The following is a 55,499-nucleotide window of genomic DNA, read 5'->3' as shown; positions in this document are numbered from 1 at the left end:
CCTTAAACAAGCATCTTTTTTAACCCGTTTTAAACAAAATAACAAACCCTCCCAAAACCACACACTTTATCGCAGGTTCTTTGCCTTAGTCAAGGCTATTATCAACCTATATATAAAGAAAAGATGTATACCATATATGTATAGAGAAGTGTGCTACTATTATCCTTGCATCCTTTTTTTAATTACGAAAAAAAGTTCCACACTAGTCCAAACCTAACTACAAAGTCGCGATAGGGGTAGTTTGGAGCTGAATAATAGTCGTAACCAGTAAAGGATGAATTGAAGTGCTCCGCTTTTAAATAGATCCGTGTCTGCTTTACTTTAGCATTGATAAAGAAGTCTAGCATTGGATACGCACCTAACTCCTGCTGGTTTTGAGTATAGAATTCTCCTAAAGCAGGGTTGTAAGCATTCATATTATAAGCCGTAAAGTACTTAAAAGTAACTCCGGTTTGCATAAACATTGCTCCTTTAAATACTTTCTTAGAAAAATAAAGGGTATTCCTTGTTACTAAATCTGGCAGATTTAGCACTTGATTAGATTGAGAAACGTTTTGATACATTATAGTATTGTCTAATGCCCAACGACCAAATTTAAACTCTTTATTATACTTTACCTTTAAATAACCAACAGACGCACTTTCTTGAAACGGTTTTACATATGCATTTTCCTCTCCACCATCTATCTGTTCTTGAGTAGCTGTAGACCCAAAATAGGTATACTTATCTATATTGGTATATTTTGCTGCGATTGTACCATAAGCATTTGAACTATATTCAAAAGCCAAACTGTTTATGTTTTGCTTATCAAAATTACTTGTATTTTGCCAGTTGTAATTTTCGTAATTACTCTGATAAAGCAAGAAGTTAAAATTTGGCATCCTAGATTCGTTATGCAGAGATGCAACAAACTTATGCTTGTCCTTATATATATATGTTGCTTCTGCATTAATTAAACTACCACCTAAATCTCCTGATAAGTTATAAGCTGCGTCTCCGCGCAGATTAAACTGACCTATTCTTTTACTATACTCTGCCCCTAATGAAATATCGGTTCCTTTATATTGACTATCTATTGTACCCGTAGGTGTTATTAGAAGGCTCTTGAAAAAGTAATTGTAATTATAAATACCCACGTAGCCTTTTAACTTACCTAATAATCTATTTGAAAAAGTTGCGTTTAGCTGATTATAGGTTGATTGCAACTGGGCTTTATCTTCTGTTTCTGCTAAAAAAGAATTTCCAAAATAATCTGATTGTTCGGTCTGATTAAACTTAGAAAATTTAGTCTCATAATTAAACTGATGCCCTACTGCTATAGAAGTAGCAATAGCGCTACTTGTTGAGTCTTCTGCTTTATTAATTAGCCTGTATTGATGATCTAAAAAATACCTCTTTCCTAAAATTTCGCTTTCAGCATCTATAAAAGCTACATCTAGTCTATCCCTACTAGAAAATTCCGTATCTCCAGATTCAAACTGGGTTTCTCCATCTATTAAGCCCCCATTTTCTTCAAAAACAACATCTTGAACTGCTATATGGGCTAGCATTTGATATCTCTTATTTTTAGAATTATAATTTGTAGTTACAGTAAAGTTGCCAGACTCAGACTGATTGTAATTGTATTTCCCTAAAGACCTAAAGCCTTTATACCCTAAAGAAACGTTTAACTCTGGAGACATATTAAATGTTAGCATTGCATCTAGCAATTGTCCTTGTTCCATTGTTGTTTTAAACATTAACTCCGTTAAAGGTGTTGGAACATTGTAATATTTAATATCCTCTACCTCCCTATAATTACCTCCCAAAGCAGAAGCTCCTAGAGAGGGATACATACTAGAATTATTTAAATCTAGCCCAAGAGCATTTGAGGGTTTACCTATATTTGAAAAAGGCATTAGTTCAAAACCATCTTTTCTTAAATAATTATACTTATACTCTTTTTGGATACTAAGCGTAGTATCTAAAAAGACAGTGTCTCTTTTAATAGTGAAAATTTTATATTCTTCTACACTAGGCTTTTCCTCTTCCCCTTCTTTTAAAACCTTAGCTGGTTTCTTAGGTCCCTTAGGATCTAAACCTTTTTTAGAACCTGCCGGATCTTGTGCAAAAGCAATTGCACTCCACAAAAATATTACAAATACTATATATCTCATTTATAAAAAAAATATAAGCAAAGGTAATTTTTTTACATTTAACTAGCTGTGAAAGTTTTGTTAGCTTTTGGAGACTATACTAAACATAGCTCTCAATTCTATTTTTTAAGATGAAATTAACAATAAATGAAATTTACCTTGTAAATAACCTCTTTAATTAAGATATTTACGGCAAAAATCTTAATTAAATGTTAAATAATTATTTAGCATTTAAAATTATAAGTATCCCTACCAAACATATCAAAATGAATAAAAAACTACTATTACTCCTTTTATTAACTTGTTCTTTTTCTTTTGCTCAATTTAATGAAGCAGCTCCTTGGATAAAGAAATTAAAAAAAGAAAAAAGAAATACTGCATCCAAAAGCGCAAACTCATCTTTTTCTATTGAAGAAATTAAAGTTTCTTTTGACGATTATTGGAAAATAAAAAACAAAGACGCTAAAGGGAGTGGTCATAAACCTTTTATGAGGTGGCATAATTACTGGATAAACTTTGAAAACAGTAATGGAAACATTCCTTCTTCTAAACAAATATGGGATTCATGGCAAGCTAAAGAAAATAGAGCTGGTAAAATTAACCCAACCAGCAACTGGACAAATGTAGGACCATCTACAAGTAATGCCTTTGCAGGAAGACTACCTGGAAACGGTAGAATTAACGCAATAACTGTGGACCCAAATAATGCAGATATTTGGTATGCCGGCGCACCTGCAGGTGGCATATGGAAATCTACCAACGCAGGAAGTAGCTGGACAAGCTTATTTTCTGATTTTTTACAAATTGGAGTATCTGGTATTGCCGTTGATCCTAATAATTCTGATATTATATACATTTCTACAGGCGATGATGATGCAGCAGACTCCTATAGTATTGGCGTATTTAAATCTACAGACGGCGGAACAACATGGAATGAAACTGGCTTAAATACGACAACAATTGATAGTGGAATTAATTTTTTAACTAATGAGATTACTATAGACCCTTCGAATAGTAATATTGTATGGGTTGGCTCTAGCGCTGGGCTATACCAAACTATAGACGGAGGTACTACTTGGACCAATAAACTATCTGACAACATAACAGATTTTAAATTAAAACCCGGAGACAGTAATACTATTTATGCCGTTTCTTTTAATGCCTTTTACAAGTCTACTGATGGCGGAAATACTTTTAATACCATCACCAGCAACCTACCAACTTCATCTGGAAGATTAGTTTTAGGTGTTACACCTGCAAACAATGATATTGTTTATGTCTTAAGCGCTGCTACAGATTATTCTTTTCAAGGTTTTTACAAATCGACCAATAGCGGAACAACTTTTACAAAAACATCTAACACTGTAGATGTTTTAGAGTCTAACCAAGCCTGGTTTGACTTAGCTTTAGAAGTTTCTCCTACAGATGAAAATACAATTTTTACTGGCTGCTTAAATATTTGGAGAAGTACAAATGGAGGTAATAGCTTTAACAGACGTAATAACTGGAGCTCTAACAACAATTCTTATACCCATGCAGATATACATACCTTAAAAATGTTTGGCTCTAATCTTTTTTGTGGTAGTGATGGTGGTTTATATGTCTCAGGTAATAATGGCACAACATTTACAGATGTTACAAATGGTATGTCTATAGGACAATTCTACAGAATAAGTGTTGCAGAAGATGATGCTTCTAAAATGATTGGAGGATTACAAGATAATGGAGGTAACATTTTTAATAACAACCAATGGAGTAATTACCATGGTGGTGATGGTATGGATAATGTTATAGATCCAAACAACAATAACCTAGTTTATGGCTTTACTCAATATGGAGGATCATTAAATATTTCAACCAATTCGGGAGAAACAATAGGCCAAATTGGACCACCGAAAGATTCGGCAGACGAAGACATTGAAGGAAACTGGATTACACCACTTGCAATTAACAGCAACGGAGATGTATTTGCTGGTTTTGAAGCAGTATATAAATTAGAAGGGGCAAGTTGGAGTAAAATCTCTACAAATTTAGGCTCTGGAAATATTGATGACTTAGAAACAGATCCTAATGATGCTAACACAATATATGCCGTAAAGAATAGAACTATTTACAAAAGTATAGATAAAGGCATAACTTTTAGTAGCCATATTATACTGCCAGGGTTTATTTCTGATTTAGCCGTAAACGTCTCTAATAGTTCTATAGTATATGCAACAACATCTAACAGAATAGGAATTGCATTATCTGGACAATCATCTTCACGTGGAGTTTACAAAATAACTTCTGACGGCACAGTTGTAACTCAAGAAGATATTACACTAAACTTACCAAATGATCAGGCATTCTTTAGTATTGTACATCAAGGACTACATGAAGATAACCCAATCTATGTTGGCACAAGTTTAGGTGTTTTTAGGCTTGATGATACTTTAACAGAATGGGAAGAGTACGATACCAGCTTACCAAGTGTTGCAATTGGTGATTTAGACATCAATTTAAATGAAAACATTTTAACTGCCGCAACTTATGGTAGAGGTGTTTGGCAATCTCCTATACCTATTAGGGATCCAGAAAACGATGTTAGCCTAAAATCTATCTCATTACCTTTAAATTCTATTTTATGTGGAGATGTTTCTACGGATATAGAAATAAAGAATATTGGAACTAATCCTATTAATGAGGTAAATATTACATATGGTTTAAATAACACAGACGAAACTTTTGTATGGAATGGAACTTTAAATTTTAACGAATCTACAACCATAACATTACCAACTATTACACCTACTATATTTGGCAAAGCTTCTTTAGATATTTCTGTAACTGTTCCTGGCGATACATTTGAAACAAACAATACTAAATCTACCGTAATTTACATAAATAAAGAAGGTGCCGGATCTGTCATGAATACTTTTGATAATACGGAAGATGCACTTGTAACCTATAATGATGCAAGCAGTAATAGTCTCTGGGAGAAAGGAATTCCTTCAGGCACACTACTAAATAGTGCCAGTTCAGGAACTGAGGTATATGCTACAAACCTAGTTGGTGAATACCCAAACAATACAAAAGCATTTTTAATGAGTAATTGTTATGACATTTCTACAATAGCAAATCCAGTACTTAAATTTAAAATGGCATATGACTTAGAAGAAAATTGGGATATAGTTTATGTAGAATACTCTACAAATCAAGGAAAAGAATGGAGTACCCTTGGAAGTATAAATAGCCAGCCAAATTGGTATAATAGCGATAGAACCAATTCTTCATCTGGAGTTGCCGATGACTGTCAGAATTGTCCAGGAAAGCAATGGACAGGAACCAATGCTACATTTACAGAGTATGCGTACGATTTTAATACAAATGCTGCTTTAGGAGAAACTAATTTAGCACTAGAAGATGAAATTATATTTAGAATAGTTTTTCATTCAGATCCAGGTGTATCTCAAGAAGGTGTTGTTATAGACGATTTCATTTTAGATGGTGAGCAAGATGATGACGATGATGACAATGATGGTATTCTAGATGTAGATGATAATTGTCCTACTATTGCAAACGCTGACCAGTTAGACACAGACGGAGACGGCATAGGTGATGTTTGTGATACAGATGATGATGATGATGGAATATTAGATGTAAATGATAATTGCAAATTAATAGCAAACATAGACCAGGCGGATTTAGACAACGATACTATTGGAGATGTTTGTGATGATGACAATGATAATGATGGTGTTTTAGACAGCGTAGACATATGCCCAACTACAGCGCCAAACACTGTAGTAGATGTTAATGGTTGTGCTGTATTTTCGTTGCCAACATCTAATTTTAGAATAAAAACAACTGGAGAAAGTTGTATTTCTAGCAATAATGGATCAATAGAAATTACCGCAGAGGAAACTTATAACTACACTGCTGTTATTAGTGGTGCTAAAAATGAGACTACACAATTTACAGATGTTGTTTCTTTTAGTGATTTACCACTAGGTACATATACTATTTGTATCACTGTAGAAGGACAAACTGATTATGAGAATTGTTTCACTGTTTCTATTTCTGAACCAGAAGCTTTGTCTGTATCTTCAAAAGTAAATTCTGTTTCTAATAAAGTAACATTTAATTTATCTGGCGGAACCGTTTATACTATTCATATAAACGATAAAGTTTACACTACCACAAAAAATGAGATCACTCTTCCTTTGGGGAAAATTGAAAATAACATTAGTATTAAAACGGATAAAGACTGTCAAGGTCTATACCAAGAACGTATAATATCTAGTGCTGATATTTTTATATATCCAAATCCTGTTTCTAGTGGCGATTTAACCATAGAATTAAACAAACCAGAACTTCTAAAAGTAGAGGTTTCTTTATTCTCTATTAACGGTAAACGTGTTTTTAAAAAGGACTACCCTACAAACAATAGTGCCATAAAATTTAATGTAGACGCATTAGCAAGAGGTATATATGTTCTAAACATTAAAACCGACGAAACATTACTTACGTATAAAATAATTAGAAAATAAATTGATAAAAATGAAAATAGCCTATAAATTAACCTGTATTAGCACTTTCTTATTAGTGTCTTGTGGTGGCGGTAGTGATGATGGAGGTGACACTCCAGATCCTGTTGCTTCACCTAAGGCAACAACTTTAGTATTCCCCGTTAACAATACAGAGTGTAATGAAGGAACTATAATAAGTGATACACGTAGTTCTGTAGAATTTAGCTGGAATGCTGCCCAGGACACAGATAGTTATGAAATAAACATTAAAAACTTAGCAACCGGTAACAGTACTAAAACAACTGTAAATACGACTGCAGAAATTATAACTATTGATCGCGGAACCCCTTACGAATGGTTTGTAACCTCTAAAGCAATCGGAACAACAGAAACCGCTACAAGTGCTGTTTGGAAATTTTACAATCAAGGTGTAGGTATAGAAAACTATGCTCCGTTTCCGGCAGAAGCTGTTAGTCCTGCGAGAGGTGCTACAATTGTAACGACTACTACAGCATCTTTAAGATGGTCTGGTGCAGATGTTGATGATGATATTGAGGAATACGAAATATTTTTAGACACTACTAATAACCCAACTACAAGCATTGGCACAACTACTAATATTACTATAGATGCTACTGTTACTTCTAATACCGTATATTATTGGAAAGTAGTTACAAAAGACAGTCAGAACAACACTTCTAATTCGGAAGTATTTGAGTTTAAGGTAGAATAAACTACTTACCTATAAAGTACAGAAACGCTCTTAGATTTACATCTAAGAGCGTTTTTTATTTGCAAACAACTCACAAAAAAAGCCTGAACAAAATAATTGTTCAGGCTAAATTTAATCTTAATTAAACTCTCAATGATAGTATTATATCTTCTACTGATTTTGATCTGCAGGAGTAATAGCATCATTTAAGTTAATCTCTGTTTCAGGTATCTGAAATGTAAACCTTGCATCACCTGCAGGTATGTTATAAAAAGAAGCTGGATTATTAGGATGTGTTGTTCCTTCAAAATCACGAACCAAACCAACATTCCACCTTTTCATATCTAACAAACCAAATCCTTCTCCCCATAATTCTATACGTCTATGCAATCTAATTTCATCCATTAGACTAGAACCAGAATTCATAGATAAGGTATAATTTGGATCTCTGGTTGAAATTAACTCGTATAATTCCTGAGCTGCTCCACCATCATCACCATTAGCCGCTTTAGCCTCTGCAATGATTAAATACATTTCTGAAACTCTCATATACACGTAATCTGCTTCAAAAAAAGTATCGTCATAAAATTTATAATTATAAATCTGTCCTGGTTTTGGCTGATCTATTAATCCATTATCTGGACCAAACCAATTGCTACGAATATCTGTAGGAGATACGGCATTAAATAACCGAACATCTACTGTTCTATGATGTCCTAATTGACCAGTATATCCTGGAGTAACTCCACCTGCTGCTTTCTGCACTGGAGAATACGATTGCATTTGGGAAAAGAACGATGCAAAAAGAGAAGATGTATCTCCATTTATATCTGCTCCCCATAACCACTCTGAATTAGAGATAAATTGAAAACCATCTAACAATTGATCTGCTGCCAAAGCTCCTTCAGATTTTGCAATTTCTGCAAACTGTACCGCTTTAGTGTAATCTTTAGACAATAAATAAAAACGAGCTAAATAACCTGCTGCAATATTTTGGTTAATTACAGTTTTATCTGGTCTAGAAAAACCCTCTAACCCATCATAACCATCTTTTAAATCTGCTTCAATTTGGTTGTAAGCATCTTGCACAGTTAATCTACCAAAACCCGGCCCATTAATTAAATCTGCCGTAGGATCTATAAGTGGCACACCTGGATCTGACATTGCAGGCTGTCCTTTTTGGTATATCTGTATCAACTCTAAATATGCTAAACCTCTAACAACTTTAGATCTAGATAGTACATAAGATAAATCTGCAGTTAAAACGGACTCATCTAGCTCACCTATAAGAGTAATTGTTTGGTTAGCTCCTTTAATAATTTCATAGTAATAATCCCAAATAAGATTAGTTTCTGTACCAGACTCTTGTGTTCTACCAATGTATTTATACAAATCATCGTACCACCAACCGTTATTAGAATCTAACATATCATTAGACATTATATCCATCATTACATCAATAGATTTTTGTCCGTAATCATTATGGTTACCTCCTGTACCAGCAACATCAAACGTACGCATGTTGTTTATGGTACCTGTATCAAAAGAACTTGCCGTAGACAGTAATGCTTCAGGAGATTCTTCTGCTAATTCTGAAATAGTAGCATCTGTAACTATATTTTCTAGATCAGACTCTAACTGATCTTCACTACAACTAACCAAAACAGCTAGTACTGTAGTAATAAATAATATCTTTTTCATTTTTATACTTTTAAAAATTAACATTTAAACCTAATGTAAACGTCTTTAACGTTGCATACCTAACAGAATTATTACCACCAGTAACACTTGCTCTTGGGTCAAAACCTTGTCTACCAGAAGCAGTCCATAAAGCTAAGTTGTTACCTAAGCCGTATATTCTAACTTTAGATAAACCAATTTTCTCTACAACGTCACTAGGTAAAGTATACCCTATAGAAACATCATTAAGACTAATAAAATCTGATTTTTGCAAAAGTAAATCTGATGTATTGTAATTTCTAGAACCATCTATAACTCTTGGTAAACTTGCCGTTGTATTGTCATACGTCCAAGTATTGTAAAAATCTTTACTTAGATTTTCTCCAATTCCACCACCAAAGGCATCATTATAGATAGCATCAAAAGCATAACCTCCAAATTGGTAAGAAAGCGCAAAGCTAAAATCTAAATTCTTATAGGTAAGTGATGATGTAAAACCACCATTAACATCTGGCAAAGCAGATTTCCCTAAATTAGTTTCGGACGCGACTGAGTAATCTTCTGTTTGGTTGTTTACTATTGGCGTTGTACCATCAGCTTCAAACTCACTAGAAGTATACCATATAGCATTACCATTAGTTGGGTTTACACCTACAAAATCACGAATGTAATAATCAAAAGCACTACTACCCTTTTCCCATCTGTAAACTGTTCCTGGATCTATAAAATCTCTCCCTGGAGCTAATCTTGTAATCTCGTTTTTATAATGTGTAGCATTAAGATCTACTGTCCAGTTTAAATTCTGATTTCTAATAATATCATAAGAAATACTTGCTTCTACACCAACATTTTGCATATCCATTACGTTTTCTGGAATAGATGGTAAACCAGAAGAATTTGGCAATGGTCTGTTAAAAATTAAATCTGTAATCTTACGTTGAAAATATTCAGATTCTATTCTTAGTCTATTTTCGAACATATTTAGTTCAAAACCGGCATTAAAATTAGTAGATGTCTCCCATTTTAAATTTTCATTACCTAAAACGGTTTTATTTAAATTAAACTCTTCGCCATCAGATGTAACATCCCACTGATCTAAATAAGGAGCATAATTTCTTACCGCTGTATTGTCTGGGTAACCTACATAATCGTTTCCTTGTTGACCAATACTAGATTTTAGTTTTAACTCATTAATCCAGTTTACATTATCCATAAAAGACTCTTTAGATATTCTCCAAGCTACACCAGCACCCCAGAAGTTACCCCATCTATTGTCTTCAGAAAAAACAGATGAACCGTCTCTACGAAAACTTCCGTTTATGTAGTACTTGCTATCAAAATCGTATAACATTCTAGCAAAGAAACCTTCTAAAAGATATTCTGTTGGACCACCAGTTACATTACCAGCACCATCATTCTCTGCAAAAAGACTAGCGGATATATCATTAGAAATAAATTGATTCTTTTTATTAGCGTCTAAAAACTTAAAATTGTAATCTGAGTTCTCATGACCTAACAAAATATCTAAGTTATGATTCTCTCCAATTGTTTTTTTCCAACCTAGTAATTGTTGGTTTGTATATGTTGTACCTCTTCCAAATTGTTCTGATAACCTACCATTAACGTCTGAAGATGCAGAACTACCCACAATTTTATTCGTATAATTGGTCGTATTATAAAATGCAAGATCTAAACCAAAATTATATGTAAAGACAAAATCCTTTAAAAATTTAATTTCAGTAAAAGCTCTAGACGTAAGATTGTCTCTTACAGACTTGTTTACGTTTAAAGTTTGTAATGCGTGTGGGTTAGAAAACCCATTAAACGGTCTGCCTGCAGTTGCATTTGGAGAAGTTACATCTGCCCAATCCCAAAGTTGATTTCCTTTATCATCTAAAACTGTTGCTCCTGTTGCATGGTCTACTGCAAAAACAGGATAAATAGGCGCTATGTTTCTTACCCACGCAAAATTACCTGTAATATTATTAGTTAAGGTACCGGTTTGCTCTCTGTTTGCATAGTTAGCAGATACTCCCATTTTAATGTTATCATTAATTTGAGAACTCATATTCATATTTAATGTTAATCTTTTAAATCCTGTATTAACATTATAACCCGTGTTGTCTTCGTTACCTACAGAAAAGAAATAAGTTGCCTTTTCTGTTCCACCTGCAACACTAGCATACAAAGTTTGTATTCCGCTGCCGTCATTAAATAACTCGTCTTCCCAGTCAGATGTCCATAATTGATTTCCAGATCTTAAAATACCAGTAGTAGGATCTACAACTGTAGTTCTATCTCCGCCAAATGGATTATAAACCAAACCTTGGGTACCATCAAATAAATTAGCAGAAGCATTTAAACCTGCAGTAGCTACATCTGTACCATTCTCAACAATATCATTACTTTTTAGCATTTTATGGTATGCTTGTAAGTATTCACCAGCATCGTTAAATACGTCATAATCTTTAGTTGCTCTACTAGTAAAACTAGTTCTTACATCTAAATTTACACTTACTTTACCCGCTTTACCCTTTTTAGTAGTTACAATAATAACACCATTAGCTCCCCTATTTCCATATAAAGCAGCAGCGGCAGCATCTTTTAAAAATGAAATTGTTTCAATATCATTTGGGTTTAAAGATGTAATAGATTCATTATAAGGAACACCATCTACAACATACAAAGGAGCAGAAGATCCATTTAAAGAACCAATACCTCTAAACCGCACGATAGGTGCTGAACCTGGTTGCCCTGATCCTGAAAAAATTTGAACTCCGGACACTTTACCCGTTAAACCTGTAACAGCATTACCAGAAGCCACTTTTGCTATTTCTTCTGATTTTATTTCTGCTATTGATCCTGTAAGTGATTCTTTTTTCTGAACACCATAAGCCGTTACTACAACTTCTTCCAAAGCTTCTGCATCTTCTTCTAGCTGCAAATTAATTACACTAGAAGCACCAACAGTTCTTTGCGTTGTTTTTTGTCCAATATAACTGTAACGTAATATTTGACCTGTACTTGCCTTAATAGCGTAATTACCATCAAAATCTGATTGCGTCCCTATTGTTGTACCAACAACTAGAACAGAAACACCTGGTAATGGCAAACCATCTTGATCTGCAACACTACCCGTAATTGTTTTCTCTTGTGCGTAAGAGAAACTCATTAGTAACACCAACAAGGGTGTTAAAATCCAAGTTACTTTTTTTCTCATTTAATTTAGTTTTGAGTTAGCTTCAGCTTTTTCCTAAACTATTTGTTAAAAGAACAAGTAAGAGATTAACATTTAATTAATCTTTTAATGTGATTAACAAACAATAGAGATAGACTGAAAATTATTTAATAAAAAATATAGATACTTAGTAAATTCATTGTCTTACAAAGAATTAGTACTACCCAAAAAACTTCATAAATAAGAAAATCAGTAACTTAAAAAGTATCTATGAGAAGCTTTGTCGCGCTAAAGATTTGTTAATTACAATTAATTTAAAAAAAAGAGACGTTTTATTAAATATAAATCAAAAAAAGAGTTGTTTTCTTGCTAAATTAATAATACAAAAGAAGTAAAAGTAAATAAAATAGGATTTGGCCCGTAAGATAAAGGCGTGCTTTTTTAACACGTAGTTTATGTTTGCTAAGTAGCAAGGTTTTACTTAACAAAAGAAATGGTCCATAAAAAAACCGCCAAGAGCAAGGCTCTTGGCGATTAAATATTAATTTATTCTAAAGGTATTAGTTAGGAAAATAAAAGCCTGAATAACACAATTGTGCTATTCAGGCTAAATTATTTTTATTTGTTCCTTAATAGATAAGACAACTTTTTACCAACCTGGATTCTGTTGATCTTTAAGTCCTGGATTAACTGTTAAATCTCTAGCCGGAATTGCCCAAATAAATTTATCAGCACCAGCTGGTTGACTTAAACCTTCATAACCAGATCCTGTATTAATAGTACTTGTATTTTGAGGAGCTCTACGAGTAAAACCTTCTCCCCATCTTTTTAAATCATCCAATCTAAATCCTTCAAATGCCAATTCTCTAAACCTTTCATCTTTTAAATCTTGCATTGTAGGAGCTGGTATAGTTGCTACATTCCTTGCCGCTCTTAAAGCGTTTAAAGGAGTTGCCGCATCTGCACCTGGAATATTTAAAGCTGCTTCAGCAGAAATTAAATACATCTCTGCAATTCTAAAGACTTTTGGAGCATGTTGGTAATTTGTAAAAGGACCAGTAAATAAAGCTGGATTACCAGGGAATTTATTAACTACAGTTATTCCAGTAAAATCTCCGTTCTGTAAACGAATAGTACTAGGCTGCGTAAAGTATACATTCTTTCTGTAATCTGCAGCATCATACATATCTACAACCCATTGAGAAGGTAAAAAATCTGGAGAGTAAGTATCCGAACCTCCATCATAACCTAAATATATACCACCCGTATTGGCAGTTAATTCATCTGGAGCACTTACAAAAGGCATAAAAATAACCTCTTGAGCAAAATCATTTGTCCACATATCTTGTAACCCAACTTCTGTTGTAATTAAAGGGTATGTTCCTGAACCAATTAATTGATCAGCAGCAGATTTTGCTCCTGCCCAGTCTTGCATATTTAATTTTACTCTAGCTTCAAGAGCTAGTACAACATCCCTATTAAAAGTAGTTGCACCTTGTATACCAGGAACACCCGATAAAGTTGATTTAGCAACCTGTAAATCTGCTAATATTTGATCGTAAACCTCTTTTACTGTACTTCTTGAAGGCTGCGCATTAACATCATAAACTAAAACTACAGGCACTCCTAAATCACTTGCTGCAGTACTTGGGTTATAAGGTTTAGCATATCTGTTAACTAATCCAAAGTAATAAAAAGCTCTACCAAAATGAGCATTTGCTCTAAATTTATTCAAGTCAGCTATTTCTGCAGCATCTTCGAAGTTAAAGTTATTAAAACCTTCTAAGGCTATGTTAATATCCGTAATTCTTGAATAATAATTTTGCCAAACACTAGAGATACCTCCATCAGCAGCTAAAAAACCTTCCCATCTATGTACAAATCCATTTCTGTTTCCAAAATCTGTTGTTGCATTTAACTGATCTGCTTGTAAATCTGTTGAGAATTGTGTGTAACCACTTACTGTTCCTCTTATGCTTTGATAAAATCCATTGTTCCAGTTTTGAGCATCAGCAAAAGTCACAAAAGATTGATCAACCCCTATAGTATCATAAGGGTTACGTTCTAGGTCATCACTACACGACATAACAGTAGTAATAATGACTGCTAACGGTAGTATTTTTTTAAATATATTTTTTTTCATAAGTTTATATCTTTCAAATTTATATCTGATCTATTACTTAAAGTTTAATATCTACACCAAAAGTAAACTGCTTAGTATTAGGGTTTGTTCCTAAAGTAAGGTTAGAATCTACTTCTGGATCTGGTCCAGTAAACTTTGTCCATGTTAGTAAGTTACGACCAACTACATAAAACTTAACTCCTTTTACAAAACCAACCTTTTCAATAATATCTTGAGGTAAAGAATACCCTAACGATATATTTTTCATTCTAATAAATGATGCATCTTCAATTAAACGAGAATCAAATTGAGTGAACTGATAATCCCATGCTGGAAATTGTGTTTCATCTCCTGGGTTTCTCCAATAATCATTAGAAACTTTAGCTGTATTAAATCCTCCAAAAACATTAGGGTTTTCATAAAAGTATCTATCATTATTTATTAAATATTTACCACTTGAAAAAGCAAAATCAACTTGTAAAGAAAAACCTTTGTAACCTGCGTTTAAACCAAAACCACCATTTAACGGAGGGTAACGATCTTTACCTGTATTTTGTTGTAAATCTGTAGGAGAGAAAGTAGACGTTACGTTATTCTCATCAAAATTAGAGTTAACTCTATCTCCTTCTTCAGCATTTGGAACATACCATTCTGGCTGACCAGTCTGAGTATTAACATCATGAAAAACAGGATATAAATATGTTAATTCTTTACCTACAGCCCAAGCAACACCTGTATTTGGAACTATCCAATAATCTCTTCCTTGAAATAACTCTGTAACTTTATTTTGGTTATAGTTTAAGTTTACGTAAGGTGTAATGAAAAAATCATCCCCTTTTACTAAATCAAAATCTATAGCAACATCTATACCTCTGTTCTGTAATGAACCAACATTAGAAGTTATGTCTGAGAAACCAGTTGTAAATGGTACAGGAACACTAACTAACATGTCAGTAGTAACTCTATTGTAATATTCCATATCTAAACGAACTTTATCAAACAAACCAACTTTTAAACCTATTGTTGTTTTTTTCTGACTTTCCCAAGATAATTCATTGTTACCTGCAGTAGAAATAAATGCTGTAGAAGCTGTATCATATTGCCCATTACCAGCTAAAGCTAAAGACTGGTAGTTGCCTATTCCTGAAGAATTACCACTAGTACCCGTACTTGCTCTTAATGATAAATCGTCTAACCAATTAACATCTGCTAAAAATGCTTCTTTTGATACTTTCCACATAGCACCAGCTGACCAGAAATTTGCATATCTATTATCTGCTCCAAATCTAGAAGAACCATCTCTACGTACAGAACCATCTAAAAAGTACTTGTTATCAAAGTTATATTCTAATCTACCAAAATAAGAATCAAAAGCGTACTCAGTTTTAGAATGAGTATTACCTCTTTGGGCTGGATCTATACCTGCTTCTAATAATGTTAATCTATCGTCTGACTGACCTCCAGATGATGCTCCAAATGCCTCTTGATCATATCTAACATATTCTTGACCAACTAAAGCTGTAAAATTATGAACATCTGAAAAATCAAATTTATATTCAAGTGTATTTGTAATGGTCTGTGTAACTCCTCTTACAAAACTTTCAGCAGCTGCACCATCACCTAATGAAGCTACATAAGATGGTAATGTCTTACTTGATCTTCTTCCATCAAACAATTCTAATCCCATTTGAGACTTAAATGTTACATCTTTTACAGGTGTAATAGTTAAGTATCCAGATGGATTTAATTGAAGGTTATTAAATTCATTTGGTAATTTATCTGCTAAATAGTTAGGGTGGTAACGATTCCATCCTGGTATACGTTCATCTTCGTATATATCACCATTTTCATCTACAGGAGAATAGAATGGCTGTGCCAACAATCCTAAACCTCTGTTAGTACTATTAGAACCATAAGGGTTAACTTGTCTTGTATCATACCCTAAAGACAAGTTTAAACCTAATTTTAACCAATCTTTAACTTGAGAAGTTACATTAGAACGTAAAGTATATCTATCAAAATCTGAACGATACGCTAAACCTTCTTGTTGGAATAAACTACCTGAAATGAAGTACGTGTTTTTTCCATTTTCACTACCACCAGAAATAGAAATATCTGTTTGTAATGACGGTGCGTAATCTTTATAATAGGTTTTATACCATTGTGTATCTGTATTAGGGTATTCATCATTAATAAAGTCAACGTTTGCTTGACTATATGTACCATTTTCTAAGTTAAAACTTAAAAATTCTTCCCTATTCATTACACTTTCAAAAAAATCTGTATTAGCTAGTTTAGTATATCCGTATTGAGTTGATATATTAATAACTGATTCGCCTTTTTTACCTTTTTTTGTTGTAATATAAATTACACCATTTGCTGCTCTAGAACCGTAAATTGAAGTTGCTGATGCATCTTTTAAAACAGTTACACTTGCAAAATCTCTAGAGTTTAAAGACACTAACGACCCACTAGCTAATGGAATTCCATCTAATACAAATAAAGGAGTAGAACTACCACTTAAAGAACCAACACCATGCAATCTAATAGATTGAGTTGCCGATGGCTCACCTGAACTTGAAAAAATTTGAAGACCTGCAACTTTACCTTGCATTGCATCTAAAACGTTAGCAGAAGGCTTTGCTTCTAGTTGATCTGCTGAAACCTGTACAACTGACCCTACTACAGATCCTAATTTCTTTCCAGAACCGTAACCTACCACTACTACTTCTTCTAATGCTTCTGCATCTTCCTCTAATTGTAAACTAATTGTGCTTGACGAACCAACAGTTCTTTCTGCTGTTTTCTGTCCAACATAACTGTAGCGCAATACTTGCCCCACTTTTGCCTTAATAGTATACTTACCATTAAAGTCTGTTTGTGTTCCATTAATTGTACCAACAACTAATACAGAAACGCCTGGTAATGGCAAACCTTCATGATCCGTAACATTACCCGTAATTGTTTTCTCCTGTCCGTAAGAGAAACTCATTAATAACACCAGTAAGGGTGTTAAAATCCACGCTACCTTTGTTCTCATTTATTTTTGTTTTTGAGTTAGTATTCAGCAAAAATCACAATTTTAAGTTAAAACACCAAACATAAAGAGTTAATATATAAAATAAATGTTAAAAAATGATAAAATTAGTTAATTAATTAGCTTTTAAAGTTGTGCTTTATGTTGTTCTGTGAACACTACAAATGAACAAATACAGTTATTAAATGATCGTTTATTAATTTAAAATGATTTTGAGAGCTAAAATCTGACACAGAATAAAAAAAACAAAAATAATGTACTTGCTATCAATTTATTAAAAAATAATTAACATTGACGCAATTAGTTTTAAATTTAAAGAATAGACTTGTTAAAAAAAAATGGAAACTACATAACAGATCTTATTTTTAATCTTATTTTAAGCTAAAAAAAAATAAAAATTTGAGTATTAAAGAGAGCATAAAAATATTTAAAAAAAAATAAGCTTAACGGTAAAAAACAACATATATTAAACTTAATACTCCTTTTTTTAATTAAAAGCTATAGTTAAACAAAAAAAAGGCCACCCCTAGGGTGGCCTTTTGACAATACTTACATATGGTAGCTTACTTCAATAAGAACCTATATATTTCCTTAATTAATAAAAGGATTATTTTGAACTTCACTTTGTGGAATCTCTAAAGTAAGCTTATCATCATTATACAACGTCGGAACCCCAACTTCAAATAAATGATTATCACCCCTAACTACAGTTCCTTTATTTCTCTTTAAAGCTAAATAACTTTTACCTTCTCCCCAAAATTCGATACGAGTTTGCAAGTAAATTTCGTCAATTAAATCTTGACCAGTTAAGCCGTCTACATATGCATATTCAGCCGCGTCTTCTTCCGTAAATCTTAATTTAAGAATATCCTTCAATCTGTTTCTTGCATCCACATCCATACCTTCTTTGGCAGACATTTCCGCAGATAACAAGTAGAATTCATCAACTCTCATATAGATATAATCATCTTCTATGTTTCTTTGACCATCTCTTTCTCTACCTGCATTATAAAACTTATTATAAGGTATTAAGTTATTCTCATCTGTAGGGTCGTTTAAGAATTGTGTTTTTCTTATATCCTTATCATTAATTTGATTAAACAAACCTTGATCAATACCCTTAATATCACCAGCACTTTGATAACTATAAGTAAATATATCCATTTGACCCCACCAAGAAATTAAATCAAGGCCAGCATCTAATGTAATATCTACTCCCCAAATCCAACTAGAAGAATTAACATCATTAAAACCACCAACTAAATTAACTTCACTTTCATTTTCGTAATCATCTCTAGCAACATAACTAGTCTGCTTGTAACTTGTTAAAGGTGCACCTGTGCCAGCAATAACTTCTTCAGCTAAATCCTTAGCTTTTAGGTTAGCGTCGCTAGTACCCATAGATCCGTAAACATAAGCCAATAAACCTTTTGCTATATTTTGATCTATCTCATACTTAGAAACTCTTCCAAAATCACCTAACAAAGTAATAGCTTCATTTAAATCTGATATTATTTGGTTATATACATCCTCTGTTCTACTTTGCTCAACTGCCACCCCTTTAGTATCAGTAATATAAAGTGGCAAAATTTTAGAATCAGGTGTATATTCTGGGATAAAAAACTGAGTTAAATAAAAGTAAGCATATGCCCTTAAAGCTTTTGCCTGTCCAATTGTATGTTTGTTTTCATCTGTAATAACAGCGTCATTACCACCAGAAGCAGCAATAATATTATTAGCAGAACCAATAATTCTGTAATAATACCTCCAAGTAGTATAATTTGCTTGTGTTTGAGTATAATCCGTTGTAACTAATAACTGAGCTACATTTACATACCTACTATAAGAGTTTTGCGTTAAGGCCATATCTCCTGACAATAAATCAGAATTTACATCATATCCCTTTTGTCCAAAATCTTCATGTCTAGTTGTTCCTCCAGTACCTGTAGTATACATCATTGCATAAACACCTCTTAAAGTTCCCTCTAAAATTTCTGGATAAATTTCGCCAGTTTGGGCAACATCATCCGCAGAAACAAACTCAGTAGGGGTTTCTTCTAGAAAATCTTCATTACAACCTACCAATGTAGCTGCAATAGAAAACATTAATATTGATTTTTTATATATATTTTTCATTAAAGTATTTTTTAAATTAAAACTTAAGACGAATTCCTGCTGTTACAGTAGACAATGGTGCATATCTATAAACACTACTAACCCCTGTTTCTGAAGACATAGGATTAAAGCCCTTCTTTGAGCTTAATAAAAATAAGTTATCTCCTGAAACCCATAGATTTACTCCTGACAATCCAGATTTTTCTAAAAATTTAGAAGGTAATGTATACCCTAATCTTACATTATTTAAAGCAAAGTAATCTGTAGATCTAATAAAACGAGATGAAGCAGAATTTACTTGTGTATTTACGTTACTAATTAATTTAGGAACATCTGTTACATCACCTGGTTGTTTCCAACTATCTCTTATATCTACGTGGTAGTTACCCGACCCTATTTGATCGTTACTCATTAAGCCAGCATAAGCTCCATCATAAGCGTATCCACCTAAACTATATGCAAATTGAGTTGAAATATCAAAATTCTTAACTCTACCTGCCAATCTAAACGCACCTCTAATAGTTGGTATTACAGATTTATTAACATACTTCTGCGTAGCATCTGCATATTCACTAGTAGTTGTTTTACTAACAACGGCATTAGGATTTGCTATTTTATATTCTGTTAAACTAGCAATACTTTCTCCTGCATCTACTGCTCCATTATTGTTAGCATCATTATAGTACAAGTTCCATAAAGGATTTCCATTATCTGTATCAACTCCAGCCCACTCTCTTAAATAAAAGTCGTACAAGCTATGACCTTTAGACCTACCATAGTTCCCACTAATGTCTAAAATTTTTGCATCACCTGTAGCAAGTTCTGTAGGCATTTTAGTTAGCTTATTATCTAGTATTTCTCCATTAATAGAGAAATTTAATGCATAATCTTTACTTTTAATTATGTGTGCTGTTAAATCAAATTCAAGACCTTTATTCTCTAAAGTACCATCATTAACAGTAATTAGACCATTTGATGTAGAAGGCGCTAAACGTTTATCAAAAACTAAATCATCCGTAGTCTTAACATAGTAATCAACAGCACCTTCTAATACGTTATTAAAAGCTGTAAATTCTAGACCAGTTTGAAACATCTTTGAGGTCTCCCATGTTAATTGCTCATATTGAATTGCTCTTATACTTAAAGCAATTTCTCCTCCTAGATTCTGAATATCATAAGCATTTTGACCGCTATAGTGCGCTGCACCTGCTTCATCCCCTACTAAACCATAACTAGCTTTTAATTTAAGGAAATCGATAAAGTCTACATTACTCATAAAATCTTCTTGATTAATTACCCAAGAAGCACCTACAGAACCAAAAGTTCCCCATTTATCATTAGCAAACCTAGAAGAACCATCTCGTCTGATAGAACCCGTTAAATAGTATTTGTTATCAAAGTTATAGTTTACTTGAGCAAAATAACTTTCTAATGATCTTCTTAAATTATACCCTCCTGGAGGAGAAGTACTGACAACATAATTATTTAATTGATCCGAGCCATTTTGAAGATTAACTATACCACTTTTATTAATAGATGTAATCTCATAATCTCTTTTATTCGTTTCATGTGCTGCAATCGCTTCAATAGTATGAGATCCGAAAGATTTTGAATATCTGAACATATTTAACATGTTCTGAGTTAAAGCATCATCAAATTGTTTGTAAATACTACCATCTTGACCTGCTGCAGAACCATAAAAAGGGTTGTTTATAGCATTTCTTGTTCTTGTATAATACTGTAAACCATATTTAGTTTCGTAAGTTAAGTTTTTAGTAATATCAAACTTTAAAGAAAAACTTGCATTAACAGAATGACGTTTATTTGAATCTAAGTTATACTCAGAATCTGCAATAGCATTTGTTAAACCTCCAAATCCTCTACCAGAACCGTAATCATATTGATTTCCGCCATATTTAGTATCTGGGATTGTATTACCAGCTGCATCTCTTAAATACAATGGATAAATAGATGGAATATTATCTACAAACCAGAACACACTACCTGAATCTTCAGACTGTCCATTAGATCTTGTTTCATCATAAGTATACCCTAAGTTAGCAGTTGCAGTTAACCATTCTTTTGGATTGTGAACAACGTTTAATCTTGTTGAATAACGCTTATAATTAGAGTTTTTAATATATCCTTCTTCATCTAAATAACCAAAAGAAGAAAAATATCTTGTCTTGTCATTACCGCCACTCATCTTAAGGTTTGCTTCTGTTCTTACAGAGCTTTGAAATGCCGCATCTTCCCAATTTTCTGGAGTATATCTACGACCAACACCAGCTCTCACTTTACCTGTAGCAGGATCTATTATCTGAGAAACATCGTTTGTATCATATTGATTAAAGTTTGGGTTTATCCCTCTTGATGAATACAAAAATGCATTTGCATAAGCAACATTGTCATTTGTAGGGTCAAAACTTAATGTTCTATTACCCATAGCCATCCATGCTAATTCTGTATATTCATCTGCAGAATTAATTACATCATACCTAGGAATTGCTTGGAAGTTTACACCCGTTTTAACATCTACCTCAATAGATGTACTCCCTCTTTTACCCATTTTTGTAGTAAGCAAAATAACTCCATTTGCTCCACGCGCACCATAAATTGCAGTTGCCGTAGCATCTTTCAATACAGTTGTAGAAGCTATATCTGAAGGATTTATTGAGTTTATTGACCCAGAAAAAGGAACACCATCTACAACGTATAAAGGATCTCTGTTACCATTAACCGAACCAAAACCTCTAATACGTATTGTTGCAACAGTACCTGGCTGACCTGATGTATTAATAACATTTACACCAGCAACTTCGCCTGTTAAAGCTTGCGAAACATTAGAGAAACTTTTAGCCTCTAAAATATCTGCTTTAATCACTTTCGCAGTACCCGTAAAAGCTTGTTTTGTAGAAGTACTATAACCTACCACTACAACCTCATCTAAAGCCTCCGCATCTTCCTCCATTTGAAGGCTAACTGTGTTTGCTGATCCAACTTTTCTATCCGTTGTTTTTTGACCAACATAACTGTAACGCAAAACTTGCCCTACACTTGCTTTAATGGTATAGTTACCATCAAAATCTGATTGTGTTCCTGTTGTTGTACCCACAACTAATACAGAAACCCCTGGTAATGGCAGACCTTCATGGTCTGTAACATTACCGGTAATTGTTTTCTCTTGTCCGTAAGAGAAACTCATTAATAACACCAGTAAAGGTGTTAAAATCCACGCTACTTTCGTTCTCATTTATTAAAAATTTTTGAGTTAGTACCTCACAAAACTCTTAATTAACGGTTAAGATTGCAAGAAATTTTTGTTAACGAAAGACGATATGTTAAAAACTAAATCACTATTAAATATTCCTTTGTTTTTCTCAAAAAAAAGTCAATTTAAATCGTTTTTTTGGCTAAAAAAATAAAAAATAAACACTCAAATAAAAAAATAAAAAAATAAAAAAACGTATAAATTCATAAAAGGTTATCACTAGTAAAAAAAATAGGTATCCATTGTTAATTTTAAGTTACCAATACGTCATATTTAAACTAAAACTTTATGTTAAATAAAAACTAATTCACCTTTTTTGACAATTTAGCTTTTAAGCGTAGACATCCACTTATTTTACTAATCATTAAAAGATTTTCTTAAATAACCCTAATTTTACATTCTATAAAAATTAGATAATCAATGTTAGAATTATTTTACAACTCTATTAATGAAACAGGAACAGATGAAGCTGGTCGTGGGTGTTTAGCTGGCCCAGTTACAGCTGCTGCAATTATTTTACCTGAAGGTTTTAAAAATGATATTCTAAATGATTCCAAGCAATTATCAGAAAAAAAAAGAGAACTTCTAAGACCTATTATAGAGGAAGAGGCTATTTGCTTTGGCGTAACACATATATACCCTAAAAAAATAGACGAAATAAACATCTTAAATGCCTCTATACTTGCAATGCACAAAAGCATAGGCAAGCTTACAACGAAACCCGATTTTATAATTGTAGATGGCAACCGATTTAAGCCTTATAAAAAAATTGCATACGAGTGTATTATTAAAGGTGACTCTAAGTTTATGAGTATTGCTGCTGCATCTATACTTGCTAAAACTTATAGAGATGCGTATATGGAAAAAATACACCTAGAGTACCCCATGTACAATTGGAAAAAAAACAAAGGCTACCCCACCAAAGAACACCGAGAAGCAATTAGAGAATTTGGAATAACTAAATACCACCGTAAAAGTTTTAAACAATTACCCGAGCAATTAAAGCTTCCTTTAAAATTAAATTAATCTAACTTTGTTTTCTAAGCTGTTTTCTATGAAATTTAAAATTATTGCAGTAGTACTATTATTAGTTTGTATGAGTTGCACTACCAACCAACAAACCAAGACATCTATTCTAGATTATGTTCCTATTAACACTACTACGCTACTAAAAATTAACGATTACAATAGTTTAACTAGCGAGATTAAAAACAACGATTTTTTAACTAGTCTTAAAAAAACGAACCTTTTTAGCACGTATCAGCAATCTACTACCTTATTACATTATGTAGAACCTAACGCAAAAGGCTTGCTTGCTTTTGCCAAAACAAATGATACCACTGACTTCTTTTTTATATCCAAGGACTCCATAAACCTAAACAGATTAGATAGCTTAAATACAACCCAGAGTGTTTTAGATTATAAAAACACTACTTACACTAAAATTACGCTAGACAGCATTGCTTATTACAGTTATAAAGAAAACGAATACACCATTTTATCTAGCTCTAAAAACTTAATAGAAAACACTATTAATAATACTGTAGAAACTAGACGAAACAGCAATACCATACAAAAACTATACAAAGCAGCTGGCAACAATAAGTCTGGAACTTTGTTTTTACATACTCAAAACAACTTTTTTCTTAAAAGTACACTACCAAAAGATACAATTGCAGACACCAAAATCACGGATTGGATGTCGCTTGACATTAACACCAAGCAAACCCAATTAAACTTAGCTGGTATAACCGTTACTAACGATTCTGTTTTATCAATTTTAAGTCTGTTTAAAAATACAACTGCTGTAACCAACAGGGTGCAAGATTATGCTCCAGAAAATACAGAGGCAATTAGCTCTTATACTTTTACAGACTATAATACTTTTGCCAAAAACAGAATTAACTTTTTAGCTAAAGACAGTCTGCAAGATTCTATTTTTAATACTGTAGAAGAAGTTGCTTTAATTACTATAAATTCTAAAAAAGCAGTTTTACTACAAACCTTTGGCGCAGATAATATAGATGAATACCTGAATACCTTTAAGAAAGCCGAGAGCAACTTTAAAGACAGTGAAATTAAGGAGTTAAACAAAAACACTATACTAACTCAGGTATTTAGTCCGTTGGTAGAAGGGTTTAAATCTAACTACTACACTATAATAGGTAATGCTTTTATTTTTTCTGAAGATTTAAATACGTTACAAGACATTATTAGCAATTACAAAAATGGCACAACGTTTAATAAAACACCTTTTCACAAGTCTGCTACAGAGACCATGGCAAAACAATCTTCAATACTACGAATTGTGGATGCTAAAAAACTAAAACAAGATTTAGTCGCTATTGTTTCAGATAACTATAAGGGTATCGATTTAGAAAATTACTTTTTTGCAGGTCAGCTTGTTGCAGATGCAAATTTTTATCACACAAATTTTACCATTCAGAAAATAAATACAGAGACAGCATCTAATACTACGTCCCCTATTTTTACTGTACAGTTAGATAATGACCTTGCAACCAATCCTCAGTTTGTAAAAAACCACAGAACTAACAAAAAAGAGGTCATAGTTCAAGATATAACAAACAACCTTTATTTAATTTCTACTGATGGCAAGGTCTTATGGAAAAAACAATTAGAAGGCAAAATACAGGGAGAAATAGCACAAGTAGACTTATATAAGAACGGAAGATTACAATTTGCTTTTACAACTAACAATCAGTTTTTAATTTTAGACAGAGATGGAAAGTCTGTAGAACCTTTTTCTTTTACCTATAAAGGAGGTAATTTAAATGCGCTTGCTGTTTTTGATTATGAAAACAATAAAAAATACAGGTTTGTGGTAACACAAGGAGACAACGTGTTTATGTACAATACCAAAGCAAATATAGTTTCTGGTTTCACCTACACTAAAGCGATTAGTGCTATTATAAAAAAACCAAAACACTTTACTGTTGGCTCTAAAGATTACTTGGTTTTTATGCTAGAAGATGGCTCTCTTAAAATCTTAAATAGAGTTGGTAAAGTACGTGTTAAGACTCATAAAAAAATAGCCTTTTCTGCCAATGACGTTGTCTTGTATAAAGATAAGTTTACAGTAACAGACACAACAGCAATTCTACACCAAATAGCGATAAATGGTAAAACGTCTGCAACCAAGTTTAACCTAATTAAAGATCACGGTTTAGACGCTACAAGCAATACATTGGTTCTAATGGACCAAAATACAATTACTATAAAAGGAAAAAAAGTAACTCTTGACTTAGGTATGTATAGCAAACCAAAAATATTTTATATCAACAATAAAATATACATTAGTGTTACCGATTTACAAAACCAGAAAATTTATTTGTTTGACAGTAATGCAGAACCAATACAAAACTTTCCGGTCTACGGAAGTTCTGTTATAGATATTGCAGATATAGATAACGATAAAAAATTAGAGCTTGTATCTAAGGACTTAGATAACTCTATAATTGTATATAAAATAAACTAAATTACTTGACCGTTATTTTAGCCTCAAAAAGCGTTGTAAAATGCTTCAGTAGCTTTTCCTTTACTTCTGTAACATTTACTTCTCTTTTACCCAGTTCAACGTTTAAAGAGGTTACTGCTTTATCTTTTATGCCACAAGGTATCATTAAATCAAAATACCCTAAATCTGCATTTACATTTAAAGCAAAACCGTGCATAGTTACCCATCTGCTAGCGCGTACACCCATTGCACAAATTTTACGCGCAAATGGCGTACCTACATCTAACCAAACTCCAGTTTCTCCTTTAGATCTTTCGGCTTTTAAACCATACTCTGCCAGGGTTAAAATCACCATCTCTTCTAGCAAACGCAAATACTTATGTATGTCTGTAAAAAAGTTATCTAAATCTATTATTGGGTAGCCTACTATTTGTCCTGGTCCGTGATATGTTATATCTCCTCCTCTATTAATTTTATAAAAGGTTGCATTCTTTTTTGCCAATTGTTCTTCATCAATTAACAAGTTAGACATATTACCACTTTTACCTAAGGTATACACGTGCGGATGCTCTACAAACAAAAAGTGATTTGGTGTTTTTAAACCAGCATCTTCTCGCCTGTTCTTAATCTTTATATCTAAAGTTTCTTTAAAAAGATCTTCTTGGTAGTCCCAAGTTTCTTTATAATCTTTTTGTCCTAAATCTTGTAGAAATACTTCTTTATTCATTCTACAAAGATACAATTATCTGTCCGGATTATTCAATATTATAAGCGCTGCAATTGTACCAGGCACCCAACCGCATAGCCAAAGTAAAAACACAATTACGATAGATCCGCACCCTTTACCGATTACAGCCAAAGGCGGACAAAAAATAGCCAATACTACTCTCCAAAAACTCATTTATTATTATTTTGATTGATGTACTTATAAGACGAACAAAACACATCTTTGTTACTCTTTTTCTTCAACTTCACTAAAAACAGCATATTTTTCACGCTTTTATAGATTGATAAAATCAAATTTTTAACAACCAATAAAAACATCAAACTTAAAAATAAAGACCGTATTATTATAAAATTTAATTGTTTTTAGATTGATGATTTACAACATACTTACATCAAATTGTAAAAATTACAAAGCCTTTTTATTCTATTACACATTCTACTTTGATAGATTACCACTTTGTAACTATATTTGCAGCCTTAATATAGATATATGCAGCTTTCGGAACAAGAAATCATCAGAAGGGAAAAATTAGGCAAGCTTAGAGAAATAGGGATAAACCCATATCCAGCAGACCTATATCCAGTAAATACGACCTCTAAACAAGTTAAAGAGAATTTTGAAGAGGGTAAACAGGTGGTTATTTCTGGTAGATTAATGTCTCGTAGAATACAAGGAAAAGCTTCTTTTGCAGAACTACAAGATAGCGAAGGAAAAATACAAGTATACTTTAATCGTGACGAGATTTGTACTGGTGACGATAAAACATTGTACAACGATGTTTACAAAAAATTACTAGATATTGGTGATATTATTGGTATAGAAGGCGATTTGTTTACAACACAAGTTGGTGAAAAAACAGTAATGGTAAAAAACTTTACACTACTTAGTAAATCTTTACGTCCATTACCTTTACCAAAAGTAGATGCAGATGGTAAAGTTTTTGATGAGTTTAACGACCCAGAAATGCGTTACCGCCGTCGTTACGCAGATTTAGTTGTAAACCCGCACGTAAAAGAGGTGTTTATTAAGCGTACCAAGTTATTTAACGCAATGCGTAACTTTTTTAATGACTCTGGTTATTTTGAAGTTGAAACACCAATACTACAACCTATACCTGGTGGTGCAGCGGCCAGACCGTTTATTACACACCACAACAGTTTAGATATTCCGTTGTACATGAGAATTGCTAACGAGCTTTATTTAAAGCGTTTAATTGTTGGTGGTTTTGATGGTGTTTACGAGTTTTCTAAAAACTTTAGAAACGAAGGAATGGACAAAACACATAATCCAGAGTTTACAGCTATGGAAATTTATGTGTCTTATAAAGATTATAATTGGATGATGGATTTCTGTGAGAAATTACTAGAACATTGTGCAATTGCTGTGAACGGTACAAGTGAAGCTACATTTGGTGAGCATAAAATTAATTTTAAAGCGCCTTATGCACGTGTAACAATGGCAGATTCTATAAAGCACTTTACCGGTTTTGATATTACAGGTAAAACTGAAACCGAAATTTTTGAAGCTGCTAAAGGTTTAGGAATAGAGGTTGATGAAACAATGGGTAAAGGAAAACTTATTGATGAAATTTTTGGGGAAAAATGTGAAGGAAACTATATACAGCCTACCTTTATTACCGATTACCCTAAAGAAATGAGTCCGCTTTGCAAGGAACATAGAGATAACCCTGAATTAACAGAGCGTTTTGAGCTTATGGTTTGTGGTAAAGAAATTGCAAATGCTTATTCTGAGCTTAACGACCCAATAGACCAAAGAGAGCGTTTTGAGCACCAATTAAAACTTGCTGCCAAAGGTGATGATGAAGCTACCGAATTTATTGACGAAGACTTTTTACGTGCTTTAGAATATGGTATGCCACCAACATCTGGAATGGGAATTGGAATGGACAGATTAATTATGTTTTTAACCAACAACCAATCTATACAAGAGGTTCTTTTCTTTCCACAAATGAGACCGGAGCGTAAAGCTGTTGCCTTAAGTGATGAAGGAAAAGCGGTATTAAACATTCTTAAAAAATCTAATAAACTACCTTTAGAAGAATTAAAGGTTGCTTCTGGTTTAAGCAATAAAAAATGGGATAAAACCATTAAAGAATTGACCAAAAACAATGCTGCTAAAGTAGCAAAAACAGAAGAAGGCTTATTTGTAGAACTTGCGTAACTAGACTACAAAACCATATAAATTTAAAACAGCGTTACTTTTTAGTAACGCTGTTTTTGGTTAAACTAATAACCTTCATCAAAACAAATAGCTTGTGTTTGTTTTAACTCTTTAAATAGTTTTTAAACTACTCTTCATTTTTATCATTATCTTCTATATACTTAATATCTCTTGTGTTTTTCTGTACGGCGATAGCAGAAAAAAGACATAGCAAATAAGACATCCCGTAAAATCCTTTTTCACTTAATAACAAATCGGCATTCCATAAACCAACAACTAATAACACAATAGATGCTGTTGCAGCAAACCAACTTATACCGTAATAAATATCTGTTACCTGCACCCCTTCTAACTTATCTCTAACTGCCTTTTGTAGAGATATAACAGAGAACAAGCCAAAAAGAAGAATTGTAAAGTAATATCCTTTTTCATTTAGTAACATTTCTGCATTCCATAAGCCAATACAGAAAGCAACCATACCCACACATAAAGATGTCCATGCGGCTCCAATAAATGCCGGTGTTGGTCTTTGATCGTATACCTTTTTAACTTTTTTCTTTTTTAATTTTGACTCTTTATCTACTGAAACATTTGTTTGATAATCCATAATATTTTTTGTTTTGATTATGATGCAAAGATGTAACGCTTTTAAGGTTACAGCAACACAAGTTTTACGTAAAACTGACGATATATTTTACATTAAACCATCAAAATACATTATATTTATATATTCTACACCAAAAATAACTGACGACTAAATGACCGATTTAAACTTAATTATTTCTACACTCACTATTGAAGAACAACAACAATTTGTTACTTATTTGAAGAAAAAGAACAAAAGAAATGACATTAAAAACATTCAACTATTTAAGCTATTGCAGCAAAACGAATTGTCTTCATCAGAAATTTGCCTCGCCCTATATAACTCAAATAAAAAGAATGCGTACCACGCCTTAAGAAAACGGGTTTATCAATCTTTAATAGATTTTATTGCCAATATAAACTTAGAGGAAGAAAACTCAGTAGATATGCAAGTCATTAAATACATACTTGCCTCTCGTTCTTTTTTACACAACCAGCAATACAAACTGGCTTATAAAATTTTAGACAAAGCAGAAGCATTAGCAGAGGCACACTACTTATTTTCCATCCTTAATGAAATTTACCATACAAAAATTCAGTATGCATATGCAAATCCAGAAATAGAGATTAATAGTCTTATTAAAACATTTAAAGCCAACCAAAAAAACCTTTTTATAGAAGACCAACTAAACATTGTGTATGCAAAAATGCGACAAACACTACACAACATTACCTACAAAGGAGATATTATAGATATAGAAACATTATTAAAGACCACATTGCAAGATCACCATATTTCTGTAACCGAATCTATGTCTTTTAAATCTTTATATCAATTAATTACTTTGGTAACCATACCAGCATTTGTAACTAATGATTATTTAAAAACAGAACCTTTTATAATAGAAACCTACTCTATTTTAAAAACACACAAAAGTCAGAGCAAGCAATTATACTACCATATTCAAGTTCTTTTTTTAATTGCAAATACCTTATTTAGAAATAAGAAATTTAAAGAATCTTTAAATTACCTAGAGCAAATGGAAACCCAAATGCTCCTAAATAGAAAAAAGCACTACACTACTTTTAAACTAAAACATCAGTTTTTACTAGCCTTAAATGCAAACTATTCTAATCAACAAAAAACAGCCATAGAAATATTAGAACAGCATACAAATACCAAGCATGAAGATTTAGATTCGCTCTTAAAAATACACTTAAGTTTAATTATGTTTTATATACAAGCCAAAAGATATAAAGACGCACACGGTATTTTCTCTAAATTTTACCACACAGATAATTATTACGAAAGTAAAGCAGGTAAGGAATGGGTTATTAAAAAAAACTTAATCGAAATTATTCTACACATAGAACTAGACAATATAAACTTAGTAGAATCTAGATTACTTAGCTTTAAAAGAAATTACTTTAGTTACCTAAAGCAAATTAAACAGCAACGAGCAATAACATACCTATCTTTTATAGAAGCATATTACAAAGACCCCCCGTTTATACAAACAGCTGAGTTTAAAAACAAGGTACAAAGCTCTTTTGAATGGGTAGGGAAAGAAAAAGAAGATATTTTTGTAATGAGCTTTTATGCTTGGCTAAAAAGTAAAATGGAGAACAAACCTCTTTACCAAACAACTTTAGAATTAGTACAACTTGCGAGAGAAAATTAATAAAAACTGACTTGTTATTACGTTCTACTATGCTCGCAAATATATTAGTTGTACCAATGGCAAGTAGCCCTGCTTTTATGCTTAACGGCAACACCTCCTAACGTACTAGCTTTTGCGCGCTTTAATTCTAATGTACACATTTACACTATATTCCTTTTTAATAAAAAAGTACAAATAGAATAGCCCCTGCATTGCAGAGGCTATTCAATCGACTAATTCAATCTTACAAAGAGAATCTTATAATGCTTTTTGTTGTTGATTGTTACTTAAATAGACGAATAATAAATCGAAAAGTTACAATAAAACTAAAATTTTAACATAATTACAGTTAAATATCATTTTTTTTAACAAATGTTAAGATGTGTTAAATAAATTATAAAAACCTTAGAACCAAAATCTTAAGTAGCCTTAAAATTGATACTAAGCATTTTTTTGTTATGATATCCTTAACATAGAATTAAGAATATTTTACTTTTATTTGTTTCATTCAAAAAATTAAACTCAAACTAACAATGATTAAAAGTTTACTCACCAAACTTCTATTAGCTGTTTTTTTATTTGGTTCATTAACCACAATAGAAGCTCAGTCTAAAAAGAAAAACAAGAAAAGCAAGAAAAATGCTAAAACAGAAACTCCCGCTGCTAAACCAAAAAAAGGAGACATTTTACCTTACAGTAAAGTAATTACTAAAGACGCCGTAACAGACGAAGGTCTTTTTAAAGTACATACTGTAGATGATAAACGCTATTACGAAATTCCAGATTCTTTGTTAAACAAAGAAATGTTAATGGTTAGTAGAATATCAAAAACAGCAACCGGACTAGGATTTGGTGGTGGTAAAATTAACACGCAGATGTTACGCTGGGAGAAGAAAGACAAAAAAGTCCTTCTACGTATTATGTCTACCAGCATTGTTGCAGACGAAAAACTTCCTGTACACGAAGCGGTTATGAACTCTAACCTAGAACCAGTTTTATATTCTTTTGATATTAAAGCATTAAAAAAAGATTCTATTAACCCTACAACGGTAATAGAAATTAATGATTTTTTTGAAAAAGATGTAAAAACACTAGGCTTACCGGAGCGTAACAGAAAACAATACAAAGTTAGCCGTTTAGACGATAGTAGAAGTTATATTGAAAGTGTAAAAAGCTACCCTTTAAATATTGAAGCTAGACACGTAAAAACATATTTTGCTGGTAACCCACCATCTAACTCTGCCTTAGGATCTATTACATTAGAGATTAACAACTCTATGATTTTACTTCCTAATAACCCTATGAAAAGACGTTATTTTGATGAACGTGTTGGTTGGTTTGCTCGCAGTCAAGTAGATTATGGTTTAGATGCACAAAAAAGTAAATCTGTTACCTATTTAGATAGATGGAGATTAGAAGTTAAAGATGAAGATCTTGAAAAATTTAAAAAAGGGGAACTTGTAGAACCTAAAAAACAAATTGTTTATTACATAGACAGGGCTACACCAGAAGAATGGGTTCCTTTTATTAAGCAAGGTATAGAAGATTGGCAAGTTGCTTTTGAAGCTGCTGGTTTTAAAAATGCAATTGTTGCAAAAACACCTCCTACTCCAGAAGAAGATCCTGAGTGGTCTGCAGAAGATGTTAGATATTCTGTTGTTAGGTATTTAGCTTCTCCAATTCCTAATGCAAATGGCCCTCACGTAAGTGATCCAAGAACTGGAGAAATATTAGAGTCAGATATTAACTGGTACCATAACGTAATGACTTTGTTACGCAACTGGTACTTTATACAAACTGCAGCTATTAACCCAGATGCTAGAGGTGTTGAGTTTAAAACAGAAGTTATGGGTAGATTAATACGTTTTGTATCTTCTCATGAAGTTGGTCATACTTTAGGCTTACCTCATAACATGGGAAGTAGTTCTGCGTACCCTGTAGATTCTTTACGTTCTGCATCTTTTACAAAAAAATATAGTACTGCTCCATCAATTATGGATTATGCTCGTTTTAATTACGTAGCACAACCTGGTGATGAAGGTGTTGCTTTAATGCCAAATATTGGTATCTATGATAAATATTCTATTAGCTGGGGTTACCGTCCTATTATGGATAAATCTGCTAAAGATGAAAAGAAAACTTTAGATAGCTGGATTTTAAAGCACGCCGGCGATCCTCTTTACCGTTTTGGAAAACAACAATTTGGTGTTATAGACCCTAGTTCACAAACCGAAGATTTAGGTGATGATGCAATGAAAGCTAGTGATTATGGTATCGCTAACTTAAAAAGAATTGTTCCTAACTTAATTAAATGGACTGCAGAAGATGGTAAATCTTATGACGATCTAGATGAGTTATACGGTCAAGTACTAGGACAGTACAACAGATATATGGGACACGTTTCTAATAACGTAGGTGGTGTGTATGAAAATTATAAAACATACGATCAAGAAGGCGATGTTTACTCTCACGTAGCAAAAGAAAAGCAAAAAAGAGCAGTTCAATTTTTACACAAGCAATTGTTTACAACACCAACTTGGTTACTGGACAACAACATACTTAATAAAATAGAAAATGCTGGCGCTGTAGAGCGTATTAGAAGCACACAGTCTAGAACGTTAAGCAATCTTTTAGATACTGGCAGAATGGCTCGTATGATAGAAAACGAAGCCTTAAACGGTTCTGAAGCATACAACCTTACTACAATGATGTCAGATGTAAGAAAAGGCATCTGGAAAGAACTTAGTACAGGAAAATCTATTGACACCTATAGACGTAATTTACAACGTGCTTATGTAGACCGTATGGAATACTTAATGACAACTGATCCTAAATCTTCAAGGTTTGGTACCGCTGTAAATGTGAGTCAGTCTGATATTAGAGCGGTTGTTAGAGCAGAATTACAAACGTTAGAGCGTTCTGTAAAATCTGCAGCTGCCAACTCTTCAGGAATTAGAAGAGCTCACTTAAAAGATATACAAGAAAGAATAGGTGCTATTTTAGACCCTAAATAAAACAGGCAAAACACCTTATCCTAAAGGCTGCAATGTTACATACATTGCAGCCTTTTTTTTTGTAACAAACTCATAAACAAACTCCTAGGCTACACAACAATTTTGCTACACTTTTACAACAGCTTCACCACTATTTTTATATTAAATAGACCAAATATGTGTATTTCATCTATTTAACTTTGCACTTTATCCTGTTTATTCATTTTTTTTAATATATTGCAGAGAGTAAACCACATAATATTGATGTTTCACAACTATTATATGGATGTTTTACAACAAGAGTTTTTAATTATTAATTAACCTAGGTATCTTTGATATAGAACCGATATAAAAACCCCAAATCTTATGTCATATAAATTAAAAAGCTTAGTTTATTTTTCTTGTTTAGTTCTTGCTATTATTGCTTACGGAGCAATGGATAGTGAAAATGTTTTAGATGAAAAAGGTAACACTGCTCAACTTCACAACCTAGAAGAGAGTACAAACAATAATGACTTAATTGTTCAGTTAACTGAAGAAGAATAGGCGTATTGAAAAAGTAAAAAAAAGTCTGAAACTTTAGGGTTTCAGACTTTTTTTATGTCTTATAATTAATGTTAAATTCATACTAAAAGGCACATTGCTATTAAACTATTTTAAAAATCTAATGTCAAAATAGAGAACTATAAAAAATAGTAGTATGAAAAAAATAACATTTATAATGGTTTTAATGCTAGGCATTTTAACTATTTCTGCACAAGAAAAACAAAGAGATTCTAAAGACACAAAACATAAAACGCATAGAAAAAAAGGCGGCAAAAAAGGAATGCATAAAATGGCAAAATTTACGCCAGAGCAAATAGCTGTTTTGCAGACTAAAAGAATGACACTTGCTTTAGATTTATCAGATGCGCAGCAATCTAAAATTGAAATGCTAAATCTAAAAAACGCTGAATTAATTCAACAAAAAAGAGAAGAAAGAAAAGATAAAAAAGAACATTCTAAATTATCTCCAGAGAAAAAGTATGCCCAAGCGAATGCAAAATTAGATCATCAAATAAAGCATAAAAGAGCATTGCAAAAAATCTTATCCAAAGATCAATATGCACAATGGAGTAAAATGCACAAAAGAAAGTCTCACTCTCTAAAAAAAAGAGGTACGCAGAATGCTCAAGATAAAAGAACTAGGATAAATAGGGACGACAGAATGGAAAAAAGAGAAAAGACAATGAAGTCTTAAAACTAAAAAGGAGCCAAATATGGCTCCTTTTTTTATTTATTCAAATTAAGTACTACAACTCTAAACTTTCTAAAGCCGCAATAGTATCATCTAAATCTTTATACGATAATGCATCGTTTAAAAAATAACTTTCAAAAGCACTTGGCGGTAAGTAAACACCTTTGTCTAGCATTCCGTGAAAATACTTTTTAAAAGTATCGTTATTTCCTTTCGCTGAAGAAGCAAAATCTACAACTGGTTCATCAGTAAAATGTACAGAAATCATACTTCCAAATCTATTTATTTGGTACGCTATTCCCTTTTTATCTAAAGCCTTTTCTAAACCTTTATGTAAGTATTCCGTTTTATCTGCTAAGCTTCTGAAAATATCAGGATTATTATTTAACTCTGTCAACATAGCCAAACCTGCGCTCATAGCTAATGGGTTACCACTTAAGGTTCCTGCTTGGTAAACAGGTCCGTTTGGCGCTAAATAATCCATAATTTCATCACGTGCAGCAAAAGCGCCAACAGGTAATCCGCCACCTATAACCTTACCAAAAGTTACAATATCTGCATCTATACCTAAAATTTCCTGTGCTCCTCCTCTTCCTAAACGAAAGCCAGTCATAACCTCATCAAAAATTAGCAAAATTCCTTCTTTAGTACAAACTTCTCTTAAACCTGTAATAAATTCCTTAGAAGGTATTATACACCCCATATTACCTGCAACAGGCTCAATTATAATTGCTGCAATTTCTCCCTTATTAGCAGCTACTAACGCTGTAACACTTGCTAAATTATTATAATTTGCCAACAAAGTATCTTTAGCTGTACCTTTTGTAACACCAGGACTGTTTGGACTACCAAAAGTAACCGCTCCACTACCCGCTTGTATTAAAAAAGAATCTGAATGGCCATGGTAACAACCTGCAAATTTTATGATTTTATCTTTTCCTTTAAAACCTCTTGCTAAACGCACAGCACTCATACAAGCTTCTGTCCCGCTATTTACAAATCTAATTTTATCAATATTAGGAACCATAGACACAGCTAACTTTGCTAACTCTGTCTCTATCTCTGTTGGCATACCAAAAGAAGTTCCTTTTTTGGCTTTTTCTATTACAGCATTAATAACAGGATCATAAGCGTGACCTAAAATTAATGGCCCCCATGATGCTATATAATCTATAATTTTATTTCCGTCCTCATCATACAAATAGGCGCCTTTTGCTTCCTTTACAAAAATTGGTTCGCCACCAACAGCGTTAAAAGCCCTGACCGGAGAGTTTACACCACCAGGAATGTATTTTTTTGCTTCGTTAAAAAGTTCACTGCTTCTCTTATAAATCATTTTTAAGATTTAATTTTTAGTATATTTTACAATAAGTTCTTGACCTACGTGTAGGTTTGTATTTTTTAAATTATTTAACTCCATTAACTCCGGAACTCCCATAAAGTACATTTTAGAAATGGCATATAGTGTTTCACCTGCTTCTACCTTATGTTTTTTTACTACGTACTCTTTTGGACTTCTAGGCTCTGCTTTATGCTTCCCATCAAACTTATGAAGATTGTATTTTTCAATTAAATAAATTAATTTTTGCGGGTATTTAGGATCTGTTGCATAGCCGGCCTTGCGTAAACCTTTTGCCCAACCTTTATAGTCATTAGCGTGCAAATCAAACAAAGAAGCATACCTACCTCTTGTTGTTAAAAATAAGCTATGATCTCTAAAAGAATACATTGGATGATTGTACTTTCTAAAACACTCTCCCTTTTCATCATCATCATGATAATCATAATCACCCTCCCAACCAGTATGGCATTTTATTCCAAAATGATTATTTGTTTTACGAGCCAACTCACCTTTTCCGGAGCCACTTTCTAAAATTCCTTGTGCTATAGTAATACTTGCTGGTATACCGTAAGATTTCATTTCATCTTGGGCTATTGCCGCAAATGTATTTATATAATCGTCTGTATTTTCTATAGCAAAACTAACAAAACGACCATCGTCTTTTGGTAATCCTAATGGTTCTCCTGTTGTTTTAACATCTCCTCTAGGTGATACAGAAACAACTTTTTTATGATTCTTTTTAGTAGTGCTCCTTTTTGCTTTACAACTAGCAAAAAAAACCAACAATACAGCTATGCCCAACTTCGAAGCTAACCTTAAACTATTTTTATATGTACTATTACTCATTAATAAGTGGTAATTTTTTCTTTTTTAACAAACTATTCATTCCTTTTATTCCTTGTAATCCGCCAGTATGTATTGCAACAATTTTAGTGCCAGGCGCAAAATAATCTTTATGCACAAGGTCTAAAATACCAAATAACATTTTACCTGTATACACAGGATCTAAAGATATGTTTGTTTCTCTTTTAAAGTAATTTATAAAAGCTATTAATTCTTGCGATACTTTTGCATAACCACCAAAATGATAGTCTTTTAACAACTCCCAATTTGTATTTTGAGCAAATTTACAAATATCTTCTTTTAAAAAATCACCTTTTAACGCAGGAAAACCTAAAACTCGCTGGTTTTTACTAGTAGAATTTATAATCCCTGCTATTGTACCTCCAGTACCCACAGCACTACAAATAATATTAAACATACGATCATCAGTGGTTAAAATTTCCTCACAACCTTTTACAGCTAGGTCATTAGCCCCACCTTCTGGCAACATAAAACTATTAGGAAATTCGGTTTCTAAACTGGCTAAAAAGTCAGGGCTATTCTTTTCTCTATAAGCTTCTCTACTTATAAATTTAAATTCCATTCCGTTGTCTTTAGCAAAAGAAAGCGTTGGGTTGTGCTGCCATTTACTAGCTAACTCCTCACCTCTTATTACGCCAATAGTTTTTATCCCATTTTCTTTACCTGCATAGGCAGTTGCCGCTATATGATTAGAGAATGCACCACCAAACGTAAGTATAGATTTAGCATTTAATTTTTGCGCTTGTAGTAAATTATATTTTAATTTTCTAAACTTATTTCCGGAGATAAAAGGGTGTAGCGTATCTTCTCTTTTAATATAGAGCGATATCTTTTTTTCTGATAGAATAGGAAGTTGTACTTGCTGATTTAAAACTTTCACGTTTTATATTTTTCAGCGCCAAAGATATTTAATAAAACTGAAGGGTCTACGTTCATTTAAATAATTAGGATTATCTTCATTAAAATAGGCCTCTCTCTCAAAGCTAAGATTTTGATATGCCTTATAACTATCCCTATAAACCAAACAACGTATTGCAAATTCTGATAAATACAAAATGTAAAAAGGCAAGACTAAAAGCTCTAGTTGTTGTCTTAAATGTATTTTTTCATGATTAATTAAAGAGTCATCATCTCGTAGCGCATCACTCTTTAAAATTATAAAAGGCCATAATGATAGGCCTACATAATTTTTTCTAAAAAAAAGTTTTGAAACTAAAATCATAATTTGGGATTAATTAACAATGTCAAATTTAATAGGTTAGAACATAAATTATACCATTTTTAAGACACAAAACGTTCAAGCACTAAAAAATACCGATTACCAACTATTTTTCTTTTTTAACAATTGCGTTTTTGCGTACTTAATGCAAAAACACGTAATTTTACAAGTATGAAAAAAATACTTCAACCTATAGAGGGCGATTATTATTTATCTGAAGAAGGATACAGAGTCTTTACAGAGCAATACCACACAAGAAGAGGTTATTGTTGTGAAAGCGGCTGTAGACATTGTCCTTACGGTTATAACGCAAAGACAAATACCCAAAAATAAATTAAAAACAGCTTACTGCTAGATATCTACAAAGTAACGGCACAGTTTTTGTGTTATTTTTATAAACTAAAACATCAAAAATATGAAAGCATTAAAATTAGCACTCGTACCAGTTCTTGCTCTGGTTCTTTTTAGCTCTTGTACATCTGTACGTGTATTGTCTGATTATGATAAAGAAGCAAGCTTTGATACCTACAAAACATATGCTTTTTATAAAACAGGCATAGATAAAGCACAAATATCTGATCTTGATAAAAAAAGAATTTTAAAGGCTATTGATTCAGAAATGAGTTCTAGAGGTTTTGTAAAATCTGCAACACCAGATATACTGGTAAGCATTTTTACCAAAGAAAAAGAACGCGTAGATATTTACAACAACTACTGGGGTGGTGGTTTTGGTTGGGGCTGGAATCCTTACTACTACGGTAATGGTTTTAACAGAAATAATGTTTCTACAAGTACAGAAGGATCTTTATATATAGATCTTATAGATTCTAAAAACAAAGAGTTGGTTTGGCAAGGTCGCGGTATTGGCACTTTAAACAATACTAGCAACATAGAAAAGAAAGAACAACGTATTAGAGAATTTGTTTCTCAAATACTTGAAGCGTATCCGCCAGAGTTAGCCTCTAAATAAAAAATCACAACCGCTATTTATAGCGGTTTTTTTTGCTTTAAACTTAAAACTAATCTTCGTTATAATCGTTTATTTCAACTAAATAAAAACTATAATCATTTTCCAATTTTGTATCTTTATTGCCATTAAGTTAATACCTAACATAACGTGCAATGTCTTATACAAGTAATTACATATTAGATAAACTACCTACACACTTAAAACAGTATATAAAACCTCAAGACTATGAGGATTATACACCTATTAACCAGGCTGTTTGGCGTTATGTAATGCGTAAAAACGTAGATTATTTAAGTAAAGTTGCACACACATCTTATATAGACGGATTAAAAAAAACAGGTATCTCAATAGAGAATATTCCAAATATGTATGGTATGAACCGTATTTTGGAAGAAATAGGCTGGGCAGCCGTTGCTGTAGATGGTTTTATACCTCCATCTGCCTTTATGGAATTCCAAGCATATAATGTTTTAGTTATAGCTTCTGATATTAGACAACTAGGAAATATAGAATATACACCTGCTCCAGACATTATTCACGAAGGTGCTGGTCACGCCCCTATTATTGCTAACCCAGAATATGCCGAATATTTAAGACGATTTGGAGAAATAGGATGCAAAGCTATCTCCAGCGGTAAAGATTACGAATTGTATGAGGCTGTTAGACACCTATCTATTATAAAGGAGGCTGCTGGTTTTGATGAAAAAGAAATAGAAAAAGCAGAAAAACACGTTGAAGATTTACAACAGAATATGGGTGAACCTAGTGAAATGGCGTTGATTCGTAATTTACACTGGTGGACTGTTGAGTACGGCCTAATTGGCACTACTGAAAACCCTAAAATATATGGGGCAGGTTTGCTTTCTTCTATCGGAGAAAGTGCTTGGTGTATGACAAATGAAGTAAAAAAACTGAACTACTCTAGTGAAGCTGCTCATAAATCTTTTGATATCACCAAACCCCAACCACAGCTTTTTGTAACTCCAGACTTTGCATTTTTAAGTCAGGTTTTAGAAGAATTTGCAAACACAATGGCTTTGCGTACTGGCGGTCTAGATGGCGTAAACAAACTTATAGACTCCAATGCTCTAGGAACCATAGAACTAAGCACCGGTTTACAAATTTCTGGCGTTTTCACTAATGTATTAACACACAAAGGAAAACCTAGCTACATACAAACAACAGGCAAAACTGCTTTATCTTATAGAGAAAAAGAATTAGTTGGCCATAGCACAAAACACCACGCAGATGGCTTTGGCTCTCCTATAGGTAAACTTAAAGGTATAAATTTGGCCATAGAAGATATGAGTCCGCGCGATTTAAAAGCGTACAATATTTATGAATCTGAAACTGTTTCTTTAGAATTTGAAGGTGGTATTAAAGTAGAAGGAAGCATTATAACAGGTACACGTAACCTTAAAGGTGAAATTGTACTTATTACATTTGATAAATGCACAGTAACTAAAGGAGAAACTGTATTGTTTAGTCCAGAATGGGGCTTATACCATATGGCCGTTGGCGAAAACATTGTATCTGCTTTTAATGGTCCTGCTGATTTAAGTAGTTTTGATTTAATTACACACAGCATTACAGAAGAAACTATAAAAGCAAAACAAACAGAAGCCAATACAGAGCTTGAAAAACTATACAAACAAGTACGTGAGTTTAGAGAAGGTGTTAACACCACAATTTCCAGAAACAAAGTTTTTCAGGAAGTAAAAAGTAATTACCCAACAGATTGGCTATTACCAGTTGAGTTGTATGAATTAGCAAAAGCTAATAACGACAATGATTTTGCTAAAGAAATTGTAGATCATCTAGAAACGGTAAAACAAAATAATCCTAAAGTAGGACATTTAATTGATGATGGATTGGAACTAGTAGACAAAAGCTTAGTTGCTTAACTGCAACACTAGTCTAAGATTTTGATCTCATTTAATTCCTCTATATTTTTTATAGGCGTTTCATTGTACTGTAATGTCCAGCCTAAAGAATTTGTTAATACATAAAATTTAGAAAGCTCACTTAAAAGTCTATTTTTTGCATTTGTTTTTAAGGTTGATTTTTCAACCTTTTTAAGTAATGATGCTTTTACGTTTTTCTTTATTTTATTGTAGTCATTAGCATCAAACTGATTTAAAAAATCTGCGGTAACATCATAATACTCGTAATCTGGATGCACCTTAATTTCTGGCTCCGGGATACTTTTAAGTATTAATATTTTGTTTTCTTCATCAACCTCAAAATCTATCTTACTTAAATCATAAGCCACAGTAACATCTGCATTTACAACTACTAATGCTTTCTTTTCTGCCGTAATTAAAGGCCCAAAAAGCTGTTGCGAATCTTTGTAATTGTACACCTCTGCAAAATGACCTTCTGTAACTATTAACTTAGATACATTTTGTATTTGCTGCTGAATAAGCATAGAGTTTTCTTGTAGAATAGATTGTTCTTCTTTTTTATCTGAGCACGTTTTAAATAAAAGCAATGCCGCTAAAACAATAATAATTCCTACAAGGATTCTTTTCATAATTAAAAACTAATAAAAGGATGTTCTTTTTGAAGATACGCAATTTTTTCTTGAATAGATTTTAAAAATTTCTGATGCTCATCTGATTCAGAATTAAAAGGTCTATGCTCCAGACCTCTTTGCACAGCACCTACTTTTTCTGTTGTTTCTAAAGCTTTTTTAGTTAGCCAAACATTACGAAACTTCTCCCAAATATAATCTACAGCCAAACCACTAGGATGCACCATATCATTTTTATAGAAACGATAATCGCGTAACTCATCCATCATAATTTCATAACTGGGAAAATAAAAAGCATCTGCCTCATTTTCTTTAGACTCTATAACATTATGTATGGCGGTTAGTAAATGAGATTTACTACGCTGGTTTTCTACAAAACCGTCTTTTATATGCCTAACAGGAGATACCGTAAAAATAAACTTGGCATTGGCATTTACACTTTTTACCAATGCAATAAGCTCTTGTAAACTAGCCTCTATCTCTGTAACCGTTAACAATTGCTTTTTAAAGGCTTTTTGTGGCACTTTATGACAATTTGCAACTACTTTATTTAACTCCAAATGTTTATACACCCAAGCCGTTCCTAAAGTAATTACCAGGTGTGTTGCAGTATCTAAAGTAGACTTAGTTTCTGTTACCGCACTATTTAAATTTTGTAGTAATTCTTGTTGTGATGTTGTACTTAAAACAGAATGAGCATTGAAACTATGCCAACGCTCATTTTGGTTAAATATATCTTTTTTTGTGTATTTTTCTTCTAAAACTGCATTCTGCACCAACTGCGTTATTGCTTTTGGATGAAACAAAATACCAAATGGATTGGTTACGGCTTGCAATTTATAATACGTAAACTTATTGCCAATATGTTCTGCAAAGCAAGAACCTAACAACAATAGCTTACTAGAATAGTCTATTTGAAACGTACTTGGCTTAAGTGGTACTTTAGTTTGCAGTTCCATACACTATGTTTTAATTTATATAAGATACTGCTTTTTCTAAAGCCTCTGCTATTCCGCCAGGGTTTTTACCTCCTGCGGTTGCAAAAAATGGCTGTCCGCCACCGCCACCTTGAATATACTTTCCTAGTTCGCGCACAATAGTACCTGCATTTAAATCTTTCTCGCCCGCTAATTCTTTAGAAATGTAACAAGACAATGTTGCTTTACCATTATTCTCTGCTCCAAAAAGCAAGAACATATTTTTAGCATTAGCACCCATTTCAAAACATAAATCTTTAATTCCTGCTGGATCTAAATCTATTTTCTTAGCCAAAAACTGAACACCGTTTACTTCTTGTAGCTCATTAACTAAATCACCTTTTAAGTTTTTAGCTTTATCTTTTAATAGTTGCTCTATTTCCTTTTTAAGCTTACTGTTTTCTTCTTGTAAAGAAACTACAGCTTTTATTGGATCTTTAGCATTATTTAATACATCTTTTATATCTGTTAAGATTACACTATTAGTAGCGTAAAAATCCTTAACAGCATCAGAAGTAATAGCCTCTATTCTGCGTATTCCAGATGCTACAGCACCTTCAGACTTAATTTTAAAATGCCAAATATCTCCTGTGTTTTGTACGTGTGTACCTCCACAAAGCTCTACAGACTGCCCAAAACGTATAAGTCTAACCGTGTCACCGTATTTTTCTCCAAACAATGCCATTGCACCAGCATCTAAAGCTTCTTGCATTGGTATGTTACGTTTTTCTTCTAAAGGTAAATTACCTTCTATTCTTGCATTTACAAAATCTTCAACCTCCCTTAACTGCTCTGTAGTTACTTTAGAGAAATGAGAAAAATCGAAACGTAAATATTTAGAATGCACAGCAGAACCTTTTTGTTCTACGTGCATTCCTAAAACCTCTCTTAATGCCTGGTGCAATAAGTGTGTTGCCGTATGGTTACTTGCTGTTCTTTGACGTTGTTTGCTATCTACAACAGCTCTAAATGTATCTGCAGTGTTTTTAGGTAAGTTTTTAGCTAAATGAAAAATTTCATTATTTTCTTTCTTCGTATCTAAAATATAAACAACATCTCCGTTAGGTGCTTCTAAATATCCTTTATCCCCTACTTGTCCGCCTCCTTCAGCGTAAAACGGAGTTAAATTAAACACCAACTGGAATTGCTCACCATCTTTTTTAGAAGTTACTTTTCTGTATTTTACCAAACGTACATTCGTTTCTAAAGCATCGTATCCAACAAATTCTTGTTCGGCATCTTGCAATAAAACTTCCCAGTCTTCTTTAGACACTTCAGAAGCAGACCTAGAACGTTTTTTCTGTTCTTGCATCGCTTCATCAAAACCTTTTTCATCTAAAGCCAACCCGCGTTCACTTAAAATTAAAGCGGTTAAATCTATAGGAAACCCATAGGTGTCATACAACTCAAAAGCTTTTCTACCATCTACAGTTTTAGTTGTTGCGTTTGCAATTACGCTATCTAACAACACCAAACCTTGATCTAATGTTTTTAAGAAAGAGTGCTCCTCCTCTTTTATCACATTTTCAATAAGTTGTTTTTGTTCTTTTAATTCTGGAAAAGCACTACCCATTGTTTGGGTAAGCACATTTACCAACCTGTACATAAACGGCTCTTTGGTATTTAAAAAAGTAAATCCGTAGCGTATAGCTCTTCTTAAAATTCTACGTATTACATAACCAGCACCAGTATTACTTGGCAATTGTCCGTCTGCAATAGAAAAAGCTACGGCTCTTATATGATCTGCAATAACACGTATTGCAATATTTATTTCTTCGTCTTTATTATAAGTCGAATTTGTAATAGTTTCTATCTCCCTAATAATTGGAGTAAATACATCTGTATCGTAATTAGATTGTACACCTTGCATAACCATACACAAACGCTCAAATCCCATACCTGTATCTACGTGTTTAGCAGGTAAGTTTTCTAAATCTCCGTTAGCTTTACGGTTGTACTGCATAAAAACCAAGTTCCATACCTCTACAACTTGCGGGTGATCCATATTCACTAAATCTACACCAGAAACTTTTGCTCTGTCTTCTGCAGATCTAATATCTACGTGTATTTCTGAACAAGGTCCACATGGTCCCTGATCTCCCATTTCCCAAAAGTTATCTTTTTTATTCCCAAAAAGAATTTGAGATTCTGGAATAATCTTTTTCCATAAATCAAGAGCCTCTTGGTCCATACCTAGATTATCCTTATCCTTGCTACCTTCAAAAACAGTAACGTACAGCGTACTTTTATCAATCTTTAAAACATCTGTTAACAACTCCCAAGCCCAATTAATAGCCTCTTCTTTAAAGTAATCTCCAAAGCTCCAGTTGCCCAACATCTCAAACATTGTATGGTGGTACGTATCTTTGCCTACTTCTTCTAAATCGTTATGCTTACCACTTACACGCAAACACTTTTGTGTATCTACAACTCTAGTGTTTTTGGCTTCGGTATTTCCAAGAAAAAATTCTTTAAACTGGTTCATTCCAGCATTAGTGAACATAAGAGTAGGATCATCTTTAATGACCATTGGGGCAGAAGAAACAATTTTATGTCCTTTATTCTGAAAAAATTCTAAAAATTGAGATCTTATTTCTTGAGATTTCATCCGTTGCTATTTTGTATATTTAATTGGCAGCTATAGTTTATTAAAAAACGTTATATTTAACGCAAATAACTTAATTTTACACGGCTTACACACCTTAAAATGGTAAGCTTTTGATAAAATTAACTATTTCTGCAAAACAATTTTTATATTTGTTTGTTTTGATAAATTAAAAGTGCAAAAATAGGATAAATTCCCTTTATGTCTCAAGTTAAATATTATTATGATCCAGACACTCTATCTTACAGAAAGATAGAGCATAAAAAGTCCAAAAAATTTCGCAACGTAGCGTTACTATTTTTAGGTGCTGCCATATTAGGTTTTTTAGGTTTGTTACTCCTATTAAATACCAATTTAGTAAACACACCTAAAGAACTATCTCTACAAAGAGAACTACATAATTACGAGTTTCAGTTTCAGTTATTAGACAAAAAAATGGAACAAATGGAACAAGTACTTGGTAATATTGAAGATAGAGATAACAATATTTATCGTTTGTATTTTGAAGCAAACCCAATACCAGAAGAACAAAGACGTGCTGGCTTTGGTGGTGTAAACCGATACAAATCTTTAGAAGGATTTAATAATTCTGATATGATTATTGATGCTACTAAACGTTTAGAAATTATACAAAAACAAATGGTAATACAGTCTAAATCTTTAGATGAGATTACTAAACTTGCTGAAGAAAAAGAGAAGTTTTTAGAAGCAATACCTGCTATACAACCAATTAGTAATGAAGACCTAACTCGTATGGCTTCTGGTTACGGCTGGCGATCTGACCCATTTACCAAAGTACGCAAAATGCACTGGGGAATGGATTTTACCTCTCCTAGAGGAACACCAATTTACGCATCTGGTAATGGTAAAGTTACTAGAGCAGATGCTAGTTCTACAGGCTATGGTAAGCACATCCGTATAGACCATGGTTATGGGTACTTAACACTTTATGCACACATGAGCAAGTATAACGTTACTGCTGGGCAAAAAGTAAAAAGAGGTGACCTTATTGGTTTTGTGGGTAGCACAGGTAGGTCTGAAGCGCCACACTTGCATTATGAAGTTTGGAAAGATGGCGACAGAATTAATCCTATTAATTTCTACTACGGTAACCTTTCTGCTTTAGAGTTTGAAAACTTACTAAAACACGCATCACAAGAAAATCAATCATTGGATTAATGCATATACAACTTCCAGAAAAAAGATATTATGGTATTGGCGAAGTAGCTAAGGCCTTTAACGTAAACACGTCATTAATACGTTTTTGGGAAAAGGAGTTTGATGTTTTAAAACCAAAAAAAAACGCCAAAGGCAATCGTAAATTTACACCGCAAGACATAAAAAACTTGCAGTTAATTTACCACTTGGTAAAAGAAAGAGGCTTTACACTAGATGGTGCTAAAACTCATTTAAAAGAAGAAAAGAAAAAAACACTTTCTAATTTTGATATTATTCAGAAATTAGAGAATGTTAAATCAGAACTTTTAAAAATTAAAGATCAATTATAACCATTAATTCCATATAAACTAAACACTAAAAACCTAACTATGAAAAAATTATTAATTGTACTTGCTTTTATTGTTGTACTAATACTTGCATTGGGTGGCTGGTATGTTAGCGCTAACAATACGCTAGTAGACATGAAAGGACAAGCCGTAAAACAATGGGCAAATGTAGAAAGCTCTTACCAAAGAAGAAGTGACCTTATTGGCAATTTAGTAAAAACAGTACAGGGCGCTGCCGATTTTGAAAAAAGTACATTAACAGACGTTATAAATGCAAGGGCTAAAGCAACATCTGTAAACATAGACCCATCTAACATGTCTCCACAACAAATAGCACAATTTAGCAAAGTGCAAAGCGGATTAAGTGGCGCTCTTAGTAAGTTATTAGTCTCTGTTGAACGTTATCCTGATCTAAAATCTAACAAAAACTTTTTAGAACTACAAACACAAATAGAAGGCACAGAAAACAGAATTAATGTAGAACGCAACAGGTTTAATGATGCTGCAGGAGACTACAATATTCATATTAAAAAAATACCTACAAACATTATTGCTTCTATAGCTAATTTTGAACCTATGGCATTATTTAGTGCAGATGAAGGCTCAGAAAAAGCACCAGATGCAAGTTTTGACTTTAAATAAATAATTCTATGTCTAAAGTCGAGGAATTTTTAACCGCAACAGAAGAACAAGAAATTGTAGCTGCCATTGTAGCTGCAGAGAAAAATACTTCTGGCGAAATTAGAGTACATATTGAAGCCAATAGTAAAATAGAACACTACAAAAGAGCTCAAGAGGTTTTTCATTATTTAAAAATGGATAACACCAAAGCAGAAAATGGTGTATTACTTTACATTGCCGTACATGATAAAAAATTTGTCATTTATGGCGACAAGGGTATAAACAATGCTGTACCTAAAGATTTTTGGGACACGACGAAAGACGCTATTCAAGCTGAATTTACCAAAGGAAATTTTAAACAAGGAATTATTAATGGTGTTTTAAAAGCCGGCAAAGAGTTAGAAACTCATTTTCCTTGGCTACACACAGATGCCAATGAACTTAGTAATGAAATATCTAAAGGCTAGCCTATTTTTATTCATTTTATTAGCTGCTAATTTAAGTTTAGCACAATATAAAATACCCGAAAAACCCAATCTAGAAACTAGTGTATATGACTACGCTAATCTTTTATCGCCTACTGATAAAAGCAGTTTGGAACGCAAACTTATTAGTTATTCTGATAGTACATCTACACAAATAGTTATTGCTATTATACCAAGTACAGAAGGTGAAAATATTAACTTTTTAGGTGCACAATGGGGACAAAAATGGGGTCTTGGTCAAAAAGGAAAAGACAATGGCATATTAGTTCTATTAGCTAAGAACGATAGAAAAATTGCCATAAACACAGGTTACGGCGTAGAAGGAAGATTACCAGACATTACAGCACACCAAATAATAAACAATGTAATTATACCCCAGTTTAAAAACGGGGACTACTACAGCGGCTTAAACTACGGAGCAGATGCTATTTTTAGCGCGTTAAAAGGTGAATTTAAAGAAGATAGAAATCCAAATAATTTGCGATTACAATCCTTTTTCCCTTTTATAATTTTCTTTATTATCATTTTAATATTGATAAATAAAAAGAGAAACAATGGAAATGGCGGCAAAAATGGAGGAAGAGGATCTACTGGTATTGACTTATTAGACATTATAATACTAAGTAATCTTGGTCGTGGAGGATCTGGTGGCTTTGGCGGAGGTGGAAGCTTTGGCGGAGGTGGCTCTGGAGGTTTTGGTGGCGGCTTTGGTGGCGGCGGCTTTGGCGGCGGCGGTGCTTCTGGAGGTTGGTAACCACACTTAAGAAACAAAAAACTCCCTTAACTAATTGCTAGTTAAGGGAGTTTTTTTGTTGTGCTTTTTCTATTCTTTTTCTATTCTTTTTCTATTTTTTTTCTATTTTTTTCTATCATTTAATGTCTATTATCCGTAGTGTCGGTAAGACCCTCTTCTTCCTCGTTGTTGTGGCATTTCTCCACTTCCGAGGCTATTAAATTTCCAACTAAAGCTTAGCATAAAATAACGTTGCAATACGGTACCTTGACTATCTTGTATGTAATTACCCGTTGCTATACGCCTTGCATTTGTATTCTGATTCAGCAAATCATACGCCTTTAAAGAAATTGTACCATTGTCTTTTAAAATAGAATAAGCAAGTGTTGTATTCCAAAACCAAGCACTTTTTTGAAAACCAGGACCTACGTTGGGGTTGTATGTATAGTTAACGTCATTACGCCACTCTAGCTTCTTAGGCACAAAAGTAGCCGTTCTAATACCTAAAGTCTGATAATTAAAATCTTGATTGCTAAACTGATCTAGATCGAACTTATTTTTAGTAAATGAAATAGAGTAATTTGGTATAATCTCCATAACATCTTTCCAATTAAACGTAAGCTCCAGAGAAGGATTTAAAGAAGTATTTGTTGCACTGTATTTAACATCGTTATTAAAATTGATAGATTTATTTACTCCACCTGATAAACTAACACCAAACTTTAATGTTCTTAAGGTATCTAGCCTTTTTGTCTTACTTACAAAAAAACTACCTCTACCGCTATAACCACCATTAACGTTTGCATACGTTGTTCTTCGTACAAAGTCATCATTAATAGTAGTCTTAGCCACAACTTGATCTTTATCAATATTAAAACCAGCATAAGACCAAATTGTTAATCCTTTTTGAAAATCATGATTACTAAATCCAAAATTTAAACGATGTGAAGTTGTGGGCTCTAAGCTTGGGTTACCCACTACTGTATTTAGTGGATTACTAACATCTTCAAAAGGCTGCAACTGATTTAAACTTGGCGTGTTATTATCTAAAGAATAACGTAATGAGAAACGTGATTTTGGACTAAACCTATACGTAAATCTAGAAGACAACTCCAAGGCTTCAAAATTACGTTTTAAGTTAAGTTCTGGTCTTAAAGCATCTTTATTTTCTAGGGTTCTGTATATATAACTACCTCTAAAATTAAGACTTAATTTATCTTTTTTATAATTTAAACGAAGACCAGGAGTACTCCTATCATTTTTATATTCAAAATCTGTACTTAGCGCCTCGTTAAAATTTGTAAATTCTTGTGATACATTATTTAAATCAAAAGTACTTTTTACATCTTCATCCTTGTCTGACCTGTAATCATACTTAAGATCTAAAGAAAGTGCATCTTTAATTAATGGAATTCTATACGTAAGTCCCGTATTTAAGCTTGTTGTTTTTTGCTTCCCATCTGTAAACTGGTCTCTGGTTATAGAAGCTGCATTATCACCGTATATTTCTGTCTGTGAATTCAGAAAATTTTCTGTGTTTGATTCTCTAACACCATTGGTAATACTTACACGTAAAAAAGAACCCTTAGTGCCTAATTTTTTAGTAATATCTAAATCATTCTTAAAATCATTAGATGTACCTTCTGCAAAAGAATTAGAAGAAGATTCGTTAGTTAAAAGATTATCTTCATCTCTAGATGCTTCTTTACTTGTGTTAGAACTTTTGTTTTCACCATAAGAAAAAGAGGGCTCAATATCTATACGCAAAGTAGAATCTAACTCTACTTCTAATTCTAAATTCGCTTCGTGTTTAAAATTATCTACAACAGAATTTGATCTTGAATCTGTAAAGTACCTAGAGTCTGGCAAAATGTTTTCTCGCTGACTTGCGTTGTCATTCTCCGTATTACTATCACTATAAAAATAATCTGCAGAAAGGTCTATTTTATCATTTAACTTATCTGTGTAATTAAGTCCCGCATTTTTAGAGGTTGTTATTCCACTACCTGCACCACCGCCACCGACTACGCTAAACATATTACTTAAATCTCCAAAGCTAAAGCCTGCAGAATTAATGTTATTACCACCAAACAGTACACTTAACCTTTGGTCATTGTCAAAAAGGTTAACCATACCCGCTGCCTCATACCTCTCATCTGTACCTCCACCAACGGAAGCTTTCCCAAAAACACCCTTGTTCTTATCTTCTTTAATCGTTAAGTTTATCGTTTTATTTTCAGACTCGGATTCTTCACCCGTAAAAGCTTGAGATTTGGTTTTAGTATCCATAATCTGTACTTTTTCTATAATATCTTTGGTTAAATTACGAGTTGTAATTGTTGGGTCATCACCAAAAAAGGGTTTTCCGTTTACAAAAATATTACTTACATCTTTACCATTTACGGTAATTTTACCAGCTTCATCTACCTCTACACCTGGCAATTTTTTAAGTAAATCCTCAACATTTGCGTCTTTTTTTGTATTAAAAGAATTAACATTAAACTCTAATGTATCTTTTTTTACTGTAACTGGCGCTGTAGCTTTAACAATAACCTCATCTAGTAAGTTTTCATCTACCAATAAATTTACTTGTCCTAAATCTATTTTTTCTTTTGATACGGTTATTTTTTTAGCATAGGTTTTATAGCCTATGTAAGATATAAACATATTTAAAGTAGTATCATAGGTTTTACCTTCTAGTGTGAAGGCTCCTTTTTGATCTGTAATGGTGTAGGTAACCAAAGAGCTATCTTTTACTCTTTGTAGATAAACCGTGGCTGATTCTAACGGTTGATTATCATCTGAAGTAAACAAAATTCCTGAAACATTAAATTGTTTCTGCTTGGTTTGTGAGAAACTAGTTAATGTGGTTAGCATTAATACTAGCATTAAAAAATATTTCATTAAAATTGGCTTAGTTTGTTTTTAGCAAATGTAATTTTAACAAAAACGATACTTCTTAATAAAATCTTAAAAAACCCACAATTAATCTTAAAATATATTAAATATTGACAGGATTTTACTTACGTTAACTTTTTTTTGTGGTTTACATCTACCTTTTTTAAAAAACTGATATACAATTTCTTCCACAAGCAATGCTGCATTTCTCATACTATAATCCACTCCTTTTTTGGGATTGTAAATTTCTAATGCACTTTTTAATCCAATTTTTTGTAACTCTTCTTCATTTGCATCTAATTTACCACAAATAGCTACCACAGGCACATTGTATTCTTTAGCAAGATCTACAACTCCTTTTATTAGTTTTCCGTTACTAGTTTGATTGTCTATTTTACCTTCCCCTGTAACTATATAATCAATTTTTTTATTTTTAAAAATAGTTGAAACCTGAGCCAATTCTAGCAAAAAATTAACTCCACTTATAAACTCTGCATTAAAAAAAGTTTTTAAACCATAGGCAGTACCACCTGCAGCACCCGCACCAGGTAATAGAGAATTATCTACAACTAAACTGTGCTTAATAACAGAGTTAAAATACTCTAAAGCATCATCTAATTTTACAATATCCTCTTCACAAGCTCCTTTTTGTTTTGCATAAACATAAGCAGCCCCATGAGGCCCAAATAAAGGATTATCCACGTCATTAACTGCAAAAAATTGTATTCTGTTTAAAATAGAGGCTGTAGCATTACGTTCAATTTTAAAAACTTTAGATAAGTTATCTCCTATAGGGTTAAGAACAATTCCGTCTTCATCTAAAAAAGAATAGCCCAGAGCAGCAGCTATGCCCATACCTGCGTCATTAGTAGCACTACCGCCAAGACCTACGTATATTTTAGTTGCTCCTTTTTTTATTGCATTTTTTATTAAAATACCTGTACCATACGTAGATGTAGATTTTGCACAACGGTCCTTTTCTTTTAACAACTCTAAACCAGAAGCTTTTGCAAGTTCTACGTATGCCGTTTTTGTTTCTTCTTTAAACAAGTAACTAGCAAAAATTTTATTTCCTAAAGGATCTAATGTATCCACTATTATTTCTTCTGCCACAATATTTGTAGCAACGGCATCTAAGAAACCATCTCCTCCGTCTGAGGCTATTACAGTATCTATAGACGAGAATTTATCTGCACGCTCCAAACCGTTAGTAATTGATTCTATTACTTCTTTAGCTGTTAATGAGCCTTTAAACTTATCTGGAATAACTAAATAATTCATCCTAACTATATATTTGGGGGATTAGAAAACTTAAAATAAGTATTACAACAAAGAAGCTTAATAAGATATATACTTCTTTTATTAAAAAATCTGATTTTTTTGGAAACACATTTATCAGAACATTAGATTTCTCTTTTTGCCAACCTGTTAAGTAACTCACAAAATAACTAACACCCAAGGTTAAAAGAACTCCTGTAAAGTTTAGCCATATCCAAAAGATATGTATTCCTAAGTCAATCCCAACCATATTCTGCATTGTTTTAGAAAAAATCAGATTTACTAAAACTGCTACTAAAATACCTGCATTTATACCTTTATAATTTACCTTCTTAGAAAACATTGCTAACAAAAAGGTTACTAAAACTGGTCCGTAAAATACAGAACCAATGGCATTAATAATTTCAATTACGGCACTTTTACTACCTCCAAACAAGAATGAGCTAGCCATGCATACAAGTCCCCAAAAAACTACAGAGACTTTAGAAATTATCATATATTTTTTAGATGATAGTTTTTTATCTCCCCTATTAAAAAAATCTTCAACAGTTACTGCTGACAAAGAGTTTACGGTAGAGCTTAAAGTAGACATTGCCGCAGACAGTATCCCAACCATTAACAAACCAATTAACCCGTGGGGTAAATATTTAGTAATAAAAATAGGAATCATTAAATCTGCTTTGGCGCCAGTAGCTGCATATTCTTCTGGAAAATACTTTTGTGTCATTACGGCAATGTCATTTAAAAAATCTGGTGCTTTTACAACCAGTGTACCAATTACCAAACCAATTGTACAGTACAAAAGAACCACAGGAAAACGCAATAAGCCGTTAGCTAATAACAGCTTACGTATTGTACCCTCATCTTTTGCAGATAATAAACGTTGTGCCTGGGTTTGGTCACATCCATAATAAGAAACATATAAAAAGAAACCACCTATTAACATTGGCCAAAAGCCATATTCTTGATTTTCTCCTACACCCCAATTAAAGTCTATTACTTGTAATCTTTCTGGCGAAAAACTTTCTGTAACACCTGGAGTTGCATCTAGTAAAGACCAACCGTAATATAAACAAACGATTAACCCTATAAATAAAATTATCATTTGTATTGCATCTCCCCAGACAACTGCTTTCATACCCCCTTGCCAGGAATAGATAATGGTTATTACACTAATAATTAATACCGTATAAACATAATCTATATCTAAAACGGCTTGTAATATTATAGAAATGGTATACACCATAACACCAGTTGCAAGTGCTCTACTAATTAAGAATACTATACTTAATATTAATCTGGTAGATGAGTGAAAACGTCTTTCTACAAACTCGTATATGCTAACAACTCCTGACCTAAATAAGGGAGGTACTATAATAACCATAATAAAAATCATAGCTAACGGAACAGCAAACTCGAACGTAAGCCATTTCATCCCTCCATTTAATTTTAAACCAACAAAAGCAGGAGCAGATATAAAACTAATAGCAGATAATTGTGTTGCCATTGTAGACAGACTTAAAGGAAACCACCCTAAACTTTTTCCGCCTAAGAAATAATCTTTAGAGTTTTTATTTTCCTTAAAAAAATAGCCCATCGCCAAGAAACCAAAAAGGTAAAGCCCAACAATTATATAATCTATATAGTTCATTATATTTGGTTTAGTTATTTAGTAAGTCTATTAGCAATGCTGCACTCCAAGAAAAATCATCTCCACCATAGCCAGCATTCTCTGTTCCTTTTTTACAATTAAAGTACTCATAAAAACCATATTTCTCTATAAGTTCTATAGAATCTTCTTTAACACGATTTGCAATATCTGTGTGTCCGTAATTTTTTAATCCGTAGAATA

The 55,499-nt window shown here is 32.8% G+C and carries 38 protein-coding genes (1 of these 38 only partly in view); 17 read left to right on the top strand and 21 right to left on the bottom strand.

Translation table 11 applies throughout. The features are described from left to right. Nucleotides 1-182: 182 nt before the first annotated feature. Complete coding sequence (locus M4I21_RS13825; RefSeq protein ID WP_249559822.1) at nucleotides 183-2,156, bottom strand: putative porin; 1,974 nt, start codon at nucleotides 2,154-2,156, stop codon at nucleotides 183-185. Nucleotides 2,157-2,401: 245 nt separating this feature from the next. Here M4I21_RS13825 and M4I21_RS13820 point away from each other — a divergent pair, with 245 nt between their 5' ends. Beyond that, nucleotides 2,402-6,664: a T9SS type A sorting domain-containing protein gene (locus M4I21_RS13820; protein WP_249559821.1), complete on the top strand. Its 4,263-nt coding sequence runs from the start codon at nucleotides 2,402-2,404 to the stop codon at nucleotides 6,662-6,664. 10 nt (nucleotides 6,665-6,674) lie between these two features. Continuing rightward, complete coding sequence (locus M4I21_RS13815; protein ID WP_249559820.1) at nucleotides 6,675-7,376, top strand: hypothetical protein; 702 nt, start codon at nucleotides 6,675-6,677, stop codon at nucleotides 7,374-7,376. Nucleotides 7,377-7,526: 150 nt separating this feature from the next. Here the strand turns inward: M4I21_RS13815 and M4I21_RS13810 are convergent, their stop codons facing one another. The 6 genes from M4I21_RS13810 to M4I21_RS13785 form a co-directional block, all read right to left on the bottom strand. Further along, on the bottom strand, nucleotides 7,527-9,056 hold the full coding sequence (locus M4I21_RS13810) for a RagB/SusD family nutrient uptake outer membrane protein (RefSeq protein ID WP_249559819.1): 1,530 nt from the start codon (nucleotides 9,054-9,056) through the stop codon (nucleotides 7,527-7,529). Nucleotides 9,057-9,066: 10 nt separating this feature from the next. Further along, on the bottom strand, nucleotides 9,067-12,255 hold the full coding sequence (locus M4I21_RS13805; RefSeq protein ID WP_249559818.1) for a SusC/RagA family TonB-linked outer membrane protein: 3,189 nt from the start codon (nucleotides 12,253-12,255) through the stop codon (nucleotides 9,067-9,069). Nucleotides 12,256-12,862: 607 nt separating this feature from the next. Beyond that, a complete protein-coding gene (locus M4I21_RS13800; protein ID WP_249559817.1) occupies nucleotides 12,863-14,356 on the bottom strand; it encodes a RagB/SusD family nutrient uptake outer membrane protein in 1,494 nt (497 codons plus the stop codon). A 37-nt stretch (nucleotides 14,357-14,393) separates the two neighbouring features. Beyond that, on the bottom strand, nucleotides 14,394-17,375 hold the full coding sequence (locus tag M4I21_RS13795; protein WP_249559816.1) for a SusC/RagA family TonB-linked outer membrane protein: 2,982 nt from the start codon (nucleotides 17,373-17,375) through the stop codon (nucleotides 14,394-14,396). Between the two features lie 588 nt (nucleotides 17,376-17,963). Beyond that, nucleotides 17,964-19,508, bottom strand: a complete 1,545-nt coding sequence (locus M4I21_RS13790) for a RagB/SusD family nutrient uptake outer membrane protein (RefSeq protein ID WP_249559815.1) — start codon at nucleotides 19,506-19,508, stop codon at nucleotides 17,964-17,966. A gap of 16 nt (nucleotides 19,509-19,524) precedes the next feature. Beyond that, nucleotides 19,525-22,740, bottom strand: a complete 3,216-nt coding sequence (locus M4I21_RS13785) for a SusC/RagA family TonB-linked outer membrane protein (protein WP_249559814.1) — start codon at nucleotides 22,738-22,740, stop codon at nucleotides 19,525-19,527. 438 nt (nucleotides 22,741-23,178) lie between these two features. Here M4I21_RS13785 and rnhB point away from each other — a divergent pair, with 438 nt between their 5' ends. Both rnhB and M4I21_RS13775 read left to right on the top strand, forming a co-directional pair. Further along, on the top strand, nucleotides 23,179-23,784 hold the full coding sequence (gene rnhB / locus M4I21_RS13780; protein WP_249559813.1) for a ribonuclease HII: 606 nt from the start codon (nucleotides 23,179-23,181) through the stop codon (nucleotides 23,782-23,784). 28 nt (nucleotides 23,785-23,812) lie between these two features. Next, nucleotides 23,813-26,254: a ribonuclease HII gene (locus tag M4I21_RS13775; protein ID WP_249559812.1), complete on the top strand. Its 2,442-nt coding sequence runs from the start codon at nucleotides 23,813-23,815 to the stop codon at nucleotides 26,252-26,254. A gap of 1 nt (nucleotide 26,255) precedes the next feature. Here the strand turns inward: M4I21_RS13775 and lipB are convergent, their stop codons facing one another. After that, nucleotides 26,256-26,960, bottom strand: a complete 705-nt coding sequence (gene lipB, locus M4I21_RS13770; protein WP_249559811.1) for a lipoyl(octanoyl) transferase LipB — start codon at nucleotides 26,958-26,960, stop codon at nucleotides 26,256-26,258. Between the two features lie 15 nt (nucleotides 26,961-26,975). Beyond that, nucleotides 26,976-27,134, bottom strand: a complete 159-nt coding sequence (locus M4I21_RS13765) for a YqaE/Pmp3 family membrane protein (protein ID WP_072304706.1) — start codon at nucleotides 27,132-27,134, stop codon at nucleotides 26,976-26,978. Nucleotides 27,135-27,449: 315 nt separating this feature from the next. On the opposite strand from M4I21_RS13765, the gene lysS reads away from it, so the two are divergent. Further along, a complete protein-coding gene (lysS, locus tag M4I21_RS13760; protein ID WP_249559810.1) occupies nucleotides 27,450-29,141 on the top strand; it encodes a lysine--tRNA ligase in 1,692 nt (563 codons plus the stop codon). A gap of 127 nt (nucleotides 29,142-29,268) precedes the next feature. Here lysS and yiaA read toward each other — a convergent pair whose 3' ends face one another. Beyond that, on the bottom strand, nucleotides 29,269-29,748 hold the full coding sequence (yiaA, locus tag M4I21_RS13755; RefSeq protein WP_072304704.1) for an inner membrane protein YiaA: 480 nt from the start codon (nucleotides 29,746-29,748) through the stop codon (nucleotides 29,269-29,271). A gap of 151 nt (nucleotides 29,749-29,899) precedes the next feature. Between yiaA and M4I21_RS13750 the strand changes: the two genes are divergently transcribed. The 4 genes from M4I21_RS13750 to M4I21_RS13735 all read left to right on the top strand — a co-directional run bounded on the left by M4I21_RS13750 (nucleotide 29,900) and on the right by M4I21_RS13735 (nucleotide 35,620). Next, entirely contained in the window at nucleotides 29,900-31,408 is a 1,509-nt protein-coding gene (locus tag M4I21_RS13750) for a hypothetical protein (protein WP_249559809.1), read from the top strand. A gap of 512 nt (nucleotides 31,409-31,920) precedes the next feature. Then, nucleotides 31,921-34,401, top strand: coding sequence for a zinc-dependent metalloprotease (locus M4I21_RS13745; RefSeq protein WP_249559808.1), 2,481 nt, complete (start codon nucleotides 31,921-31,923; stop codon nucleotides 34,399-34,401). Between the two features lie 345 nt (nucleotides 34,402-34,746). Then, nucleotides 34,747-34,926: a hypothetical protein gene (locus M4I21_RS13740; RefSeq protein ID WP_249559807.1), complete on the top strand. Its 180-nt coding sequence runs from the start codon at nucleotides 34,747-34,749 to the stop codon at nucleotides 34,924-34,926. 154 nt (nucleotides 34,927-35,080) lie between these two features. Then, complete coding sequence (locus M4I21_RS13735; protein ID WP_249559806.1) at nucleotides 35,081-35,620, top strand: DUF4890 domain-containing protein; 540 nt, start codon at nucleotides 35,081-35,083, stop codon at nucleotides 35,618-35,620. Between the two features lie 52 nt (nucleotides 35,621-35,672). Here M4I21_RS13735 and hemL read toward each other — a convergent pair whose 3' ends face one another. From hemL to M4I21_RS13715, 4 genes are read right to left on the bottom strand one after another with little or no spacing between them, the layout of a single operon-like run. Next, a complete protein-coding gene (gene hemL, locus M4I21_RS13730; protein ID WP_249559805.1) occupies nucleotides 35,673-36,953 on the bottom strand; it encodes a glutamate-1-semialdehyde 2,1-aminomutase in 1,281 nt (426 codons plus the stop codon). A 9-nt stretch (nucleotides 36,954-36,962) separates the two neighbouring features. Further along, entirely contained in the window at nucleotides 36,963-37,805 is an 843-nt protein-coding gene (locus M4I21_RS13725) for a glucosaminidase domain-containing protein (protein ID WP_249559804.1), read from the bottom strand. Further along, nucleotides 37,798-38,703: a 1-aminocyclopropane-1-carboxylate deaminase/D-cysteine desulfhydrase gene (locus M4I21_RS13720; protein WP_249559803.1), complete on the bottom strand. Its 906-nt coding sequence runs from the start codon at nucleotides 38,701-38,703 to the stop codon at nucleotides 37,798-37,800. Before M4I21_RS13720 ends, M4I21_RS13725 begins: the two co-directional genes overlap by 8 nt. Before the next feature lie 12 nt (nucleotides 38,704-38,715). After that, nucleotides 38,716-39,045 (bottom strand): hypothetical protein, encoded by a 330-nt coding sequence (locus tag M4I21_RS13715; protein ID WP_249559802.1) that lies wholly within the window; start codon nucleotides 39,043-39,045, stop codon nucleotides 38,716-38,718. 168 nt (nucleotides 39,046-39,213) lie between these two features. Here M4I21_RS13715 and M4I21_RS13710 point away from each other — a divergent pair, with 168 nt between their 5' ends. The 3 genes from M4I21_RS13710 to M4I21_RS13700 all read left to right on the top strand — a co-directional run bounded on the left by M4I21_RS13710 (nucleotide 39,214) and on the right by M4I21_RS13700 (nucleotide 41,916). Next, on the top strand, nucleotides 39,214-39,375 hold the full coding sequence (locus tag M4I21_RS13710; RefSeq protein WP_249559801.1) for a C1orf53 family protein: 162 nt from the start codon (nucleotides 39,214-39,216) through the stop codon (nucleotides 39,373-39,375). 82 nt (nucleotides 39,376-39,457) lie between these two features. Beyond that, nucleotides 39,458-40,012, top strand: coding sequence for a DUF4136 domain-containing protein (locus M4I21_RS13705; RefSeq protein WP_249559800.1), 555 nt, complete (start codon nucleotides 39,458-39,460; stop codon nucleotides 40,010-40,012). A gap of 152 nt (nucleotides 40,013-40,164) precedes the next feature. Continuing rightward, nucleotides 40,165-41,916, top strand: coding sequence for an aromatic amino acid hydroxylase (locus M4I21_RS13700; RefSeq protein ID WP_249559799.1), 1,752 nt, complete (start codon nucleotides 40,165-40,167; stop codon nucleotides 41,914-41,916). Between the two features lie 8 nt (nucleotides 41,917-41,924). Here the strand turns inward: M4I21_RS13700 and M4I21_RS13695 are convergent, their stop codons facing one another. The 3 genes from M4I21_RS13695 to alaS are packed head-to-tail and all read right to left on the bottom strand — an operon-like array spanning nucleotide 41,925 to nucleotide 46,130. Beyond that, nucleotides 41,925-42,545 carry a DUF4230 domain-containing protein gene (locus M4I21_RS13695; RefSeq protein ID WP_249559798.1) on the bottom strand — a complete coding sequence of 207 codons (621 nt, stop codon included), beginning with the start codon at nucleotides 42,543-42,545 and terminating at the stop codon, nucleotides 41,925-41,927. 2 nt (nucleotides 42,546-42,547) lie between these two features. Continuing rightward, nucleotides 42,548-43,504, bottom strand: a complete 957-nt coding sequence (locus M4I21_RS13690) for a GSCFA domain-containing protein (RefSeq protein WP_249559797.1) — start codon at nucleotides 43,502-43,504, stop codon at nucleotides 42,548-42,550. A 10-nt stretch (nucleotides 43,505-43,514) separates the two neighbouring features. Beyond that, a complete protein-coding gene (alaS, locus tag M4I21_RS13685) occupies nucleotides 43,515-46,130 on the bottom strand; it encodes an alanine--tRNA ligase (RefSeq protein WP_249559796.1) in 2,616 nt (871 codons plus the stop codon). Between the two features lie 198 nt (nucleotides 46,131-46,328). Here alaS and M4I21_RS13680 point away from each other — a divergent pair, with 198 nt between their 5' ends. The 5 genes from M4I21_RS13680 to M4I21_RS13660 are packed head-to-tail and all read left to right on the top strand — an operon-like array spanning nucleotide 46,329 to nucleotide 49,492. Next, the gene (locus M4I21_RS13680; protein WP_249559795.1) at nucleotides 46,329-47,306 is read left to right on the top strand and encodes a M23 family metallopeptidase; all 978 of its coding nucleotides are present in this window, start codon (nucleotides 46,329-46,331) and stop codon (nucleotides 47,304-47,306) included. Further along, a complete protein-coding gene (locus M4I21_RS13675) occupies nucleotides 47,306-47,635 on the top strand; it encodes a MerR family transcriptional regulator (protein WP_249559794.1) in 330 nt (109 codons plus the stop codon). Before M4I21_RS13680 ends, M4I21_RS13675 begins: the two co-directional genes overlap by 1 nt. A 39-nt stretch (nucleotides 47,636-47,674) precedes the next feature. Then, nucleotides 47,675-48,274 carry a LemA family protein gene (locus M4I21_RS13670; RefSeq protein ID WP_249559793.1) on the top strand — a complete coding sequence of 200 codons (600 nt, stop codon included), beginning with the start codon at nucleotides 47,675-47,677 and terminating at the stop codon, nucleotides 48,272-48,274. 8 nt (nucleotides 48,275-48,282) lie between these two features. Beyond that, nucleotides 48,283-48,720: a TPM domain-containing protein gene (locus M4I21_RS13665; protein ID WP_249559792.1), complete on the top strand. Its 438-nt coding sequence runs from the start codon at nucleotides 48,283-48,285 to the stop codon at nucleotides 48,718-48,720. Continuing rightward, entirely contained in the window at nucleotides 48,701-49,492 is a 792-nt protein-coding gene (locus M4I21_RS13660) for a TPM domain-containing protein (protein ID WP_249559791.1), read from the top strand. Before M4I21_RS13665 ends, M4I21_RS13660 begins: the two co-directional genes overlap by 20 nt. Nucleotides 49,493-49,621: 129 nt before the next feature. Here M4I21_RS13660 and M4I21_RS13655 read toward each other — a convergent pair whose 3' ends face one another. From M4I21_RS13655 to M4I21_RS13640, 4 genes are all read right to left on the bottom strand, one after another. Beyond that, nucleotides 49,622-52,375 carry an outer membrane beta-barrel protein gene (locus tag M4I21_RS13655; protein ID WP_249559790.1) on the bottom strand — a complete coding sequence of 918 codons (2,754 nt, stop codon included), beginning with the start codon at nucleotides 52,373-52,375 and terminating at the stop codon, nucleotides 49,622-49,624. An 87-nt stretch (nucleotides 52,376-52,462) separates the two neighbouring features. Next, entirely contained in the window at nucleotides 52,463-53,650 is a 1,188-nt protein-coding gene (locus tag M4I21_RS13650) for a glycerate kinase (RefSeq protein WP_249559789.1), read from the bottom strand. Between the two features lies 1 nt (nucleotide 53,651). After that, nucleotides 53,652-55,298, bottom strand: a complete 1,647-nt coding sequence (locus M4I21_RS13645; protein WP_249559788.1) for a sodium:solute symporter family protein — start codon at nucleotides 55,296-55,298, stop codon at nucleotides 53,652-53,654. 10 nt (nucleotides 55,299-55,308) lie between these two features. Further along, on the bottom strand, nucleotides 55,309-55,499 hold the 3' portion of the coding sequence (locus M4I21_RS13640) for an MGH1-like glycoside hydrolase domain-containing protein (protein ID WP_249559787.1). Its footprint extends 1,111 nt past the window's final position; only the last 191 of its 1,302 coding nucleotides appear in the window; its start codon lies beyond the right edge, outside the window; it ends in the stop codon at nucleotides 55,309-55,311.

This window comes from Cellulophaga sp. 20_2_10, from assembly GCF_023476645.1.
In the GTDB taxonomy this organism is placed as follows: Bacteria; Bacteroidota; Bacteroidia; order Flavobacteriales; family Flavobacteriaceae; genus Cellulophaga.
This window is presented reverse-complemented; position numbering and strand designations above follow the sequence as displayed.

Bases quoted from the DNA above. Each gene is read 5' to 3' on its own strand.
- M4I21_RS13765 (WP_072304706.1), bottom strand. From the start codon at position 27,134: ATGAGTTTTTGGAGAGTAGTATTGGCTATTTTTTGTCCGCCTTTGGCT.
- lipB (WP_249559811.1), bottom strand. From the start codon at position 26,960: ATGAATAAAGAAGTATTTCTACAAGATTTAGGACAAAAAGATTATAAA.
- M4I21_RS13800 (WP_249559817.1), bottom strand. From the start codon at position 14,356: ATGAAAAAAAATATATTTAAAAAAATACTACCGTTAGCAGTCATTATT.
- M4I21_RS13695 (WP_249559798.1), bottom strand. From the start codon at position 42,545: ATGAAAAGAATCCTTGTAGGAATTATTATTGTTTTAGCGGCATTGCTT.
- alaS (WP_249559796.1), bottom strand. From the start codon at position 46,130: ATGAAATCTCAAGAAATAAGATCTCAATTTTTAGAATTTTTTCAGAAT.
- M4I21_RS13795 (WP_249559816.1), bottom strand. From the start codon at position 17,375: ATGAGAACAAAGGTAGCGTGGATTTTAACACCCTTACTGGTGTTATTA.
- M4I21_RS13745 (WP_249559808.1), top strand. From the start codon at position 31,921: ATGATTAAAAGTTTACTCACCAAACTTCTATTAGCTGTTTTTTTATTT.
- M4I21_RS13815 (WP_249559820.1), top strand. From the start codon at position 6,675: ATGAAAATAGCCTATAAATTAACCTGTATTAGCACTTTCTTATTAGTG.
- M4I21_RS13680 (WP_249559795.1), top strand. From the start codon at position 46,329: ATGTCTCAAGTTAAATATTATTATGATCCAGACACTCTATCTTACAGA.
- M4I21_RS13700 (WP_249559799.1), top strand. From the start codon at position 40,165: ATGTCTTATACAAGTAATTACATATTAGATAAACTACCTACACACTTA.
- M4I21_RS13715 (WP_249559802.1), bottom strand. From the start codon at position 39,045: ATGATTTTAGTTTCAAAACTTTTTTTTAGAAAAAATTATGTAGGCCTA.
- M4I21_RS13790 (WP_249559815.1), bottom strand. From the start codon at position 19,508: ATGAAAAATATATATAAAAAATCAATATTAATGTTTTCTATTGCAGCT.
- M4I21_RS13650 (WP_249559789.1), bottom strand. From the start codon at position 53,650: ATGAATTATTTAGTTATTCCAGATAAGTTTAAAGGCTCATTAACAGCT.
- M4I21_RS13710 (WP_249559801.1), top strand. From the start codon at position 39,214: ATGAAAAAAATACTTCAACCTATAGAGGGCGATTATTATTTATCTGAA.
- M4I21_RS13785 (WP_249559814.1), bottom strand. From the start codon at position 22,740: ATGAGAACGAAAGTAGCGTGGATTTTAACACCTTTACTGGTGTTATTA.
- M4I21_RS13750 (WP_249559809.1), top strand. From the start codon at position 29,900: ATGACCGATTTAAACTTAATTATTTCTACACTCACTATTGAAGAACAA.
- M4I21_RS13660 (WP_249559791.1), top strand. From the start codon at position 48,701: ATGAAATATCTAAAGGCTAGCCTATTTTTATTCATTTTATTAGCTGCT.
- M4I21_RS13735 (WP_249559806.1), top strand. From the start codon at position 35,081: ATGAAAAAAATAACATTTATAATGGTTTTAATGCTAGGCATTTTAACT.
- yiaA (WP_072304704.1), bottom strand. From the start codon at position 29,748: ATGGATTATCAAACAAATGTTTCAGTAGATAAAGAGTCAAAATTAAAA.
- hemL (WP_249559805.1), bottom strand. From the start codon at position 36,953: ATGATTTATAAGAGAAGCAGTGAACTTTTTAACGAAGCAAAAAAATAC.
- lysS (WP_249559810.1), top strand. From the start codon at position 27,450: ATGCAGCTTTCGGAACAAGAAATCATCAGAAGGGAAAAATTAGGCAAG.
- M4I21_RS13820 (WP_249559821.1), top strand. From the start codon at position 2,402: ATGAATAAAAAACTACTATTACTCCTTTTATTAACTTGTTCTTTTTCT.
- M4I21_RS13645 (WP_249559788.1), bottom strand. From the start codon at position 55,298: ATGAACTATATAGATTATATAATTGTTGGGCTTTACCTTTTTGGTTTC.
- M4I21_RS13690 (WP_249559797.1), bottom strand. From the start codon at position 43,504: ATGGAACTGCAAACTAAAGTACCACTTAAGCCAAGTACGTTTCAAATA.
- M4I21_RS13825 (WP_249559822.1), bottom strand. From the start codon at position 2,156: ATGAGATATATAGTATTTGTAATATTTTTGTGGAGTGCAATTGCTTTT.
- M4I21_RS13725 (WP_249559804.1), bottom strand. From the start codon at position 37,805: ATGAGTAATAGTACATATAAAAATAGTTTAAGGTTAGCTTCGAAGTTG.
- M4I21_RS13740 (WP_249559807.1), top strand. From the start codon at position 34,747: ATGTCATATAAATTAAAAAGCTTAGTTTATTTTTCTTGTTTAGTTCTT.
- M4I21_RS13775 (WP_249559812.1), top strand. From the start codon at position 23,813: ATGAAATTTAAAATTATTGCAGTAGTACTATTATTAGTTTGTATGAGT.
- rnhB (WP_249559813.1), top strand. From the start codon at position 23,179: ATGTTAGAATTATTTTACAACTCTATTAATGAAACAGGAACAGATGAA.
- M4I21_RS13670 (WP_249559793.1), top strand. From the start codon at position 47,675: ATGAAAAAATTATTAATTGTACTTGCTTTTATTGTTGTACTAATACTT.
- M4I21_RS13665 (WP_249559792.1), top strand. From the start codon at position 48,283: ATGTCTAAAGTCGAGGAATTTTTAACCGCAACAGAAGAACAAGAAATT.
- M4I21_RS13805 (WP_249559818.1), bottom strand. From the start codon at position 12,255: ATGAGAAAAAAAGTAACTTGGATTTTAACACCCTTGTTGGTGTTACTA.
- M4I21_RS13705 (WP_249559800.1), top strand. From the start codon at position 39,458: ATGAAAGCATTAAAATTAGCACTCGTACCAGTTCTTGCTCTGGTTCTT.
- M4I21_RS13655 (WP_249559790.1), bottom strand. From the start codon at position 52,375: ATGAAATATTTTTTAATGCTAGTATTAATGCTAACCACATTAACTAGT.
- M4I21_RS13810 (WP_249559819.1), bottom strand. From the start codon at position 9,056: ATGAAAAAGATATTATTTATTACTACAGTACTAGCTGTTTTGGTTAGT.
- M4I21_RS13675 (WP_249559794.1), top strand. From the start codon at position 47,306: ATGCATATACAACTTCCAGAAAAAAGATATTATGGTATTGGCGAAGTA.